Annotated in this window: 45 protein-coding genes, 1 tRNA gene and 1 pseudogene; 23 read left to right on the top strand and 24 right to left on the bottom strand. The window is 61.6% G+C overall.

Annotation, left to right across the window (positions count from 1 at the left end; all coding sequences use genetic code 11):
- Window positions 1–320: 320 nt before the first annotated feature.
- The 4 genes from CRD15_RS02285 to CRD15_RS02270 form a co-directional block, all read right to left on the bottom strand.
- A complete protein-coding gene (locus tag CRD15_RS02285; RefSeq protein ID WP_034993075.1) occupies window positions 321–1,079 on the bottom strand; it encodes a neuraminidase in 759 nt (252 codons plus the stop codon).
- 111 nt (window positions 1,080–1,190) lie between these two features.
- Window positions 1,191–1,985, bottom strand: coding sequence for a hypothetical protein (locus tag CRD15_RS02280; protein WP_187401804.1), 795 nt, complete (start codon window positions 1,983–1,985; stop codon window positions 1,191–1,193).
- A 769-nt stretch (window positions 1,986–2,754) separates the two neighbouring features.
- Complete coding sequence (locus CRD15_RS02275) at window positions 2,755–3,600, bottom strand: Fpg/Nei family DNA glycosylase (protein ID WP_187401803.1); 846 nt, start codon at window positions 3,598–3,600, stop codon at window positions 2,755–2,757.
- Entirely contained in the window at window positions 3,593–8,563 is a 4,971-nt protein-coding gene (locus tag CRD15_RS02270) for a DEAD/DEAH box helicase (protein WP_187401802.1), read from the bottom strand. Before CRD15_RS02270 ends, CRD15_RS02275 begins: the two co-directional genes overlap by 8 nt.
- Before the next feature lie 34 nt (window positions 8,564–8,597).
- Between CRD15_RS02270 and CRD15_RS02265 the strand changes: the two genes are divergently transcribed.
- From CRD15_RS02265 to CRD15_RS02240, 6 genes are all read left to right on the top strand, one after another.
- A complete protein-coding gene (locus CRD15_RS02265) occupies window positions 8,598–9,362 on the top strand; it encodes a 3'(2'),5'-bisphosphate nucleotidase CysQ (RefSeq protein WP_034969634.1) in 765 nt (254 codons plus the stop codon).
- Window positions 9,363–9,404: 42 nt separating this feature from the next.
- Complete coding sequence (locus CRD15_RS02260; protein WP_187401801.1) at window positions 9,405–10,331, top strand: alpha/beta fold hydrolase; 927 nt, start codon at window positions 9,405–9,407, stop codon at window positions 10,329–10,331.
- Entirely contained in the window at window positions 10,321–11,313 is a 993-nt protein-coding gene (locus CRD15_RS02255; protein ID WP_035008655.1) for a triacylglycerol lipase, read from the top strand. The genes CRD15_RS02260 and CRD15_RS02255 overlap by 11 nt, the downstream gene beginning before the upstream one ends.
- A gap of 111 nt (window positions 11,314–11,424) precedes the next feature.
- Complete coding sequence (locus tag CRD15_RS02250) at window positions 11,425–12,246, top strand: thymidylate synthase (protein ID WP_034969641.1); 822 nt, start codon at window positions 11,425–11,427, stop codon at window positions 12,244–12,246.
- Window positions 12,247–12,960 (top strand): dihydrofolate reductase, encoded by a 714-nt coding sequence (locus tag CRD15_RS02245; protein ID WP_035008839.1) that lies wholly within the window; start codon window positions 12,247–12,249, stop codon window positions 12,958–12,960.
- 114 nt (window positions 12,961–13,074) lie between these two features.
- Window positions 13,075–13,350, top strand: a complete 276-nt coding sequence (locus CRD15_RS02240; protein WP_187401800.1) for a hypothetical protein — start codon at window positions 13,075–13,077, stop codon at window positions 13,348–13,350.
- A 145-nt stretch (window positions 13,351–13,495) separates the two neighbouring features.
- Here CRD15_RS02240 and CRD15_RS02235 read toward each other — a convergent pair whose 3' ends face one another.
- Genes CRD15_RS02235 through CRD15_RS02215 form a run of 5 tightly spaced genes read right to left on the bottom strand, consistent with a single transcriptional unit; the run spans window position 13,496 to window position 19,840 of the window.
- Window positions 13,496–15,268, bottom strand: a complete 1,773-nt coding sequence (locus tag CRD15_RS02235; RefSeq protein ID WP_034969647.1) for an ABC transporter ATP-binding protein — start codon at window positions 15,266–15,268, stop codon at window positions 13,496–13,498.
- On the bottom strand, window positions 15,261–17,009 hold the full coding sequence (locus CRD15_RS02230; RefSeq protein ID WP_034978192.1) for an ABC transporter ATP-binding protein: 1,749 nt from the start codon (window positions 17,007–17,009) through the stop codon (window positions 15,261–15,263). The genes CRD15_RS02235 and CRD15_RS02230 overlap by 8 nt, the downstream gene beginning before the upstream one ends.
- A 7-nt stretch (window positions 17,010–17,016) precedes the next feature.
- Window positions 17,017–18,486 carry an ABC transporter ATP-binding protein gene (locus CRD15_RS02225; protein ID WP_034973095.1) on the bottom strand — a complete coding sequence of 490 codons (1,470 nt, stop codon included), beginning with the start codon at window positions 18,484–18,486 and terminating at the stop codon, window positions 17,017–17,019.
- A complete protein-coding gene (locus CRD15_RS02220; RefSeq protein ID WP_034969655.1) occupies window positions 18,483–19,208 on the bottom strand; it encodes an energy-coupling factor transporter transmembrane protein EcfT in 726 nt (241 codons plus the stop codon). The genes CRD15_RS02225 and CRD15_RS02220 overlap by 4 nt, the downstream gene beginning before the upstream one ends.
- Window positions 19,205–19,840, bottom strand: a complete 636-nt coding sequence (locus CRD15_RS02215; protein ID WP_034973097.1) for an MptD family putative ECF transporter S component — start codon at window positions 19,838–19,840, stop codon at window positions 19,205–19,207. Before CRD15_RS02215 ends, CRD15_RS02220 begins: the two co-directional genes overlap by 4 nt.
- Before the next feature lie 140 nt (window positions 19,841–19,980).
- Here CRD15_RS02215 and CRD15_RS10090 point away from each other — a divergent pair.
- Window positions 19,981–20,256, top strand: a pseudogene (locus CRD15_RS10090) (IS481 family transposase); the annotation flags it as partial.
- 30 nt (window positions 20,257–20,286) lie between these two features.
- Here the strand turns inward: CRD15_RS10090 and CRD15_RS02205 are convergent.
- Window positions 20,287–20,359: transfer RNA gene (locus tag CRD15_RS02205), tRNA-Arg, on the bottom strand.
- A 177-nt stretch (window positions 20,360–20,536) separates the two neighbouring features.
- Here CRD15_RS02205 and CRD15_RS02200 point away from each other — a divergent pair.
- Window positions 20,537–22,066 carry a glutamate--cysteine ligase gene (locus tag CRD15_RS02200; RefSeq protein WP_187401799.1) on the top strand — a complete coding sequence of 510 codons (1,530 nt, stop codon included), beginning with the start codon at window positions 20,537–20,539 and terminating at the stop codon, window positions 22,064–22,066.
- 12 nt (window positions 22,067–22,078) lie between these two features.
- Here the strand turns inward: CRD15_RS02200 and CRD15_RS02195 are convergent, their stop codons facing one another.
- Together CRD15_RS02195 and CRD15_RS02190 are read right to left on the bottom strand one after the other, a co-directional pair.
- On the bottom strand, window positions 22,079–22,861 hold the full coding sequence (locus CRD15_RS02195; protein ID WP_187401798.1) for an enoyl-CoA hydratase: 783 nt from the start codon (window positions 22,859–22,861) through the stop codon (window positions 22,079–22,081).
- 67 nt (window positions 22,862–22,928) lie between these two features.
- A complete protein-coding gene (locus CRD15_RS02190; protein ID WP_187401797.1) occupies window positions 22,929–23,786 on the bottom strand; it encodes an aldo/keto reductase in 858 nt (285 codons plus the stop codon).
- Between the two features lie 127 nt (window positions 23,787–23,913).
- Here CRD15_RS02190 and CRD15_RS02185 point away from each other — a divergent pair, with 127 nt between their 5' ends.
- Together CRD15_RS02185 and CRD15_RS02180 are read left to right on the top strand one after the other, a co-directional pair.
- A complete protein-coding gene (locus CRD15_RS02185; protein ID WP_187401796.1) occupies window positions 23,914–24,795 on the top strand; it encodes an ABC transporter ATP-binding protein in 882 nt (293 codons plus the stop codon).
- Window positions 24,792–26,012, top strand: coding sequence for an ABC transporter permease (locus CRD15_RS02180; protein ID WP_187401795.1), 1,221 nt, complete (start codon window positions 24,792–24,794; stop codon window positions 26,010–26,012). The genes CRD15_RS02185 and CRD15_RS02180 overlap by 4 nt, the downstream gene beginning before the upstream one ends.
- A gap of 55 nt (window positions 26,013–26,067) precedes the next feature.
- On the opposite strand, the gene CRD15_RS02175 is transcribed toward CRD15_RS02180, so the two are convergent.
- Complete coding sequence (locus CRD15_RS02175; protein ID WP_034969675.1) at window positions 26,068–26,427, bottom strand: FKBP-type peptidyl-prolyl cis-trans isomerase; 360 nt, start codon at window positions 26,425–26,427, stop codon at window positions 26,068–26,070.
- 118 nt (window positions 26,428–26,545) lie between these two features.
- Entirely contained in the window at window positions 26,546–27,823 is a 1,278-nt protein-coding gene (locus tag CRD15_RS02170) for a citrate synthase (protein ID WP_034969678.1), read from the bottom strand.
- A 376-nt stretch (window positions 27,824–28,199) separates the two neighbouring features.
- Here CRD15_RS02170 and serC point away from each other — a divergent pair, with 376 nt between their 5' ends.
- From serC to CRD15_RS02155, 3 genes are all read left to right on the top strand, one after another.
- Window positions 28,200–29,357, top strand: coding sequence for a phosphoserine transaminase (gene serC, locus CRD15_RS02165; RefSeq protein ID WP_187401794.1), 1,158 nt, complete (start codon window positions 28,200–28,202; stop codon window positions 29,355–29,357).
- Between the two features lie 103 nt (window positions 29,358–29,460).
- Complete coding sequence (sepH, locus tag CRD15_RS02160) at window positions 29,461–30,621, top strand: septation protein SepH (protein ID WP_187401793.1); 1,161 nt, start codon at window positions 29,461–29,463, stop codon at window positions 30,619–30,621.
- A 21-nt stretch (window positions 30,622–30,642) separates the two neighbouring features.
- On the top strand, window positions 30,643–31,557 hold the full coding sequence (locus CRD15_RS02155; protein ID WP_034993028.1) for a hypothetical protein: 915 nt from the start codon (window positions 30,643–30,645) through the stop codon (window positions 31,555–31,557).
- Between the two features lie 28 nt (window positions 31,558–31,585).
- Here the strand turns inward: CRD15_RS02155 and CRD15_RS02150 are convergent, their stop codons facing one another.
- From CRD15_RS02150 to CRD15_RS02140, 3 genes are all read right to left on the bottom strand, one after another.
- Entirely contained in the window at window positions 31,586–32,476 is an 891-nt protein-coding gene (locus CRD15_RS02150; protein WP_034993026.1) for an RNA methyltransferase, read from the bottom strand.
- Between the two features lie 3 nt (window positions 32,477–32,479).
- Window positions 32,480–33,979: an NCS2 family permease gene (locus tag CRD15_RS02145; RefSeq protein ID WP_187401792.1), complete on the bottom strand. Its 1,500-nt coding sequence runs from the start codon at window positions 33,977–33,979 to the stop codon at window positions 32,480–32,482.
- A 155-nt stretch (window positions 33,980–34,134) separates the two neighbouring features.
- Window positions 34,135–34,878, bottom strand: a complete 744-nt coding sequence (locus CRD15_RS02140; protein WP_034969694.1) for a DUF3027 domain-containing protein — start codon at window positions 34,876–34,878, stop codon at window positions 34,135–34,137.
- Between the two features lie 96 nt (window positions 34,879–34,974).
- Between CRD15_RS02140 and CRD15_RS02135 the strand changes: the two genes are divergently transcribed.
- Window positions 34,975–35,799 carry a glutaminyl-peptide cyclotransferase gene (locus tag CRD15_RS02135; protein WP_051879548.1) on the top strand — a complete coding sequence of 275 codons (825 nt, stop codon included), beginning with the start codon at window positions 34,975–34,977 and terminating at the stop codon, window positions 35,797–35,799.
- Between the two features lie 57 nt (window positions 35,800–35,856).
- Window positions 35,857–36,498, top strand: a complete 642-nt coding sequence (locus CRD15_RS02130) for a DUF2771 domain-containing protein (protein ID WP_034969695.1) — start codon at window positions 35,857–35,859, stop codon at window positions 36,496–36,498.
- A gap of 40 nt (window positions 36,499–36,538) precedes the next feature.
- Here CRD15_RS02130 and CRD15_RS02125 read toward each other — a convergent pair whose 3' ends face one another.
- Window positions 36,539–36,922 (bottom strand): cold-shock protein, encoded by a 384-nt coding sequence (locus CRD15_RS02125; protein WP_034969697.1) that lies wholly within the window; start codon window positions 36,920–36,922, stop codon window positions 36,539–36,541.
- A gap of 430 nt (window positions 36,923–37,352) precedes the next feature.
- On the opposite strand from CRD15_RS02125, the gene CRD15_RS02120 reads away from it, so the two are divergent.
- Window positions 37,353–38,015: a resuscitation-promoting factor Rpf1 domain-containing protein gene (locus CRD15_RS02120; RefSeq protein ID WP_070550570.1), complete on the top strand. Its 663-nt coding sequence runs from the start codon at window positions 37,353–37,355 to the stop codon at window positions 38,013–38,015.
- A 162-nt stretch (window positions 38,016–38,177) separates the two neighbouring features.
- Here CRD15_RS02120 and CRD15_RS02115 read toward each other — a convergent pair whose 3' ends face one another.
- Window positions 38,178–38,366 carry a hypothetical protein gene (locus CRD15_RS02115; RefSeq protein WP_034969700.1) on the bottom strand — a complete coding sequence of 63 codons (189 nt, stop codon included), beginning with the start codon at window positions 38,364–38,366 and terminating at the stop codon, window positions 38,178–38,180.
- A gap of 59 nt (window positions 38,367–38,425) precedes the next feature.
- Here CRD15_RS02115 and CRD15_RS02110 point away from each other — a divergent pair, with 59 nt between their 5' ends.
- The 7 genes from CRD15_RS02110 (at window position 38,426) to CRD15_RS02080 (ending at window position 48,568) form a co-directional block, all read left to right on the top strand.
- Window positions 38,426–40,966, top strand: coding sequence for a helicase-associated domain-containing protein (locus CRD15_RS02110; protein WP_034993024.1), 2,541 nt, complete (start codon window positions 38,426–38,428; stop codon window positions 40,964–40,966).
- A gap of 95 nt (window positions 40,967–41,061) precedes the next feature.
- A complete protein-coding gene (locus CRD15_RS02105; protein WP_034969705.1) occupies window positions 41,062–42,708 on the top strand; it encodes a DNA repair helicase XPB in 1,647 nt (548 codons plus the stop codon).
- A gap of 36 nt (window positions 42,709–42,744) precedes the next feature.
- Window positions 42,745–43,437, top strand: coding sequence for a DUF3239 domain-containing protein (locus CRD15_RS02100; RefSeq protein ID WP_034969708.1), 693 nt, complete (start codon window positions 42,745–42,747; stop codon window positions 43,435–43,437).
- Between the two features lie 161 nt (window positions 43,438–43,598).
- The gene (locus CRD15_RS02095; protein ID WP_034969711.1) at window positions 43,599–44,375 is read left to right on the top strand and encodes a LamB/YcsF family protein; all 777 of its coding nucleotides are present in this window, start codon (window positions 43,599–43,601) and stop codon (window positions 44,373–44,375) included.
- Window positions 44,372–46,045 carry a 5-oxoprolinase/urea amidolyase family protein gene (locus CRD15_RS02090; RefSeq protein ID WP_034969715.1) on the top strand — a complete coding sequence of 558 codons (1,674 nt, stop codon included), beginning with the start codon at window positions 44,372–44,374 and terminating at the stop codon, window positions 46,043–46,045. The genes CRD15_RS02095 and CRD15_RS02090 overlap by 4 nt, the downstream gene beginning before the upstream one ends.
- A gap of 49 nt (window positions 46,046–46,094) precedes the next feature.
- The gene (locus tag CRD15_RS02085) at window positions 46,095–47,909 is read left to right on the top strand and encodes a biotin carboxylase N-terminal domain-containing protein (protein WP_187401790.1); all 1,815 of its coding nucleotides are present in this window, start codon (window positions 46,095–46,097) and stop codon (window positions 47,907–47,909) included.
- Between the two features lie 14 nt (window positions 47,910–47,923).
- Window positions 47,924–48,568: a GntR family transcriptional regulator gene (locus CRD15_RS02080; RefSeq protein ID WP_070550576.1), complete on the top strand. Its 645-nt coding sequence runs from the start codon at window positions 47,924–47,926 to the stop codon at window positions 48,566–48,568.
- A gap of 30 nt (window positions 48,569–48,598) precedes the next feature.
- On the opposite strand, the gene CRD15_RS02075 is transcribed toward CRD15_RS02080, so the two are convergent.
- Genes CRD15_RS02075 through CRD15_RS02055 form a run of 5 tightly spaced genes read right to left on the bottom strand, consistent with a single transcriptional unit; the run spans window position 48,599 to window position 55,156 of the window.
- On the bottom strand, window positions 48,599–49,411 hold the full coding sequence (locus CRD15_RS02075; protein ID WP_070550577.1) for a putative hydro-lyase: 813 nt from the start codon (window positions 49,409–49,411) through the stop codon (window positions 48,599–48,601).
- 38 nt (window positions 49,412–49,449) lie between these two features.
- Window positions 49,450–50,724, bottom strand: coding sequence for an NRAMP family divalent metal transporter (locus CRD15_RS02070; protein ID WP_051892123.1), 1,275 nt, complete (start codon window positions 50,722–50,724; stop codon window positions 49,450–49,452).
- 45 nt (window positions 50,725–50,769) lie between these two features.
- Window positions 50,770–51,732, bottom strand: coding sequence for a hypothetical protein (locus tag CRD15_RS02065; RefSeq protein ID WP_187401789.1), 963 nt, complete (start codon window positions 51,730–51,732; stop codon window positions 50,770–50,772).
- A gap of 29 nt (window positions 51,733–51,761) precedes the next feature.
- Window positions 51,762–54,401 (bottom strand): ABC transporter permease, encoded by a 2,640-nt coding sequence (locus tag CRD15_RS02060; protein ID WP_187401788.1) that lies wholly within the window; start codon window positions 54,399–54,401, stop codon window positions 51,762–51,764.
- A gap of 2 nt (window positions 54,402–54,403) precedes the next feature.
- Window positions 54,404–55,156 carry an ABC transporter ATP-binding protein gene (locus tag CRD15_RS02055; RefSeq protein WP_187401787.1) on the bottom strand — a complete coding sequence of 251 codons (753 nt, stop codon included), beginning with the start codon at window positions 55,154–55,156 and terminating at the stop codon, window positions 54,404–54,406.
- Window positions 55,157–55,350 lie beyond the last annotated feature (194 nt).

Genomic DNA, 55,350 nt, shown 5'->3' with positions numbered 1-55,350 from the left:
AAGCGACCACGCCGCAGACTGCGCAGGTGGCACAGGCTGCCCGGACGGAAGGCACCCCGTCCCCCCACGTCGTCACTCTCTAACATCGCACCTGGATGGTTCAGCTTGCTGCTCGCACCAGGCTTCCTGTTGATCACCGCGATTCGCGTCCTGTTGAAGGGTGAATCGAACTGGATGCTTCCTTAGCAAAGGTAGGCACTAAACCCAGACCCTTTCAGGGCACGGAATAAGCGCACTAAGGCTCCCCGCTGATGCGGGGAGCCTTAGTTTCGTTTAAACGGAGTTAGCCGTTCAGATCAGGGATCCGTTCAGAGATCAGACTAGAACAGGCCCTTGGTCGGCTTGTGCATAACGTCGGTAGTGGTGACCTCACGGGAGTCAACGTTCTGGTCGTTAGAGGTGGACTTGTCCTCCTCCAGGCGACCGGTCTGGGTGACGGTGATGTAGTTCACCAGGCGACCCAGCTTGGTCTTGCCATCGCCGAAGTTCAGGTTCGCCAGCAGCTGGGAATCACCCGGGTTGACCGGGTTGGACAGGGTGACCTCGAAGCTGCGAACAGACTTTTCCTTGTCGAAGCCCAGGTCACGGGTGTATGCACCGTTGAACCAGCCCGGGGTGATCAGGCGGTCAACGCCCTTCGGACCCTTCTCAGTGTGCACGTCGATGCGGAAAGTAGTAGCCGGGAAGTCCTGGTAGTAGATCTCGGAGCCAACGTTCTTGGCAGAGATGGAGACCAGGCCTGCGAAGCCAGCGGACTTGCCAGCAGCGACGCGGATCTCCGGCTTCAGGTCGTACTTCTCGCCAGACTGCTCGGCCTCGTCCTTAGCCGGCTTCTCAGCCTCGGCGTCCGCGGCGGGCTTCTCAGCCTCAGCGTCCGCGGCGGGCTTCTCAGCCTCAGCGTCCGCGGCCGGCTTTTCAGCCTCAGCGTCCGCGGCCGGCTTTTCAGCCTCAGCGGTAACGACGTCGTGGTTGAAGCCAGGGTCAACAACATCTTCAGCGAATGCGTTGCCAGCGCCTGCGAAAGCGGTGGTCACGCCAATGGCAGCAGCGAGGGTCAGGGAAGCTGCGTTCTTCTTCATGTGAGGGGTTCCTTACTTTGTAGGTGCAGGTGAAGGGGGCATAGCCTGCGAAAGCTAGGAGGGGTGGTTCAATCCCCTTCGAACCTGCTGGATATTCTGCGAGAAAAGGGTTTACGCGTCGGCGTTCTCGGCCGGCTTGTTTGCAGCCTCGTCGGCCGGCTTCTCAGCCGGCTTCTCAGCCGGCTTCTCAGCGTCCTCCGGCTTCGCCGGAACAGCGGAGTCAGCCGGGTTGGCGTACAGCTTCACGTTGACCTGGTTCTTAATCGGGGTCAGCGCGATCCACGGGGTCGGGGTGGACCAGGTGCCGTTTGCCTTGCAGAACTGCTGGGTACCGGTCATCTTGATGGTGCGGAAGCCGTAGGTAGCCTCACCGGTGTGGCCAGCCGGAACATCGTACGGGCCAACGGTCTGGCCGACGTTCCAGCTCAGGGAGTAGGAAGCCTCAGCGCCGATTTTCTTAGCCAGCTCGTAAGCGATGCCGACGCTGCCCTTGGACTCCTTGCCGGATGCTTCGCCGCCCAGGTTCACGCTGGTGGTCTCGGTACGGTCACCCTTGATGCTGATGGAGATGGTCTGCGTCTTGGACAGCTCCTGGGTCAGCGGGATGGTGTTCTTGGACTGGTTGGTGGCAGAGATGGTGCCAGCCGGGGTGAACTTGTCGTCAACCTTGTAGACGACGGTGCGGTAGTCCTCGCCGGAGTTGCAGACCGGGTGCGGGTTCAGGATGTTTGCCTTGATGTGATCGCTGCCGTGGGTGGTGTTAACAATCGGCAGGGTGGGGTTCAGCTTCGGGGTTTCCGGGTAGTGCTCTTCCTTGGTGATTGCGGTTGCCGGGGATGCTACCGCTGCAGCCACGATGGCAGCAGCGGCGGCTGCGCTTGCGCCGTTCTTCCACAGGTTCTTCATGTTTGTGCTCCTCTTGCACGCCACCGACCGAAGAATGCGGGCTGGTGAACCCGCACTGGCGACGAGGTGCGTTGGTGATGCTGCGAGCCGCACGCCCAAGGGAAGCAGTGCCGACACTTTCTGCACGTTCACTTTTGCGAGTTCACGTTTGCAGCAGCTGCCTCGGGGTACGCCGTACGCACGTCGCCGAAAGGTGCGAGGTTTCGGCCAGGTGGCTTTAGTTTTGAATCCGATTAAGGGGTGCCCTCTCCCTGGTAACGCATGGCATTTGTGAGGACCACGCCGCACCAGGGCTCTGAGTGACGAGATTCAACTTTAAACCCTCCCCAACAGGAATTGTTGGACAATTCGACGCCCCAATGCACCACATTCAACCCCTAATTAACCGCACGTTCACCTTCTGTTAACCCCTTGAAACTTAATCAACCCTTAAAGCCTGTCTTAGGTAAACCAAAATCTGAAACCATTATCACTACGCAACCATTCACCCCGCCCCGTCATCAAACTTTGCCAACCCTTACCTTCAGCTCCCAAAACCACGAGAAACCAACACCCTACCCACACCCACTGCACTCTGTTCTTAAAAAATAAGAAAACCAACCCCCTTTTGTGGTCAAAAATTCCTCACCCTCAACCCGTCCTCAACCCCGTAACCACCTGACTAGTGAACTTTAAATGAACTCTCCCCACCTGCACTTTCACCCTGCACATGACTGTAATATCACCCCAATTCGGGGTTATTCTCCGCGTAGAGCTACCCCCGCCACCGCTACTCCCTCTGGCACTGCGGGCACCACCAAATTATTCGTTCCAACTCTGCGGCATCCACCTCCGGATCCCCGCCGGCCCACCGCCCACCCAGCGTCGCCTGTTGAATCGCCGTCCCGCAACGTCTGCACGCCTTGCCCGCACGCCCGAACACCCACGTCCCCTGCCCCGGCCGCCGATCACCAGTGAATACGCGGTGCGGTTCAAGGCGGTTGTCCCACATCACTCGCCGCGCTAGTTCTATTGCCTTTTGGACGCCACCTTCCCCGACCTTCCCCACTGTCACCTTCGGGTGCATCCCCACTAAAAACATCACCTCGGCGCGATACTCGTTGCCAATTCCAGCGACGTTCTTCTGGTCCAGCAGTGCCGCGCCGAGGGACCTATCCGGCCGCTGCATTATCCGCGCGATAGCTTCGTCCCTGTCGCTAACTGCCCAGTCCTCCGCCAGGATGTCCGGACCCAGGTGAGCCACGACCTGCGGGTAGTCCTCAAAACGAAATACCCGCACGAATCCCAGGCTGTGCCCCACAATTTCTATCTCTGGGCCGCCTGCGTGCTGGGGGCTAAAGCGCAGCACAATGCGGGCGGTGTGGCCAGGCCGGCGCCAGCGCTGCCCCGCACGATGGATCGCCCACACGCCTTCCATCTTCAGGTGGGTGTGGATCACCCGTTGCCCGATGTGCATGAACAGGTGTTTGCCGTAGGGCCACACCCGGTGAACTTTCTCGCCGTCGAAATTCAGGGTGGCGAACCTGGGCACGCGAATGTCGGTATGCCGAACTGTCCGGCCTGCCATCCATTGCAGGCGGTTGGATAGCTGCAGTACGGAATCACCCTCAGGCACGGATGCTCAACCCCTTCGGGGTCAGTCGCGCACCAGCTGCCACCCAGTCGGTGGTGGCGATGTCCATCACCGACGATCCGTTGATCTTCTCCACGTTCACGGGGCTCAACCGTCCGGCACCGATGGCCTCCCGAATCGCCCTCACAATCAGATCTATCTGTGCAGCTGGGGTGCCCAGGGGTTCCGACGTGGCGTCGTTAAATTCGGGGCGCGCAAAAAGAACCAGGTTCTTGCCGCCGCGCGACAGATATGCCTCGGCGCGTCCGGCGGCGACAATGATCATCGCCCCAGCAGCGCGCGTGGGCGCCATTGCCGAACCGTTAGAGTGCGCGACCTCCGGCCACGGCAGCGTAGAGCCGAAGGGGTTCGCCGGGTCCAGAACCGACAGCAGCTGGGGTGCGGAATCGGTAACGGTGCGGCTGTCCTGGGAGCGCCGCAGCTGGGAGATCACGTCGCGCGGGGCGAACTGCGCGCCGCCGAGCCCCTCTACGATGTACCCGCGCAGCACCTCGCCGGAATCTTCCCACGCGCTAAGGGTGCGGTAGGCCTCTGCGAAACCTCCGTCGGATTTCTCTGTAACGACGGCCCCGCGGGTGACTACGGCATAGCGATCGATCCAGGCCTCGGAGCGGATCAGTGCCAGCTCGGTGGCGTCGGCCGTGCTAGCCCCAGCATCTCCAGCGCCACCCGGTACCGCCGACCAGCGCCCCGGCACCGAGGAATGCGCGTTCATCGCCCGCCGAGCCGCCCGCGCGAACCCGCTGCGCCCCATCCGCACCCGGCGCACCGAACCCCGCCCCTGGTTCCGCCGTGGCGCGCGGTGGGCCTGCTTGCCCGTCGAACCGGCCTCCACCAGCCGCGCCCGCAGAGCCGCAAAGCTATCGGGCACGACCAGCCCTGCATCGAAAAGCTCCCACAGTGCCGCGTCGACCTCCGCGTGATCCGCCCCGGTCGCCGACTGCAGCTCAGCCGCCAGGAACGCACCGCCGCGCTGCAGGTGCTGGAGGATCTGGATAGCGACCATATTCTGGACGCCACGCTCCAGCTCCTCCCCGTTCAGCAGAAACTCGGCCGTGTCCGCAGGCACGAAGCTCACCCAGGCGTCCTTGGCACCGGCCTGGCCGGAGCCGACAGCCAGAACCTCGCCGGTGCTCAGGAGTTCATCCAAATCGCCCGGCTGATAGTCGGGAATACGGGCGGGAAGCACCAGGGTTTCCCAGGCGCTGGCGGGGATCGGCACTCCCGCGAGTTGTTCCAGCACGCTGGCTAGTTCCTCGCGCTGCATCTGGCCCAGGCCGTGCCACTCAGCCAGGAATTGTGCGTAGGTCTGCTGGGTCACGGGTTCCAGCGCGCCGCGGGCGGCTGCCAAGGTCGCCGAGCGTAGGCGGCGGAGCATCCCCGTATCCACGTACTGCGTTTCCGCCTGCGATTCGGCGCCGGCACCGGCTGCAGGGGCGGAAGCGGTGGCGTCATTCAAAGAGTCACCGTCAAGAAAGACAAAGTGCCCCGCAGCCAAACGGCGCTGCGTGCCCTGTGCGCGTGCGCCTTCGGTCCACCGAGCCAGCAGCGCGTCGGCGGTCGCGCGCCCCATGCCAAACTCCGCGGCGGCCTCGGCAGCGGTGGTGGGCCCGCGGTTTTTCATCCACCGCAGCAACAGTTGGTCGATGGCATTATCCACCTGATCCACCTGCTCGGCAGCGATAGCCACGCCGGGAGGGACGGGCACGCCCAGGCCGTCGCGCAGCAAAGCCATGTCCTCGACAGCGGCGAGCTTCAACTGGCCACCGAAGTTCACCTCCATCAACCGGGTGGGGATCAATGCGCGCAGCTCAGCAAGGCTATCCTCCACCGTTCCAGCCCAGGGTTCGATGCGTTCGCGCACCCCGTCCAGACTCAACGGCCCGAGGGCGCGCAGCATGTCCACAGCTTGTTCCACACTGCTGGTCTGGCGCCCTTCAGACTTCCACTGTGCGGCCTCGACCACGCGCCGCACCGCGGCCGGATCTAGGGCCATGCCTTCCTCGCGGGTGCCCAGGACCTTCGCCAGTAAGGCGGGATCTACGGCCAGGGCGGCGGCACGCTCGGCGGAATCGCCCTCGTACATAAAGGCGCTGGTGTAGGTGAACAGTAGGGATTCGGCAAAGGCACTCGGGGATTCGGTGGTGACCTCCGCCAGGCGCACGCCGCGCTGGCTACCCGCGCTCTGCTGACCCGGCGCGCTCTGCTGCCCCGGCGCAACCTGCTGGCCCAGCCCCGCCACGAGGTTCTTCAAGAAGTCCAGGTTGTACACGTCGTGTACACACTCGCGCATGGTCTCCACCATGACGGGAAACTCCGGGTGTTCGCGGGCCACATCCAGTAGCTGGGCGGCGCGCTGGCGTTGCTGCCACAGTGGCTGACGCTTGCCGGGGTTGCGCCGCGGCAGCAGCAACGCACGGGCCGCGCACTCGCGAAAGCGGGCGGCAAACAGCGCAGAGGATCCAACTTCCTCCATCACATCCGCCAGAGTGGCCTCCGCCCGCTCGGAGCCGCCATAGCCATGTTCACCGAGCAGCAGCTCCATTCCCGGTGGTTCGTCCGAATACGGCAGGCGCAGCACCATCCCGTCGTCCCCGGCCACGGCCATCGCATCAATGCCCATCCGGCGGTTCAGCTCCGCCCCCAACGCCAACGCCCACGGGGCGTTCACCCCGCGTCCGAACGGAGTGTGCACCACCACTCGCCAGTCGCCGATGTCGTCACGGAAGCGCTCGATCAGCACAGTCCGCTCGTCCGGGATGATCCCGGCGGAATCCTTCTGTTCCTGGTAGTAGGCATCCAGGTTGGCGCGGGTGTGGGCGTCCAAAAAATTGGCCGAGCGAATGTCCGACAGAGTGCCGGTGCCCCAGGTGCGGCGGTGCTCGCCGATGGCCTGGCCGAGCTCCACGGGGCGGCCCGCGGCATCGCCCACCCAGAACGGCAAGCGGCCAGTGTGGCCGGCCGCCGGGGCAACAATCACCTGGTCGCGGTTGATTTCCAGGATCCGCCAGCTGCTCGCGCCCAGGGTGAATACGTCGCCGACGCGGGACTCGTAGACCATCTCCTCGTCCAGCTCGCCAACGCGCCGCGCACCGTCGTTGTCGCCGGCGGCCAGGAACACTCCGAACATGCCGCGGTCCGGGATCGTGCCACCGCTGGTCACCGCCAGGCGTTGCGCACCGGGGCGAGCCTCCAGAGTTCCAGCGACGGGGTCGTAGATCGCGCGGGCCTTCAGATCCGCGAAGTCGGTGGATGGGTAGCGGCCGCTGATCATCTCGATCACGCCGTCGAAGGCCTCGCGCGGCAGCGTGGAATAAGGGTGGGCGCGGCGGACAACGCGCCACCACTCCTCAACATCCAGCGTGCCTGCGCTGCCCGTGCCCGCCTGCACGGTCGCCGCCACCGTCTGCTGCGCCAGTACGTCCAGCGCATTATGCACCACATTCAGCGGCTCCAGCTCCCCCTTCAGCAGCCGATCCACCACGACCACCGCGGCTTCGGCGTCCTGCTTATGCAGCGGGTAGATCGTCGCGTGGCTGGTCGCGCCCACGGTGTGCCCGGCGCGGCCACACCGCTGCACCGCCGAAGCCACCGACGGCGGCGCGCCGACCTGCACCACGTGATCCACCAGCCCCATGTCGATGCCCAACTCCAGCGAACTCGTCGCCACCACGCAGCGCAGCTCGCCGGATTTCAGCGCCGCCTCGATGTCGGCGCGTTCGTCCTTGGAAACCGACCCGTGGTGCGCCCGCGCGACACCTGCCCCGTCCATCCCCCGCACCGCCTCGGACTGCGCCATCAACTGCGCCGGGTCGCGCCTGGTCGGGGCAGCCAACGAGTCGGGGGCGTACTCCTTGGCCCATTCCTCGTTCAGCGCCCCGGTCAGCCGCTCGGCCGCGCGCCGGGAGTTCACGAACACCAGTGTGGAGCGGTTCTCCATCACCTGCCGGTAGATCGCGCGCTGCACGTGCGGCCATACGCTCTTCTGCTGCGGCAGCGCGGATTCTTTGTCCACCCCACTGGCCACGCGCGCGCCCGACCCGTTCTGGGTGCTGCCGCCCAGTCCTTCGCCGATGAGGCTAGGGCCGAGCAGTGCCTCGTCTATCGGTTCTTCTGTTTCTTTTTCTGACGCCTCCTCAGACTCCGCCACCTCATACTCCGCCAACGCAACATCTTCAGCCGCGGGAGGATCCTGGAAGTCCTCCACCACGCTGGTCACCTGCACATCCCACGACTTCGGCTGCTCGGGGTTCACCACCGTTACCGGCCGGTCGCCTCCCAGGAAGCTGGCGACCTTATCCACGGGGTTCACCGTCGCCGACAGGCCGATGCGCTGCACCGCCCGGCCCGTCAGCATTTCCAAGCGTTCCAGCGACAGCGCCAGGTGTGTGCCGCGCTTCGTGCCCGCCACCGCGTGCACCTCGTCCACGATGACGGTATCCACATTCGCCAGCGTGGCCGCGGCCTTGCCGGTCAGCATCAGGTACAGCGACTCGGGCGTGGTCACCAGAATCTCCGGCGGGTTCCGCAGTAGCTTGGAGCGCTCCGACTGCGGGGTGTCACCGCTGCGCACGCCCACTCGCACCGGCGCACTCGCCCGCCCCATCGCGTCGGCCACCCGCGCAATTCCAGCCAGCGGAGCTGCCAGGTTCCGGCTGACGTCTACGCCCAAAGCTTTAAGCGGGGAAATATACAGAACCTTGGTGGGACTGGACTTTTCTGGCGTGGTGGCGTCATTAAAAAAAGATCCCCCAGATAATCGCGACAGCGACCATAAAAAAGCCGCCAGGGTTTTACCCGATCCCGTCGGCGCCACCACCAAAGCATTCTGACCTGCGGAGATAGCCTTCCACGCCTGTGTTTGCACGACCGTCGGCTCGGCGAAAACGTCCCGGAACCACGCTGCAACGGGGGCATAAAAAGAATCCAGCGGGTCAACAGCCATGTGACCATTTAAACAGACCGCTAAAGTATGAACTATGACGGCTGAACTCAATGATGCGACGCTGGCCCAGAGACTCGCGCAGGGCACCGGGGAGATCCTCAAAGGCGTAAGAAACGTAGGTCTGCTCCGCGGCACCGAACTGGGCAAAGCGGGCGACGCGCTGGCACAGGACTGGATCGCCCGATCCCTGATCCAGCACCGCCCGAACGATGCGATGCTGTCCGAGGAAGCCGAGGACGACCTCACGCGCCTCGACAACGACCGCGTGTGGATCATCGACCCGCTCGACGGCACCCGGGAGTACGCCGGTGGTCGCCAGGACTGGGCCGTGCACATTGCGCTGGCGGAGAAGGGCAAGATCGTCCAGGCCGCCGTGGGCATGCCAGACCTGGGGCGCGTTTTCAGCAGCTCTGAGGTTCGCGCTGTAGAGGGCGCCCGCACGAACCGTCTAGTAATCAGCCAAAACACCACTCCCGCAATCGCAGAGTTCATCGCCGAGGATCTGGGCATGGAGCTGGTGACCATGGGATCCTGCGGCGCCAAAGCCGTCTCCGTGATCCTGGGCGATAACGATGCCTACGTGCACGCCGGTGGCCAGTACGAGTGGGATAACGCCGCTCCGGTGGGCATCGCCCAGGCCGCTGGCCTGCACACATCCCGCCTGGACGGCACCCCGCTGCGCTACAACTGCGAGTCCCCCTACCTGCCGGATCTGGTGATTTCCCGCCCCGACCGTGCCGACGAGATCTTGGCCTCCGCCGCAAAGTTCCACGACAAGCACGGCGCTTATTCGCTGTAGCCCTTCGAACCCTCGAGCCTTCAAGCCAAGGCTGTATGCTTCATGCTTCCTTTTTCCTTCTTGACGCCCCGCCCGGCCGCCCGCAAGCAGCGCGAGTTGGATGCGGACGTGCCCGCCACGCTGCAGGGGCGCTTCATGCTGGGCGGGCCGGTCAACGACCCGCGGAAGGAACTGTCCGAGGAGCACCCCTATCCCCTGGTATTCATTCACGGCACGACGGATAATTCCCTGCGCTGGCAGAAAGCCGCGACCTACTTTTCCGCCCGTGGCTATTCGGTATGGGCTTTGAACTACGGCAAGCCGGAGGCCGGTCGCCCGGTGATCCCCGGGGTATTTGCCGTGAATGACATTGACGAGTCCGCGGTGGAGATCGCCAGGACGATCGACCATATCCTGGCGGTGACGGGGGCCAGCAAGGTGGATCTGGTGGGGCATTCCCAGGGTGGGCTGCACATCAAGAAGTACATTGCGGAGCACGGCGGGCAGGATACGGTGCGCCGTGCGGTGGGGATCGCCGCGACGTATCACGGCACGACGATGACGGGCATGTCCTCCATCCTGCAGAACCTGGTGGATCGCAACCCGGACTTTGCAGACCTGGTGGCGGGCAAGGCCGCAGTGCAGCAGCTGAATAGTTCGGAACTGATCCGTCGGTTGAACGAGCTACCCGATACGCACCCGAACGTGATGTACACGAACATTTACACGTCGAAGGACCTGACCGCCACGCCGAATTCCACTTCGCAGCTGGAGCCGATCGGCGGAGCAGATGTTGCGGAGGCCGAGGTCGGTGCGGTCTGTGGTTTGTTGATACCCCCGGGCCATGCGTCGCTGCCGGAAAACGATCACGTCATTGGCCTGGTTGAGTGGGGTTTAACCCGTGAGCAGGGCGATTGCACACCAGTGCATAACGGGTGTAACGGTGGACAACGCTGGAAGTTGGGCTATCGTTTCTTCCATGAAAACTAAAAATCTCGCTGTAAGGCGGGCGCGCAGGCCCGTCATCGCTGGTGCTGCTGTGGCGCTGGCTGTCGCTCTTTCCCCTGTTTCTACTGTTTCTGCCGTCGCTGCCCCGGTTTCGGACGCCGCAGTTCCCGATGGTCTCACGGGCCCCTATGTGGCCACCTCCCCGGTGAACGACCCCCGGTGTGTGCCTTCGCCGGAGCACCCGAACCCGGTCGTTTTCATCCACGGCACGACGGATAACTCCACCCGTTGGCAGAAGGCCGCCGTAGCAATGTCCGAGCAAGGCTTCTGCACCTGGGCTTTCAACTACGGCAAACCTCGGGCTGGCCAGGTAGGGCTGCCGGGTAGCTATGCCGTGGCGGATATCGACGATTCCGCGAAGGAAATTGCCACCACCATCGACTACATCCTGCAAGTTACAGGCGCAAAGAAGGTCGACCTGGTTGGGCACTCCCAGGGTGGGCTGCACTTGAAGAAGTACATCGCGGAAAACGGCGGTGGAGACAAAGTCGGTCGCGTTGTCGGAGTCGCGGCGACCTATCACGGCACAACGTTGAATGGGTTGGCGGACTCGCTGCGCCCGATCATCGGCAGCGTCCCGAAGCTGGCCGAGGCCCTCGCAAGCAAGGCGGGAGTGCAGCAGCTGGTCGGCTCGGATATCGTCCAGCGGCTCAATGCCCTGCCGGATACCGATCGTCGGGTGCAGTACACCAACCTGTACTCTTCCGGGGACACCACGGCCACGCCGAACGAGACCTCAAAGTTGACGTCCGTCGATGGCGCGGATGTCGCGAATGTGGAGGTCGGCGCGACGTGCAAGCTCCCCATTCCGCCGAGCCACGCTGGCATGCCCCGCAGTAATCAGACCATTGGACTGATCTATTGGGGTCTGACCCGCAAGTCGGGCGACGACACCCCGAGCGCTGCTGACTGTTCCGTCCCGTCCAACCGGTCGGCGACTGGATCCCACAGTTCGCTGGGGTAGCTGAGTTAGCTGGGTTAGCTGGGCGACTGCCCCCGTACGTGCCACCGTTACCTGGCCGACGTAAACTGTGTGGGACTTTGCACCACGGTTAGAAAGGCAGGCGGCGCGTCAGTGGATACCCAGCAGCAGCCGAGTTCCATTCCCACCCCGTATGAGGATCTGCTACGGCAGATCCTCGAGACCGGCACTCCGAAAGGTGACCGCACGGGCACAGGCACTACCAGCCTGTTTGGCCGCCAGATCCGCTATGACCTGTCCGCGGGCTTCCCGCTGATCACCACGAAATCGGTCCACATAAAGTCCGTAGTGGGCGAGCTTTTGTGGTTCCTCCGGGGCGATTCCAACGTGCGCTGGCTGCAGGATAACGGCATTCGCATTTGGAACGAGTGGGCCGATGAAAACGGCGACTTGGGACCGGTCTACGGTGTGCAGTGGCGCAGCTGGCCAACCCCGAATGGCCAGCACATCGACCAGATCGCAGGCGCGCTGGAGATGCTGAAAAACAACCCGGATTCTCGCCGGAATATCGTCAGCGCCTGGAATGTCTCGGAGCTGGACAATATGGCTCTGCCCCCGTGCCACCTTTTGTTCCAGCTTTATGTGGCCGATGGCAAGCTCAGCTGCCAGCTATACCAGCGCAGCGCGGACATGTTCCTGGGCGTGCCGTTCAACATCGCCAGCTACTCTCTGTTGACCCACATGTTCGCCCAGCAGGCGGGCCTGGAAGTCGGCGAGTTCATCTGGACCGGTGGCGATTGCCACATCTACGACAATCACGTGGAGCAGGTTAAGCTGCAGCTTTCCCGTGAAGCCCGCCCGTACCCGCAGCTGAAGCTGAACAAGGCAGCGGACATGTTTTCCTATGACTTTTCCGACATCGAGTTCACCGGCTACGACCCGCATCCGGTGATCAAGGCAAAGGTGGCCGTGTAAATGAGTAAGAACGATAAGCCCCACCGCCCCACTGGCTACGAACCGGGCGACTACCCGGAGCTCACCGCCGCCGCGGTCAGCTACGCCCTGGAGGCAAAGGGTATCTCCCGCGACCAGGTGGAGATCGGCATGATCTGGGCGCAGACCACCGCCGGTGTGATCGGCGATGGTGCGGATATGCCCTGGTACCTGCCGGAGGACCTGAAGCACTTTAAGAACGCGACCACCGGCTACCCCGTGGTCATGGGGCGCACCTCCTGGGAGGCTCTCGACGATGGCTTCCGCCCGCTGCCGGGGCGCACGAACTATGTAATCACTCGGCAGGATGATTATGACGCCCCCGGTGGCCTCATCGAGCCTTCTATCCCCAGCGCGCTGGCCAATGCCGCGGAGCAGATCCTCAACGAGTTGAAGGACGGCACCAGCACCGACGGCGCCGACGGCACTGAAGACGAGCGCACCCCCACCGTATGGGTACTGGGTGGCGGACAGGTGTACGCCCAGTGCATGCCTGTTGCTGACCGGATCGTCATCACGGAGATCGACATGGAAGCCCCCGAGCGCTTCCAGGTGTACGCACCACTGGTTCCGGAAGAGGAATTTGAAGAGTCGGCGCAGGACTGGCAGGAATCGGAAAAGGGCCACCCGGTCGACCAAGAAGTCGATACCGAGCAGCCCTTGCGCTACCGCTTCTGCACTTGGACGCGACGCTAGTCCAGGGCATCAGTTCATTCTTCGCCTGCTTCGCGCGGCTTTTGCTCTTGGGCTTTTGCCGCGCTTTCGCGGATGCTCTTGACGATCGCCTCTGAATCAAGGGTGCCATCCGCTTTGAAGAATCCGACAGGCTTTGCCATCCCCGACGTCGCGGCACGGTACGGGGCACCTGGCACCGTGCTCATTGGGCTCGGCTTGGAAGCCGTCGGCGTCCTTATCCTCGTCCTGCTTATGGTCATCGCCGCGCCGCTGAACCTGTACGGCTTGAGCCTGGGGTTCGCCTCCGCGCAGCTAACCGGCACGATGCTGCGGGATATTCCCGTCTATGACTCCAGGCAAGCCTCCGCAACGCAAACGACCGTGTGCCTGGGGCAGTGGTGTAGGCCTTAAGCGTAGGCATAGCCAACGCCGCGCAGTGGTCACTCGTAGCCGCTACCGTATTCTTCGCTCTGAGCTTTGTCGGTGCACTTAGGGTGCTCCGTGCTGCGGGGGGAGAAGGGTGCCCCCGCAAACAACGCCAATCTCGGTGCCCGCGTTAATCGCGTCCCGAATTGATTTTCCACCCGCGTGCTGCTTTGCGTTGCTGCCAGAAGTGACGGTAGATACCGGGGACATCGGAAAGCTCAGAATGCGTGCCCAGCTGGCTGACTTGCCCGTGTTCATCCAAGACTACGATTTGATCAGCAGATTTGATTGTATCCAGCTTATGGGCGATGACAATGAAAGTAGATTGCTCCCGTAGCTCGTCCATCGCAGCAAGAATGTTTGCCTCATTTTCTGCATCGAGCGCGGAGGTAGCCTCATCAAAGAGTACAATCGGCGCTTGTTTGAGAAGCGCGCGAGCTACAGATACGCGCTGGCGTTCACCACCGGATAGAAGCCGCCCGCCTTCACCAACTGGAGTATGCCACCCTAGGCGGTTGGCAATAGAAGTCACGCCTGAAAGATCAGCTGCGCGGAAGACTTCCTCATCGGAGGCGTCGGGACGACCAACGCGGATATTAGCGATTAACGAGTCGTCGAAGAGGTAGACGTCCTGAAAGACCATGGACAGTCTGGACATTAACTGTTCGGTTCCAAGCTCGCGGATATCTACGCCGTCAACCATCACCGCCCCGGAATCTACATCCCAGAATCGCGAAATAAGGCGCGCAATTGTGGTCTTTCCGGAGCCAGAAGGACCGACAATGGCGGTAACGGTGCCTGATCGAGCATGGAAAGCGACATCTACCAATACTGGTTTATCGCCGTATCCAAACGTGACATTACGCAGCTCTACATTTCCCGAACCATCGCCTGGGCGCGGAGTAGTGGGTTCTGGCAGGGAAGGAGCATCGGTGATGAGCTCAGTTTCTGCGAGCGCGATACGGCCGGCATCTAAACCGACGAAAGAAGAACCCAGCTCCTCAAGCGTGCGGGTAAACCTCAAGCTGATTCCGATGATCGCAATTGTTTCTAGTGGCGATAGGGCGCCTTCAACGGCAAAATCCGCGGAGACCATAATGAGAGCCACGATGAAGATCTGCACTACTATGCCGTTGAGTAGCAAAGCTAATGTGGATACCCATAGCTCGCGTAATCGTGCTTTATGGTCGATTTCTAGCGCTTGCTCTAGTGGCGCAAAAACTTGTGATTGTCCTGCCGCGCGCAGGGCTGGTTGACGGTTAGCAAATTCTACGATGCGCTGGGAGAGCTCTTTACTCGGCCCCAGTGTGCGGTTCGATGCTTTCTCACGAATCCATGCAGCCAACTGCATCACCACGAGCGCCAATGGTGCGATGATAAGAAGGACCAAGCCCAGCTTCGGGTTCCAGAAACACGCTCCTACTAACAAGGTGACAAGTGCCGCGCTATCGCGGTATACCGTTCCTTGAATATGCGCAATGGTCTCGGCCGCCACCATAAAGCGATCTGAAACGAGGCGAGATAGGCCGCCAGTATTAGCCGGTACGAACCAGCCGAGCGGTAGCGTTGCTAATTTATCGCCCACAGTCGTGTGCGCGGTTCGGATGAAATCCAAGGCCGTGTGGTAAGAGGCCATGGTTGCGAAAAATCGTAGCGCAAAAGCTACGAGCGCAATTGCCAAAAGCGTCCACATCCATGGTGCGATCGTCGTATCCCCATCGAGTGCCTTTGTAAGTGGCACGAGCGTGAGAACGGCGAGGCCGTCAAGCACGCCCACGATAAGGGATAGACAAGCATACCTTTTATTGAGCTTATGGCCTACAGGACCTTGCAGCTTTTTGACACTGCGAGTGAGTAGCGGATCACGAAGACGCGAACTAGCAGGCGTAGTGGCATTAGACATGAGAATTATCCTTCATAGGCTTGAGGCAGATTATTTGGTCTGCGCCTTGGATGGACTCCGGCTTGTGGGCGATGACTAAGACGGTCTTGCCTCTGACGAGTGTGGCTAGAGCTGCTTGAATTTCTGCTTCACAGTCAGGATCAGTTGCCGCAGTAGCTTCATCCAGGATCAAGATTGGGGCATTGGTAACAATTGCCCGGGCAATAGAAATGCGTTGCTGTTGTCCACCGGATAAAGAGATGTCCTCACCAACAACGGTGTCGAGCCCAGCCGGTAAAGCGCGAATATCAGCAGCTATGTGCGCAGCCTCTGCAGCTTGCCAGATCTCTTCATCGCGGGCTTCTGGGCGTGCAAGGCGAATGTTTTCCCGAATACTCATACGCAGTAAGTGAGGATCTTGTAAGACGAAAGCCACAGTGCGGTACAAACTGTCGAAAGTGAGATCACGGATATCCACGTGGTTGATAGTGATTGTGCCCGAATCTGGATCCTGGAAACGCGCCAGCATCGTTGCTGCTGTGGATTTGCCAGCCCCAGAGGGGCCAATCAATGCCGTGACAGTGCCTGCTTTTAGTTGCGCAGAAAAGTCTTGGAGGACTGGTGTGTCTGGGGCGTAGCTAAAGCTGACCTTATGGAACTCCACCTCCATGTCTTGACTATTGGCATCGAGGCTCTTTTGGCCTTCTTTCACGTGGGAAATTGTCATGACTTCATCAAGGCGCAACGCCGCATTGCCAGCGAGCTGGTAAGACCACATCATTTGGCCGACGGTTTGAATCGTGCCCGGGAGCACCAGCGCAATTAACGTTGTTGCGATGACTTCAGCGACCGTTACATAGTCACCAGCTATCAGCAGGGAACCGACTCCTACATTGATAAGGATGAGGACAGGAACCGCCACCACAGACTCTGAGATTGCGCTAACACGCAGAAGAGGACGTACCCACTCGTAATAGAATTCCGCGAATTTTTGGGCAGCTTCGCGATATCGAGCGTGGGCTTTGCCAACGGTGCCGAAAGCCTTGATGACGGAAATACCTTCGGAGAACTCCACCGCAGTCGCAGAGACCTCACCCAGATAATTATCCATTTCCGCAGTTTTTGTGCCCATATCTTTCATTGAATACGCTTGGATTGCTAGGAAAATGGGCACAGTGGCAATAGAAAGAAGACCAAGGCGCCAATCCAAGATAAAGGCATAAACCAGAAGCGCGAGGGGCGTAAAGATCGCGGCGACCTTCTCTACAGGAGCGTGGGCTGTCAGGGTGTGCAGAGTTAACGTATCGTCCTCGACGGCTTTGCGAACTTTGCCGGAATTAGTCTGGCTAAACCACGAGAGTGGTGCTTTCGCAATAGCGGTAATAATTCGGCGCCGGTTAATCCCCACCAGCTTTGCATCAGCGAAGTGGGTGATCGCAAGGGCAAGGAAATAGAAGAATAGCTGGCCCAAAAAAGTAGCAAGTAGCCATTTCACAATGGACGCGACGTCATCAGTATTGCCGTCGATTAGAGCATTTCCCAGTGCCACCAACGCGACGTAGGGTGCTACGGCGAGTATCGAGGATATAAGCGCGAGAAACTGTGCGAAGTAGATGGTTGTTTGCACTGGGGCCAGTAGCTTTTTTAGAGCGACCTGGCCGGCTTTTAGTTTTGCGCGAGCCTCTTCTTCCGGTGACGCACCGTGTGATTCTGGTGCGTGGGTTCCGGTTGATTCTGTGGAACTCTGTCTTATTTCAGACATTTCTTTCTCAATTCTTGTTGATGTCAGTAATATCGATGATTCTGGTGACTGATTCTTGGATGAATTCGTGGTCATGGGTGATGACGATGACCACTGCTCCGCTTGCTGCAAGAGATCGAAGCAGCGCAGAGATGGATTGCAGTTGGCGCCAGCCCACGCCAGAGGTAGGTTCATCGAAGATGTAGACCTCTGCTTGCTCGGCTTGGGCTGAAGCTATGGCTAAGCGTTGCCGTTGCCCACCGGACAGAGACTGCGGATGCCGTTGGGCCATTCCTGCCAGATCGAGGCGATGGAGAATCTCATTGACATCGATGTGGTCCCGCTTCTTCTTTGCCAGTCCGAGCGTGACTTCTTCTTCGGTGGTGGCTGCGAATAATTGGCGGCCAACATCTTGCATCACCATGTACGCGGCACGTCTGCGGGCAGCCGCTCCTACTCGTTTGCTGTTCAAACGGAGATTACCGCCGCGTTTGGGAGAAGCAAGACCACAAATGATCCTGGCGAGGGTGGTTTTTCCAGCGCCGTTGGGCCCGATTAAGGCAGTGACTTCGCCGCTGGGGAAAAATGCGTGGTCAATGTTTAGCACCTCATGCGTGCCATAAGAAAAACAGATGTTGCTTAACTCGAGTCCGCTCCGCTGGGGATCGGCGTTTTCGAGCGTGGGTGGTACCGGCACGCTCGCGGGCAGGGGAACGTGGTGTAAGCTGCGTAGTCCCAATTGTTTGCGTTCGGGTTCGTCTAAGCCATAAAACTCCTGAGCGTGGAAACTCCGCGTTATTTTTCCCTGAGTCAAGTAAATGACTTGGTCAGCGATATCTTTTAAGAAAAAGAGGCGGTGATCAGCGATAATGATCGTTGTGCCTAATTCCTTCAAGCGGTGTAGCACGCGTGCAAGAATATCGATGCTTTCCATGGAGAGATTGGACGTGGGTTCATCGAGAAGCACGAGACTGCCCGGGGACACAAGCGCGCATGCGCATGCCACGGTTTGTAGCTGTCCACCAGATAATTCTTTGAATCGCCGGCCCCGAAGATCGTTAATGCCTAGTAGCTCGACCGCTGATTGAATCCTCGACTCAATTTCTGTGGGATCCACACCAAGGTTTTCTAGCCCGAAGGCCAATTCTGCATTGACGCTTTCAGTGAAAAATTGTGTCCTTGGATTTTGGAATACTGAGGCGCTGAACTCGATGGCTCGGAACAGCGGTTCTTCCGCAGGGTTAAAAGCCTGGTCATCCTTTATAATAGTGATGGCGCCTAGTAGCTCTCCTGGATTGAAATGGGGGATGAGTCCGTTGATCAACTTGAGTACCGTGGACTTTCCCGATCCGGAATCACCGGTAATCAGTAGACACTGTCCTGGAGAGACAGAAAAAGACACATCAGATACACCTTGAATGCCTGGCCGAGCGCCCAATGGATATGTAAAAGAAGCGTTGTGGGCGTTTACACTGGTTGCGATACTGCGTTCGTTCATAAGTGGACCTCCGTGGGAAGCCAGACAGAGGCAACAATGAGGCCCAACCCAGCTAGTGCAGTTGCATCGACAAGCTTGAAGGAAAGATCGGCGGTGGTGGTTGGGCGTGTGGGGCCTCCCAATCCGCGGACAAGAGCAGAGGCAGCGAGCTCATCACCAGCGCGGACGACGGCGCCTAATAGGGGGATGATCAGCATCGCGGACGATTGTGTGGGCTGTGTGATCCAGCTTTTTACTCCAGGCTGGAGACCCCGAAGGACCATGGCGTCGCGGATCGCTTTGGCTTCTGCCACGATTATCGGCAAAACGCGCAGGAAAACCGCCGGTGGAATGGTGGCCCAGCCTGGTAAACGCAGGTCCCGCAGTGCTGAGGTCAACGTGGATGGTGTGAGAGTGAGCAAGCCGAATGCGCCGATGGACATGCTGATGACAAAACGGCTTAGCCACGAAAAAATTGCCGCTGAAAAAGCGAAAAATGTGGAGCCAGGAAGCTGTAATAGGCCCCAATACCCTAGATAGGATAATGCAAAAGCGAACAGGCAAATAAGACCATAGTGTGGCTTTACTGTAGCTAGTGCGATGGAGCTGAAGGCGATAGAAATCAGCAGTGTCGGTAGGTGGCCGTGGCTGAGAGCTACCGCATTGATTACTAGAACAGAAAGCAGCACGGTCCGTGGATCGATCGAAGATCGACGAAGCACGCCCTGTTTTTGCAGGCTCACAGGAGACCAGCGCTTTCAAAGTGTTTGCGGCCGACGCGAACTCCGACCTTTCCTCCGATAAAGCCGACGATGAGCGCACAAATGGCCAGTACTCCAATGGTCCATGGCTGGAAGATATCCGACATAGCATCGGCGTATTCTTGACCCATTTGGTCTGCGATATCGACGTAGTATGAGTCCGTATCCAGAATTAGCGGGATAAAAGGCAAAGAAATCCAGACACAGAAGATGCCGTAGGCAATAGGGAAGGACTTGGCAATACTGAGGTGGCTTTTTGTAATAATCAAATCTGCGATAAACCCAAGAATTATGCTTCCCAGCAAGGTCCAGAAGTAGTGTCCGGTGAGCATGAATGCTAATCCGTTAATACCACCGACGAGGGTGAAAGCACCCATTTTGGACGTGCGGACGGCATAAAGCGCTAGCACGATTCCGTTTGCGATTGCCGCGATAAACCATCCAATAAACATGAATTGTGGTCCTGCGAATCCAATCATTCCGCTTATAAAGGTGATTACAAAGTAAAGTGCAGCAAAGATGCCAGCGTTGATGAGATCTCTGGTGTTTAAACGTGCCGTCGACCCACTGGATGAGCTTGTACTCCGTGCGGGCGTAGAGGACTGTTGGGTCATCGTAAACCTCGATTCATGAACAGCAGGAAAGGCAAGGCTTACCTAATACAGATAATACTCTTTATAAACTACTTCTAGTTTTGATCTGAAGATTCACCCTTAATGGGGGTGAATGCAGGTAAGCGGACATCAAACCAGAGCACGACTACCGACTACGCACCGACAAAGTAGGCACCAACGGCAAGACAACCCTGCGATGGGGCAGTAAACTACGCCGCCTCTACATCGGCCGCCGATGGGGCGGGGGAACCAATCACCATGGTGTCTGCATCGACAACCACGTCGACATCAAAATAACCGCCACCGGAGCACAAATCGCTGCCTACACACTTACCGAAGAAAAGATCTACTACAACAAGAAAGACAACGAACTCAACCCCAGTCGGGGCAACCAAAAACAAAAATCTCGAGACACCGACCGGAACGATGTCTCGAGACTTCCAGCGTGCCCCAGAGAGGAATCGAACCTCCGACACCGGCTTTAGGAGAGCCGTGCTCTATCCACTGAGCTACTAGGGCAATCGCACGATCCAACGACTACCAGCAATTATCTGCCGACTGCCGACCGTGCGAAGTACATCTTACAAGCCCACCTGCACTCCCCGTTAACCAGACCTCAAGCCTGCTGGGAAGTAGGGGGCGTCCGTACCAAAGAAACACCGCACCGCACCCGCAGCGAGGCTACGATTCATAAGCATGGGCGAAGCAGTATCTAAAGATACCTACACACCGAAACAACGCACCCGCTTCCGCGAGCGCCTCAACGCCGAGCTGGAGGTCTTCGACAAGCACCTGCAGGACGCAGAGTTCATCAACCAGGGCACCATCGGCCTGGAACTCGAGATGAACCTCGTCGGCGACGACATGCAGCCCAAACGCTGCAACGAAGGCGTGCTGGAAAAGCTGGAGGAAACCCACCCGGGCGAATACCAATCCGAGATCGGCTCCTACAACGTAGAGATGAACCATCCCCCGCTGGCCATCACCGGCCGCGGGCTCGAGCAACTGCAGGAAGGCCTCGACGAGCGCCTGCGTGCGGTGCAGAAGGCCGCCAAGCAGCTCGGCTCCCACGCCGTGATGATCGGCACGCTCCCCACCCTGACCACCGACTTCCTCAGCGACCCCGCCTGGATCACCAACGAAAACCGCTACAAGGCACTGAACAACGCCATCCTGGAATCCCGCGGCGAGCTCGTCCGCATCGAACTCGAAGGTGCGCTCCCCGGCCGCGTCCTCGGCACCGTCGACACCTACCGCCACGACTTCGAGGACATCGCCCCGGAATCGGCCTGCACCTCCATGCAGCTGCACCTACAGGTCGCGCCGAACCTCTTCGCCAACGCTTGGAACGCATCTCAGGCCATCGCGGGTGTGCAGGCAGCACTCAGTGCCAACTCCCCGCTGTTCGTCGGCCACAAGCTGTGGCACGAATCGCGCATCCCCGTCTTCCAGCAAGCCATCGACACGCGCACCGCGGAGCTCGTCAACCAGGGCGTGCGCCCACGCGTGTGGTTCGGCGAACGGTGGATCACCAGCGTATTCGACCTGTTTGAAGAGAACGGCCGCTACTTCTCCCCTCTCCTGCCCGAGGATCGCATGGAGGCAGGCACACCCATCATGTCCGGCGACAGCCCGGGCCTGCACTACATGAACCTGCACAACGGCACGATCTGGCGCTGGAACCGCCCAATCTACGACCCGAACCTGGAGCGCTCTCACATCCGCGTGGAGAACCGCCTGCTGCCCGCCGGGCCGACCACCGCCGATATCGTCGCGGACGCTGCCTTCTACTACGGGCTGGTCAAGTTCTTGGGCACGCAGAATCGACCCGTGTGGTCACGCCTTTCTTTTGAGGACGCCCACAGTAACTTCCTCGCCGGCGCCCGCGAAGGGCTGCGCGCCAGCATGCGCTGGCCGCGTGTGGGGACTGTTCCGGTCCGCCAGCTGATTACCGAGCATCTGCTCGAACAGGCCCGCGAGGGACTGGAGCTGCTGGACGTGGATTCCGAACTGATCGAGACCTACCTGGGAATCATCGAAGGCCGCGCCCGCAGCGGACAGAATGGCGCGACGTGGCAGCTGGATACCGTCAACCGGCTAGCTCCGAACAGCGAGCCGGAATCCGCCGAGCGAACCGAGGCGCTGGCCACTATGATGCAGCGCTACATCGCCCACCAGACCAGCGGCCAGCCGGTGCACACCTGGTCTGTGGAAGGGCGCGACTAGCGGAGCCGGGGTCTAGCGCCCCCTGAACTGCGGAGCGCGTTTCTCAGCGCGCGCCCGGCGCGCCTCCTGCACGTCCTCGCTGGCCCATACGTCCACCATCATCTGCTGCAGCTCCGCATCCGCGTGCATGTCGGGGCTGTTAAACACGCGCTTCGAATGCTCCATGGACAGCGGAGCCTGGCGCGCCACCCGATGTGCAAAGGCGGTGGCGTTGGGGGTGGCGTCATCAAGAACAACAGAAAAACCCGTCGCCCTTGCCTGGTCGGCGCTTACCCGGGCGCCTGCCAAGAACACGTTGCGGGCCAGCGCGCCGCCCATCAGCTCGCGGGCGCGGGCGTGGGTCCACAGATCCAGGGCGAAGCCGTGCTCGGCGACAGGCACCCAGCAGGCGCCCTTGTCGGCAAAAACGCGCAGGTCACAGGCCAGGGCAATCTGACAGCCCGCACCGACCGCCGGGCCGTGGATGTCGGCGATGACGGGCACCGGGGTGGTCTGGATGGCCGAGAGCATGTCCTCCATGGCGGACCAGAAATCATCGGCGTACACGCCACCGGAAAGGTCGGCACCGGCGCAGAAGACGGGTCCTTCGCCGCGGATCAGAATGGCGCGCACCCCAGCTGCAGTGTGGGTGCGGACGGCCTCGGCCACGGCGGTGGCGATGGCGGCGTTAAGGGCGTTGCGCTTCTCCGGGCGGTTCAGCGTGATCACGCCGACCTGTGGGGCGGTGGCCTCAGCCGCTTCGCCTTCGGCTGACCCGGTGGCCTCGATATGGGTGATGACGTGCCCTGCGCTCATGGCTAGCAATGTACCGCAGGGGCGGCGCCGTGCGCTGGTGTTTCGCCGGAACTGGCCTGCTGGCTGACTAGTCCTCCAGTCCAGCGTGGAAGGTGTGTGGATCGCCGCCGATGCGGCCGTCCTCCACGTCCAGAGCCTCAATGGCGGCGACCTCGTCGGCGGACAGCTCAAAGCCGAAGACGTCGAAGTTCTGGCGCACGCGCTCGACCTTGGAGGAACGCGGGATCACCACATCACCGCGCTGGATATGCCAGCGGATAATGGCCTGTGCCACGCTTACGCCGTGTTCGGCGGCGATCTTCGCTATGGTCGGGTCGGTTAGGTTCTGCCCCTGCCCCAGCGGCGACCATGCCTGGGTAACGATCCCGCGGTTACGGTTATCCGCGCGCTGCTCGGCCTGACTAAAGCCTGGGTGAACCTCGATCTGGTTCACCGCCGGGATGTGGCCTGCCTGCTTCAGCGCATCCAGTGCCTCGGGGTAGAAGTTGCACACGCCGATGCTGGTAGCACCGCCGGACTGCTGGATCTCCGCCATCGTGTCGTAGGCCTGCACGAACTTATCGGCCTTCGGGCACGGCCAGTGCAGCAGGTACAGGTCTACGTAGTCCATGCCCAGTTTTTGCTGGGACTCCGCGAAGGCCTCCTTGCCGCGGGCCTGGTCGGCGTTCCACAGCTTGGTCGTGATGAACAGCTCCTCGCGCTGCACGTCGCCGGCCTTCACAGCGTCAGCCACGGCGCGCCCCACGGCCTCTTCATTGCCGTAAATCGCGGCGGTATCAATGTGGCGGTAGCCGGTCTCAATGGCCGCCCGCACCGAGGTGTAGGTGTCCTCGTCGCTGAGCTGCCACACGCCCAGGCCTAGCTGCGGGATGGTCTTGCCGTCGTTCATTTCAAGGGTCGGTACTGCGTTGATATTTTCGCTCATGCTTTCCGTTGTACGCCCCTTGCCGGTTTCTCGCGACAGTGCGGGTAGCTACGGCCAGTCATGATGCTTTGGCTTATGAGACAATACGAAAAGTCCTTCTTTCGTTAAGAACAGATTCAAGGAATAAATGGAATCCCTCTATATCAATAACCTCAATAAGAGTTATGGGGACCATCAGGTCCTCCACGACATGACGCTCCACGTTCAGCCAGGCGAAATGTATGGCTTCGTCGGTTCGAATGGCGCAGGCAAGTCCACCACCATGCGCATCGCACTGGGCGTGCTCGCGGCGGACAGCGGCGAAGTGCTCATGGGCGAAAAGCCGATCGACGACGACTTGCGCCGCCGCATCGGCTACATGCCGGAAGAACGCGGGCTGTACGCGAAGGAGAAGATCGGCGACCAGCTGCGCTTCTTCGCCCGACTACACGGCCTGAACGACACAGCCGCTAAGCAGAACGCGGAAAGCCTGCTGGAACAGCTCGGCCTGGCCGAGCGCGCAGACGACAAGCTGGAGGAGCTGTCGCTGGGTAACCAGCAGCGCGTCCAGCTGGCGGCCTCGCTGATCCACGACCCCGAGCTGCTCATCCTGGACGAGCCTTTCTCCGGCCTCGACCCCGTGGCCGTGAACGTCATGAGCGATCTGCTGGTCGAGCGCTGCAAGGCGGGCGTGCCGGTGCTGTTCAGCTCCCACCAGCTGGATTTGGTGCAGCGCCTGTGCGACCGCGTGGGCATCATTTCAAAGGGGCGCATGAAGGCCGAGGGCACCGTTGACGAGCTGCGCACCCGCGGTCCCCTGGTCTACGAGGTACGCACCCCGGCTCGCGACTGGTACCCACTGGGCACGAGCCTGGTCGAGGACTTCGGCGATGGCGTGCTGCTAGAGGCCGAGTCCACCGACCAGGATCAGCAAATCCTGCAGGCCGCGCTGGCCGTCGGCCCGGTCCACTCGTTCTCCCGCCGCATCCCGCACCTTGCAGAGCTCTTCCAGGAGGTCGTCGAATCATGAGTTACTCTTCCCCCAACACCATCGCCACCGTCGCCAAGCGCGAAATTCAGGTGGCCTCCCGCAGCAAGGCGATCATGTTCTCCCTGATTGTCGTCATCGCCGTCATGCTCATCGGCGTGTTCGCTGGCGCATGGTTCGCCAAGAAGGACGACGGCAACGAAACCCCGAAGCTCGGCCTTGTAGGGATTGAAAAGGAGTTTGTGGACGCCCCCTCCGCCTCCGCTAACGGCACCCCAAAGGGGTCGGACAGTTCCAGTGGCGTAGAGGCCGAAACTGTGGATTCTCGCGACGCAGCGTCCTCCAAGGTGACCGACGGCGACCTGTCAGCAGCGCTGGTGAAGACGGATTCCGGCTACGAGCTGCTCACCGAGGGAGAACCCGACCCGGCGATCCTCAGCGCCGTTAGTGCCGCCATTAATGCGCACGCGCAGTCTGAGGCGCTGCACAAGGTAGGCGTATCCCCCGAGGAGTTCGCCAAGGCCACCCCCTCCACGCAGTTGGAGACGGTGGATCTGAAGGAAGAGGACTCGATGGAGGCCAACGGGCCGCAGATTGTCACCGCCCTGGTGGGCGTGATGCTGATGGCTTACTTCATCATCCTCTTCGCCGCTAACGTCGGCGGGCGCATCACTGAGGAGAAGTCCTCGCGCGTAGTGGAGATCATCCTGGCCTCCGCCCGCCCAATGGATTTCCTCGCCGGCAAGATCATCGGCAACACGATCTTCGGCTTCCTCGGCACCGCGGTGCTGCTGATCATCGGCGCGGTCGCTGTGTCGCTCTCCGGTCTACTGGGAGATGTGGACTTCGACTACACAGTGGTGGCTCTGATGCTGCTGGCTTTCTGCATCGGCATGCTGTTCTTCGGCAGCCTCTATGCCGCAGCGGGTTCCATGGTCTCTCGTACGGAGGATCTGCAATCCACTCAGGCTCCGATCCTGCTGTTCATCATGGGTATGACCTACGCTCCACTGTTCGGCATCAGCAACATGGACTCCACGCTCATGCAGGTGCTGGGGTGGGTTCCGCCGTTCAGTCTGACGGTCGCACCAATGAACATGGCCGCGGGCACGATGGGGTTGCCACAGGTGCTGCTGAGCTTCCTGATTGCCGCGATCACGACGGTTCTGGTGATTCTGCTGGTAGCCCGCGTCTACCGCAACTCCATCCTGAACAATGGCAAGAAGATGAGATGGGCGAAGGCGCTGAAGGGCGCCTAGTCGCCCAAATAAGTTCACGGCGATAAGGCGCCCTAGTTAAAGGCGACGGGGCGCCTTAGTTCACGCTGATCAGATCAATGATGTAAACCAGCGTGCGTCCAGATAGGTCTTGCCCCAGCTCGGCCGGACCATAAGCCTTCTCCGGGGGAATGATCAGCTTGCGGCGGCCACCGGCGCGCATGCCCGGGATGCCTTCCTGCCACCCTTCGATCAGGCCGGAAAAAGGAAACTCGATGGACCCGCCGCGATCCCACGAGGAGTCGAACTCCTCGCCAGTCTCGAAGTCCACTCCCACGTAGTGCACCTCAACCATGCCACCCGGCACGGCCTCCGCGCCGTCGCCGACCACCAAATCCTCAATCACCAGGTCCTGCGGGGCTCCCCCAGTCGGGATGTCGATCTGCGGTTTGCTCATGGGAAGTCTCCTTCGAAAACTGATAGCTTCTCGAGGCTCCACCCTAGCAAAACGCGAAAAGCCCCCTTGGGGCATGCGCTTCGCGCAGCCACACCGAGGGGGCGTCACCACACAGGGTTTAGAGCTTACGAGCACCCTGGCCAGTGTAGATCTGACGCGGACGGTTGATCTTCGCGGTCGGGTCGTTGACTTGCTCCAGGTAGTGTGCGATCCAGCCCGGCAGGCGACCCATGGCGAACAGGACGGTGAAGAAGTCCGTCGGGAAGCCCATGGCGCGGTAGATCAGGCCGGTGTAGAAGTCAACGTTCGGGTAGAGCTTGCGGGAGATGAAGTAATCATCAGCCAGCGCGATCTCTTCCAGCTTCATAGCCAGATCCAGCAGGTGGTCGCCACCTAGGTGGTTCAGGATCTCGTGTGCGGACTCCTTGACGATGGCCGCGCGCGGATCGTAGTTCTTGTACACGCGGTGGCCGAAGCCCATCAGCTTCACACCCGGCTCCTTGTTCTTCACGCGGTTCATGAAGTCGGTAGCGTCGCCGCCGTTAGCGTGGATCTCCTCCAGCATCTCCAGAACAGCCTGGTTAGCGCCGCCGTGCAGCGGGCCGGACAGGGCGTTGATGCCCGCAGCGATGGAGACGAACATGTTGGCCTGGGAAGAACCAACCATGCGGACGGTGGAGGTGGAGCAGTTCTGCTCGTGGTCAGCGTGCAGGATCAGCAGCTTGTCCAGAGCCTTGGTGACCACCGGATCGTCCTCGAAAGGCTCGGTCGGGTAACCGAACATCTGGCGCAGGAAGTTCTGGCGCGCGTTCATGGAGTTATCCGGGTACATGTACGGCTTACCCTTGGAGGCGCGGTAAGCGTACGCAGCCAGCATCGGTACCTTCGCCATCAGGCGGTAGGTGTTCAGCTTCTGGTGCTCCGGATCCAGCGGGTTCAGGGAGTCCTGGTAGTAGGTGGACAGAATATTCAGGGAGGAAGCCAGAACGCTCATCGGGTGAGCATCACGCGGGAACACGCGGAACTGCGCCTTGAAGTCCTCGTCCAGCAGGGTGTGCTTGCGGATGTTGCTGTTGAACTCCTCCGCCTGCTCCTCGTTCGGCAGCTCGCCGTTGATCAGCAGGTAGGAAACCTCGTTAAAAGTTGCGTTGTTAGCCAGGTCGGCGATGTCGTAACCGCGATAACGCAGGATGCCGTTAGCACCGTCGATGTAGGTGATGGCGGACTTGGTGGAACCGGTGTTCACGTAGCCGGGATCCAGGGTGGTCAAGCCGGTCTCTGCCAGCATCTTGCCCAGTGCCACACCGTCGTTGCCTTCGGTGGCGCGGACAATGTCCATTTCGTACTCTCCACCTGGGTAGTGGAGAACGGCCTTGTCCTGATTATCAGTAGCCATTGACATCCCTTTCTGAAATGTTCACGTGCCTGCCCGCAGCGATTCTTAGCGGTTACTTTGGTAAAAGTCGCGCCGACGCCGTTGGAGCGGAACACAGATTCACGGTTTCACTTGTAAATTGTAGCCGCTTTGGAGCTTCCCCGTATGGCGTTACTAGCACAGTAAAGCCCGCGGGGGGATACAGCACACTCTAACGCCTGTGTGATGCAGGTGACAGAATAACTGCCGCCACCGGGGGTAACTCTCCCCACCATTCAGTGCGGTTTCCGCAGCGGTTCTTATATTTTTGGCACTTTCTGGACATCACTCCATTCCGACCGTCTACCCTAAGAAATCAGATACTAACCAAAGGCAACTGAAGGTAACTGAGGTAAAGATGAACGCACCTGCCAACGACCAGAACACTCTGCCCACCATCCCCGCGGAGTTCATCCCCGCCGACGGCCGCTTCGGCTGTGGCCCGTCCAAGGTGCGCCCCGCGCAACTGCAGGCAATCCAGGACAACGCCGCCATCATGGGCACCTCCCACCGCCAAGCTGGCGTGAAGGACGTCGTCGGTTCTGTGCGCGAAGGCCTCTCCGAGCTGTTCAGCCTGCCGGAGGGTTACGAGATCGTGCTCTCCCTGGGTGGCGCTACTGCGTTCTGGGATGCCGCTTCCTTCGGCCTGATCCGCAACAAGTCCGCGCACCTTACCTACGGCGAGTTCTCCTCTAAGTTCGCCAGCGTTTCCAAGAAGGCCCCGTGGCTGGACGAGCCGCAGGTCGTCGCCGGCGACCCGGGCACCGCCCCGGCACCGAGCCAGTTGGATGGCACCGATGCTGACCTGATCGGCTGGGCGCACAACGAGACCTCCACCGGCGCAATGGTTCCGGTTACCCGCCCCAAGGCCGCTTCGGACGACACTCTCGTCGCCATCGACGCAACCTCCGGCGCCGGCGGACTGCCCGTCGACATGAACGAAGCTGACGTGTACTACTTCAGCCCGCAGAAGTGCTTCGCTTCCGATGGTGGCCTGTGGCTGGCTGCTTTCTCCCCCGCTGCCCTGGAGCGTGTCGAGGAGATCGCCGCGTCCGATCGCTACATCCCGGCCTTCTTGGATCTGAAGACCGCCGTGGATAACTCCCGCAAGAACCAGACCTACAACACCCCGGCCGTCGGCACCCTGCTGATGCTGGATGACCAGGTGAAGTGGATGAACGCCAACGGTGGTCTGGACGGCATGGTCGCCCGCACCAGCGAGTCCTCCCAGGCTCTGTACAGCTGGGCTGATTCCCGCGCGGAGGCCACCCCGTTCGTCGAGGATGCGGATTCCCGCTCCCTCGTCGTCGGCACCATCGATTTCGACGACAACATCGATGCCGCTAAGGTCGCCAAGATCCTGCGCGCCAACGGCATTCTGGATACGGAGCCTTACCGCAAGCTGGGCCGTAACCAGCTGCGTATCGGCATGTTCCCGGCCATCGACCCGGAGGACATCAAGAAGCTGACCGGCGCCATCGACTTCATCCTCGACGGCGGCCACGCAGCAAAGTAATTCCGCTTTTGGCTATGGTTGGAGGGTGATGTTAATAACACGGCCGTCATTCGCCGTAGCTTTTTAGCGCATCACCCGCCACGTCACCCGTCAGGAGGCCAAGTTGCAAGAGCTGAAATTTGTCGTCGCCGATAGCGATGCCTCGTCGCTCGTGCTGCGCGCCGTGGATCCCGCCGTCGGTGGCCCTATCGCAGAGTACTTCCTGCCCGTCACGGACGAGCTTCGCTCTTTTCTTAGTGACGCCCCCACGGTCGGAAACAACGAAGTGAACACGGCCGATGCGTCTGCCTCGGCGGGCGAGGAGGATTCTTCCCCCACTGCTAACTCCACCGACGTTGACAGCGCCGACGCTGACAGCAGCACTGCTGGCAGCACTTCCTCCGACAGCGCCACCACTAGCGACGCCGACACTGCCGGCTCCAATGCCGGCGATGAGGCCGCGGAGGGCACGGATGGCGAGGTGGCGTCGCTATTCCAGGGGCGCGACAAGGACCGCCCGAATGCGCGGCCACACCGCACGAAGATCGCGATGTCTCCCCGGATGATCCAGGATCGTATCCGCCAGGGTGCGACCGTTGCCGAGCTGGCCGACGAGGCCGACACGGACGAGGCGCGCATCGAGCCCTATGCCTGGCCGATCCTGCAGGAGCGTGCCCGCATTGCAGAGTTGGCTCACGCGGCACTTCCGGTGAATGCCGACGGCGTATCGAATCAGCCGCTGTGGGAGGTTCTGGCAACCGCACTGGCTGCCCACGGCGAGTCGCTATCGGACGCCGAATGGGATGCCTACCAGAACGCCACTAAGCAGTGGATCGTCACTGTGGCCTGGGAAAAGGACTCGGCGGGACGGACGGCAACCCACACCGCAGAGTTCATCGTGGAGCTGCGCGGATCGGATAAGCCACTGGCGCACCCACACAACAGCATCGCGGGCGACCTGGTGAACCCGCGCTATGGGCAACCGGTGCGCAGCGTTTCGCCGGTCACCCCACTACTCCACCCCACCCAGGGCCCGGGCGCGCAGGGTTGGCGGGATGCCCCTATGGATCCGGAGAACGCAGCGCCGGAGGGTGCACCTTCCCCGGAGGAGAACACCCCCGTTGCAGGCGCTTCCCCTGCGGATCAGGGGGATCGTGCGGATAATGAATTCCTAATGCACCCGGACGCAAAGTCGGCCAAGCCGAAGCGCAAGCGCAAGGCCGTCACCCCGCATTGGGAGGACGTGCTCCTCGGGGTGCGCACCAACCCCAAGAAGAAGAATTAGGCGTTAGAAGGAGCCACTGCTGTGACCCTGGTGACCTTATGGTTTGTGAATGCGGCCAACCCAAGCACGGTCGTGCATCAGGAACATAAGGTCGACCGCGGTTTTGCCCGCAAGTACCTGGCGCAGCTGAATCCCGCCTGGCCGCTGACTCACATCGGCGACTTCGACATGACCCGTAGCGCAACGCCGGGCGTCGACGAGTTCTACATCGGCGGCTACCCGGGGCTCTCCGTAGTGCAGACCGTCATTCCGGATCTGCGCAAGCTCTCCGAGCTTCCGGAGCGCTACCGCACGCTGGTCAGCGCGGCCGATGTCTACGCCTCCTGTGTGGTGGCAGACCCGGAGACCGCGGCATCCACGAAACCAGGTGATGGTGGGGATCCTGCGTCCACGGAGGTCGACGAAACCTTCGGCGGCTTCGCCCACTGGTCCGGTGGCACACTCAAACGCTCCTTCTGCGCGACGCAGGAGACGGTGTTTGAAGATACCGGCCTGCCTTGCGAATTCGAAGCCGACTACTGGGCCGGCACCACGGAGGCCCACGGCATTCAGTTGCCATTCATCCCCGCGGAACTGGCCACCGCTGCCATTGAGTCCTGGCTAGGGTTCTCCCTGACAGAATCCGCCCCTGCCCTGCCAGTGGCGGCCTTCGCCGTCGACGGTCGTCCGGAGGCGAAGTCCTCCGAATATGACGGCCTCACGCACGGGCCGAGTCAGCCGGAGGACAAGGTGTCTGTCTACGACGAGGAGCAAGGCTACGACGATTACGCAGCCCCCTCCGGCGCCAGCGAGCCGAGTTCTGCAGAGGTCGCGAAGAACGTCCTGAACTCCCTGAGCAGTGGTGCCCGCAAAGGGTTCAGCGCCACCATCAAGGGGCTGCGCGGGGCGTCCAAGAAAATCGGCGACGAGGTTCGTCGCCGCAGCCGTGGCAACTAAGACTCAGCTATTTTCCTAGCCAACTCCGTTAGCGCACGGCCTCGTAAAAGGCGATCGCCGCCGCCGTCGCAACATTCAAAGAATCGGTGCCGCGAGCCATCGGGATCACGGCCCGCACATCCGCGGCCCGCATGGCATGCTCGGTTAAGCCAGGACCTTCCGCTCCCACCATCACCGCAACCTTCTTACCCCGTTCCCGGGCAGCCTCGGTTGCCTCGCGCAGCGTCGTGTTCCCCGACGGGGTCAGCGCCACCACCTCATAGCCACGACTCTGCAACAGCTGCAGATCCCTCTGCCACGTCGTAGTCGTGCCGGGGAATCTAGCCCACGGCAGGCGCAACACGTGCCCCATCGACACGCGCACGCTACGGCGGTACAGAGGGTCGGCAGTAGCCGCACCGAACAGCACCGCATCCACCCCCAGGCCTGCTGCATTGCGGAAGATCGAGCCGATGTTTTCGTGGTCCCCCACTCCCTCCAGCACGGCAATCACGCCGCTGGCCCCCTCGGTGCCCTCAGTGCCCTCGGTGTCTTCGGTCGCCTCCAGCTGGTCCAACAGCGCTTCCACGGAAAGCTCCTCACTCTCCAGCAGGCGATCCGCCGAGGCCACCAAGCCCCTATGCATATCGAAGCCCGCTACCTCCTTCAAGACCTCGCGGGAGACCTCGAATACGGAGAACGGGGCGTCATCCCCCGAAAAAGAGCTAGACAAGCTCTCCTCGATCGCCCGCAGTTTCCCCGGGAACCCCACGACCGCCCGGGTCGGATACGGGCTGGCCAGCAGGCGCGGGACGACCAAAGTGCCCTCCGCGATGATCAACTGCTCGCCGGACTTCTTATCGGACGCGTTGAGGTTCCGAAAGTCATCCAGACGCGGGTCGCGCGGATCATCAATGCGGGTAGGCGAAAAATCAGCCACAGGCTAGCCCCGCAGAACGTCCATCACTGGATCGGCGGCAAAAAAAACCACGAACATCACGGCCACCAGATACAGCAGCGGGTGGACCTTCTTCGCGCGGCCACCTACCACAGCCATGGCGACGTAGGTGATGAAGCCCACGCCGATGCCGTTGGCGATGGAGTAGGTAAACGGCATGACCACGATGGTCAGGAAAGCCGGGAGGGCAATGTCGAAGCGGGAGAAGTCAATGTCCTTGACCTGCGCCATCATCATCGCACCGACGATCACCAGAACCGGGGCGGCGGCCTCGATCGGCACGACCTCGTACAGCGGGGTGAAGAACATCGCCAGGATGAACAGCAGACCGGTGACCACATTGGCCAGACCAGTACGGGCGCCATCGCCGATGCCAGCGGCCGAGTCGACGTACACGGTGTTCGAGGAACCGGAAACGGCACCGCCTACGACCGCACCGCCGCCCTCGACGATCAGCGCGGTGCGCAGGTTCGGCAGGCGACCTTCCTCGTCCGCCAGCTTGGCCTGCTTACCCAGGGCCGTCATGGTGCCCATCGCGTCGAAGAAGTTAGCCAGCACCAGGGTGAAGATCAGCATGCAGGCTGCCAGCACTCCCACGCGGGTGAACGCACCGAACAGATCCACGGCACCGACCAGGGAAAGGTCGGGGATTCCACCTAGGGAATCCGGCCCCTGCGGGACGGCCAGGTTCCAGCCCTTCGGGTTGGGCTCGCCGTTAACGAAGGACGGGCCGGTGTGCGTGATGGCCTCCACGATCATGGCGATGATCGTGTTGGCGACGATGCCGATGAACAGGCCACCGCGAACCTGGCGCACCACCAGGGTGCCGCAGATGAGCAGGCCGAGGATGAATACCAACGTGGGCCAGGAAGCAATCGAACCATTAATACCCAGGCCAACCGGCACGGTCGTGCCCGCAGCATCGGGGATACGGCGAACAAAACCGGAATCCACCAGACCAATCAGGGCGATAAACAGGCCGATGCCCACGCCGATGGCGGCCTTCAAGGAGGCGGGGATGGAGTTGAACACGGCCTCGCGGAAGCCGGAGATCGCCAGCAGCACAATGAGAATACCGTCGATCACCACCAGGCCCATCGCCTCGGGCCACGAAAGCCCTTCGGTGCCGACGAAAGTAACCGCCACCAGGGTATTAATGCCCAAGCCAGCGGCGATGCCGAAGGGGTAGCGGGCAATCACGCCAAAGGCAATGGTCATCACACCAGCGGCCAGAGCGGTAACGGCAGCCACGCGGGCCGTGCCCAGCTCGTCGCCGTTAATGTCTGCGCTAGTGCCCAGGATCAGCGGGTTTAGGATGATGATGTAGGCCATCGCGAAAAACGTGACCACACCGCCACGGATCTCGGTGCCCACCGTGGAGTTACGCTCCGAGATCTGGAAGTAGCGGTCTAGGAAGCCGCGATCCTCGTTTGTGGATTTCTTATCCACCTTCTTCTCGGCCTTCGCGGCCTGTGCATCTGACATGCGGGATTCTCCCCTACCTGTACGAGTAGTTCGTGGGTACTGCCCCAATCCCAGAACTGTAGGCAGTCACCACAATATGAAACGACAAGTAATAAGTAACCACTACGCAGGGTATTTTTGCAACTATTAAAGGCTACTCGAAGGGCATCAAGGGGTTACTCGAAGCGCGATAGCCCACCGTCGACATACACGCCGTAGTTGCTGGTGCCTTCGCCCAGCTCCTCGCCGATGGATTCCTCTACAGTCGCTGAGTGCGCACCGCAGCCATAATCTTCCTGCACCACGCGGCCATCGGCGGAGTATTCGTTAGCGCATATGCCGATGCGGTTGTCTACATCGTCGACGGGCAGGTAGAACGCGCAAGTCTCGCACTGCAGCTCCGCCTTTTTGGCAAATTCGGACCTCGGCCCATAGTCGCCTTCGCGCCACCTGCGCTGGGCCTGCTTCAGCCCCACGTGGGACAGGGTGTTTCCGGCCCGCGGGTTGCGCAGGAAGCCATCACCGTCCTGCAGCTGCGCCCAGGCGATCAGCCGCTCGTCGTCGCGGCGCGGCGGCAGCGTATCGCCGGGGCCGAGGTCGCCGGGCTGCACCCGGTCCTCGTAAGGCACCCACTCTGGCGCCAGGGAGGCCTGCTCCCCTGCCTGCAAACTCACCTCATTGATCGTGAGAACCCCACTGCCCGGCACTGTCACCAGCACCACGACCCACTCCCAGCCCCGATAGCCGGGGACGCGGCTGCCGAAGCGGTAGACCCCTACCCCCTCATCCTGCGTCGCGATGCCGAGGAACTCCCCCACCTCGTCGTCGCCGACCTCTTCCACCGCGGCGCGGGCCATGTCCTTTGCCTGTGCAGAAAAAAGTATCGGATCTGCCTTAATCTTCTTACTCACCTGAACCATTATGCCTGCCATCCCCTCGCTGTGGTGCATGATGGTTGCATGTTCTCTTATCGACGCCACCCTCACGCATCCCTCCCCCGATCCCAGAAAGGGCGTGTGTCGACCCAGGTCGTCGCAGCTGTAGGAGCTGCAGCCTTAGCGTGTGCGTTATCGGCGTGCGGTTCGGACGACGGGGCGTCCCCAATTAAACAAGGAGACACCTCCGAGCAGTACGGCAATGCCCCGCTGCTCGAAGCGACGGTAGAGAAGGTGCATCCGTGGGATAAGTCAGCGTTTACGCAGGGGCTGGAAACCGCCGAGGATGGGCGACTGCTGGTTGGAACCGGTCTGCGTGGCGAATCCCGGATCTACTACACCGATCTGGAAGGGCAGAAAGGCAGCGAGCAAAAGCTCAGCGACAACTTCTTCGGCGAGGGCGTAGCGATCCACGGCGATACGGTGTGGCAGCTGACATGGCAGGAACACACGGCAATCAAGCGTGATGCGCGCACGTTGGAGGAGACCGGCCGGGCCGACTACGAGACCGAGGGGTGGGGGCTGTGCTCCCAACAGGATCGACTTGTAATGAGCGATGGATCAGGCACGCTGACGTTCCGCGACCCCGAGACTTTCGACAAAACCGGCTCCGTCGACGTGCCCGGCACCGACCAACTCAACGAGCTGGAATGCACTGAGGATGGCAAGGTGTGGGCGAACGTCTGGCAGACCAACACGATCCTGGAGATCGACCCGGAGGACGGCAAGGTCACCCACGTCGTTGACACCTCCGGCCTGTTCCCCGCCGCCAAGCGCGACGGCGCGGATGTCCTCAACGGCATCGCAGTGGTTCCGAATAGCACTCCGGAAGATCACCGCTTCTATCTGACGGGCAAGCTGTGGGACGAAATGTACGAGGTGCGCTTCAAGGAACCGCAGGCCTAAGAAGCGTTCGCAGAACTGGTTGGGGCTTGTCCACGCAGTGAATTAGGATCGAAAACCGTGAGCGACCAAGAAGAATCCAGCACGAACACTTCCGAAAAGGCTAACAGCAAGGCCACTAAGAAGGTCACCGAAAAGGGGACCGGGAAGCCTGCACCGAAGCTGTCCAAGAAGCAACAACGCCAGCGTGCGCAGCGCAAGCAATTGCTGACCATGGGCGCCATCGTGGCCCTCGTTGTCGTGGTGATCGGCGGCGTACTTCTGTACAACCGCTGGCAGGACGGGAAGATCGAGACCCTGCCTAAGGACCAGCGAATCATTGCTGTCGTTGACGGCAAGGAGGTAGAGATCGCCCCGTATTCCGCCTGCCAGCTGGATGATCCGGACTGCCGCCCCAGCGAGCCCTACAAGCTAGAAATGGGCGATGCGAAGGAGGTCACCCTCAAGCTGCCGGAGGATGTGTACGACCATGATTGGTCCATGCTGCAGATCTTCAATGATCCGGGCGCTAACCAGGACAACTACTACAAGGGCAACGAACGCCAAGAGGTCACCCTGAAGACCGAGGCAAGCGTGAAGGCGAAGGACGGCAGCACGCCGCTACTGCGAGTCGTGGAGCTGCACTCCATGCTGGTCGGGCTAGATGACAACGACGAACAAACCCCCTACGCAACCATCTGGTCGATCGAAATCGCCCAGTAGGTGGCTGCGGTAGGGGGTTTGGAGTTCTGTTTTTAGGGGGTTAGCTGTCGAGCTCCCGCGCGATCGTGCGCAGAATCTCCGCCACCTGGCGCGCTTCCTTACGTTCCGGGCGGCGACCGGACTGCAGAACGGGCAGTACGCTGGCATCCAGCAAAGTGATCGTATCCTGCACCATCTGCTGTAGTTGCTCTGCATCGTACTTGTGCTGTGCACGGCGGGGGCCGTTGTCCAGCACAGTCATGGTGTGCACCTGCGGGCCACGGCGGCCGGCAATGAACTCATACTCGATGCGCTGGCCCTTGACCAGTTCGGTGACGCCCTCGGGCAGCACCTGGGAACCGACGTAGACGTCCTCGTCCCCTGGGTTGCTGACGAAGCCGTAGCCGCGGTCTGCGTCGTACCACTTCACTTTTCCGGTTGGCATGGGATCACCCTGTTCCTTTATTACTTCACGGGGAGCGCAGAAAAGATAGAGAAAATACTGTGCCTGCGCTCCGGCAATAGAATGACCTAGATTAGCGAGAATACCGAGGTAGAGCAAATCTCAGCAACCCCACCAGTTACGCCCAATTTGTGACGTTCATCACATAACGGAACGATAACAAAATGGTTTCAATAGAGTAAACGCCAGGTCAGAATAAGTTCTTATCCATCGCCTTAACGGAAGCTAAGATACGGATCTTGTCAAAAACGTGACACAACCGTGACAAACCAGTACGGTAACCCATGACCAAAAGGCGAACGAGCAAACTGCTCGACGTCAGAACCGAATAAAGTTCTTGTTTTTCAAGAGATAACGAAACAAAAGGCGTCAATACACAAACACCTGGCGCCCGAAGGGAAACTCAGCGAACATGGCACGTCACGCAAAGACCAGCTCTTTCTCCACCGCAGCCCGCCTGTCCGTAGCAGGCGTTGCTGTTGCAGCGACCTCCGCCCTGCTGGCACCGACCGCTTCCGCAGCCCCGGATTCCGACTGGGATCGCCTGGCTCAGTGTGAGGCTGGCGGCAACTGGTCCATCAACACCGGCAACGGTTTCCACGGTGGCCTGCAGTTCAGCCCGTCCACCTGGGCTGCCTACGGCGGTAAGCAGTACGCACCGTACGCATACCAGGCAACCCGCTCCCAGCAGATCGCCGTTGCAGAGCGCGTTCTGGCTGGCCAGGGTTGGGGTGCATGGCCGGCTTGCTCCGCCAAGCTGGGTCTGAACTCCAAGCCGACCCCGCGCAACGCCGCTGCTAAGCCAAAGGCTAAGCCAAAGGCTAAGCCAAAGGCTAAGCCGAAGGCAAAGCCGGTCGCACCGGCTCCGGTTGTTAACCAGGCAGTCCGCGACCTGTCCCGCAACTCCAACGCTCTGGCCATCGACAAGTTCTACGACGCACTGGTCAAGCGCATCGAGTCCCTGGGCTTCTCCGTTCCGAAGGAAGTCACCGACTTCTACAATGCCAACAAGTCTTCCTGGAACCACACCTACAAGAAGTACTCCGCTCAGCTGCAGCACGTTCTGCCTCACTAAGAGCATCTAGGCTTCACCGGGCTGGCACGCTTTCCGCGTGCTAGTCCGGTTTTTCTTTAACCACCACAGCTAGGCCACACACCTGCCCACAGAAAGCACAAGGGTGGTGTGCATCCCCCCTCTAGCACGGGGGACGCACACCACCTCGGTGTGAACGTTCAGTTACTTGTTAATAACAGTGAACGAGTGGACGTACGGCAGCTCGGAAGCATCGACCGGGAACTCGATGTCGCCGTAGGGGCTCAAAGCGCCCGCGGTATCAGCCACCAGCTCGGTAACGGCGTGGTGACCCTCTGGGATATCAGTGGGCCAGCCTGCGTCGACGTAGCCCTTCTTCTCAACGTTAGCCATAGTTGTATCTTGGCATATCAGAAGGCAAAAGGCACGCTGCAAGCTAAAATAGGTCGATTATGTGCCCCCATTCCGCGAAGTCGACCACCAAAGGCAAGTCTCCCGCCTCCACCCGCAGCGGGTTCCCCTCCTATGGGGACTGGCTGTTCGGGCAGTCGGACGAGGCACTCGCGGATCTACTTACCCGCCTGCTGGCTTCCAACCCCACGACCTTCGTGGAAAACCTCACCGGCAACAACGCCGCGCTGGATAACCTTTCTACCGCCGTGTCCATCCCCGGCAGCACGGGTAGCCACAGCCAGTCCGCCGAACTGTTCGGCGATGCCCCAGACCCGGCGCTGATCCATTTAAACTCCCTGGAATTGGCCGTTTGCCACGCAGCCTGCGAACTCGATGCTGTCCACCACCCGTGCACGGTGGCGGATCTGGCCGAGATGCTCACGGAACTCTTCGACATCGCCGGCACTCCCGCGCAGCAGCGCCCCAACGACCAGCAGGTACGCGGGGCCGTCCAGTCCCTATGCCACTGGGGGCTGGTCTTTGGACCCGATTTCCAACTCCCCTCCCCCGAACTGCCCGGCGCGACCACGCAGTTGAAGATCCCACCGCACCTCCCCCGCATGTTCGAGCCCTCCACGGAGCAGCTCTGGCGGCTCGTCGACGGCACTCGTTGCCCCATCCCCTCGGCCGAGCTGCCGGGAGTGGTCGACGAACTGCCGCCCCGCCAACGCCGCCTGTTATCCACCTTGGCCGCGGGAGGCGGCGTGGGGCACTCAACCTCCCTGCACGAGGGTGCGGATCCGTCGAAGCCGCTCCCCACGCTGGTCCGCCAGGGCATCTTGGATCAGCTGGACGATACGACCGCCCGCCTCACCGGCCGTGTGCAACAACTACTGCACGGCACGCTCATCACCGATCCGGGTGGCCACTTCGCGCCCACCAGTGCGACCAGCCCAGCCGACTCCGCCGCGAACTCCCGCGCCGACGATGCCGGTGCCGCTCAGGCAGTGCAGCTAATCCAGGATCTCAGCCACCTCATCGAAGACCTCGGCCGCAACCCGATCGTCCCCCTGTCGTCCGGCGGCATCGGCACCCGCGAGATCAACAAAGTCGCCCGCCGTCGGGACGAACCCGCCGAGACCACGCTGCATCTGCTCACCTGGCTCGCCCACGCGAACCTCATCGGACGCGGCCGCGCCACCCCCACCCCGGCCGGGCAGCCCGCACGGGACTATTGGGCTCCCACGGAGCTCGCCCTCGACTTCCTGGAGGCCTCCCCCGCCACTGCCTGGGCGATCCTCCTAGTCGGCTGGGCCAACAGCGCTTACGCCCCCTGGTTCGTCGAGGAACCCGACACGCGCCCCTTCGAAGCCGGCACCGCATCGCACGCCGCCCGCGGACTGCGCCGTACCTTCGCCGCCCTTTTTGATGACGCCCCTACGCCCCAACCGAACGAACTTCACCGGGAGCTCTGGCGATTGCGCCCCGGTGAGGCCTGGCGCACCACGCACACCGCTTGGAATGCGGTGTGGGAGGAGGCGAAGGAGGTCGGAGTGTTGGCGTCCCTAAGAAGAGAAACCGTACCTACCCGGGCAATGGGCGCCTTGCGTGACGTGCTGAGCGGCAGCGCAGACCCCGTGGCGGATCTGGCCGACGCATTGGCGGAGATTCTGCCCGCCCCGGTGGAGCAACTGATCGTGCAGGCAGATCACACGATCATGGCGCCGGGGCTGCTGCACCCGACCGATCAGGCGATGCTGGCCAAGTTCAGCGACCAGGAATCCGGTGGAATGGCCAGTGTGTGGCGAATGTCCAAGGAATCGGTAGAGCGAGCGCTGCGGTCGGGGCTCGGCGCCGAGGAGATCGAAGAGTTTCTGGAAGCCCGCGCGCTGGGCGGGGCAGAGAACGTGCCGCAGGCACTGCGCTACATGCTGCATGATGCGGAGCGCAGCCAGTCGCAGGCCACCGCCGGAGTGGCGCAGATGTACCTGAGCACCAAGGAACCTGCGGCGCTGGACCGTATTCTGGCACTGCCGGATATCGAGGGTCTGCGACTGCGGAAGATTGCACCGACGGTGGCGGTTTCCGCAGCTCAGCTGTCGTTTGTCACTGACCGATTGGAGGCCATGGGCGTGCAGCTACGCCTGGAAGGCGGCCAAGCGGTCGCCGACGCGCCAGTGCTGTCGCGGGTGGCCACCCCAGCGCGCCCGGGGCTGCGCTGCGCGGTCGATGGATCAGTCGATCGCAGCGCCGACGGCACGGGTGACGACAGCGAGCAGGTTATCGCGAGTGCGATCGAAGGCTTCCGGCGCAGCCACGAGCGTGCCAACGCTGCGGGCACGACCAGCACTCCGGATGCGCAGGGCCAGCCCGACGGAACGCGAGTTGTGCATACGCCAGAAGAAATGATGGCGGCGATCTCGCAGGCGTATTCTTCCGGAACCATCGTGCGGATCAGCTACGTTAACAACGACGGCCAACAGGCCAGTGACCAAGTTTCCATTGTGATGATCCGCCCCTCGACCATCGCCATGGTTTCCGAAATCAGCGGGGAAAGCTTCACCGTGCAACCGCACCGGCTCAGCAGCGTGGAGTACTAGCGCCACTGGTGCGTACGCGGGAGACTACAGTGGAAGGTTGTCCCAAAAACAGAGCTAACCAAAGCTGCCCCGAGACCCGTTAGGAGCGCCAGCTAGTGAGTATCGGCACCGGCCCATTGATCGTCCAATCGGACAAGACTGTGCTGCTGGAAATCGACCACGAGCAAGCCCAGGAGGCGCGCACCGCGCTGGCGCCGTTCGCGGAGCTGGAGCGCGCGCCCGAGCACGTGCACACCTACCGCATCACCCCGCTGGCGCTGTGGAACGCCCGCGCGGCCGGGCACGACGCGGAGCAGGTCATGGACGTGCTGGAAACATACTCGCGGTTCCCCGTCCCCCAGCCGCTGCTCATCGACATTGCCGACACGATGGATCGCTATGGGCGGCTGAAGCTCATCAAGCACCCGGCCCACGGGCTCGTGCTGGAGACGACCGACAGGGCTGTGTTGACGGAGATTCGGCGTCACAAAAAGATCAAGCCCATGTTGGGCACAGAGATCGACGAAGACTCGATCGTTGTGCACCCTTCCGAGCGCGGCAGGCTCAAGCAAGAACTACTGAAGGTCGGCTGGCCTGCAGAGGATCTGGCGGGCTACGTCGACGGCGAGGCGCACCCCATCGAACTGTCGCAGGAACACGAGCAGTGGCAGCTGCGCGATTACCAGGAGATGGCGGCCGACAGCTTCTGGGAAGGCGGCTCGGGCGTGGTCGTCCTGCCATGCGGAGCTGGTAAGACGATGGTCGGCGCGGCTTCCATGGCAAAAGCGAAGGCCACCACCCTGATCCTGGTGACGAACACGGTCGCGGGCAGGCAGTGGAAGGACGAGCTGGTGCGCCGTACCTCCCTGACCGAGGACGAGATCGGCGAGTACTCCGGAGAGAAGAAGGAAATCCGCCCCGTAACCATTGCGACCTACCAGGTGGTCACACGGAAATCGAAGGGCGAATACCGGGCGCTGGAGCTGTTCGACTCTCGCGACTGGGGGCTGATCATCTACGACGAAGTGCACCTGCTGCCCGCACCGGTGTTCCGCATGACCTCTGACCTGCAGTCCCGCCGCCGCCTGGGGCTGACCGCCACCCTGGTGCGCGAAGACGGACGCGAGGGCGACGTATTTAGCCTGATTGGGCCGAAGCGCTACGACGCCCCGTGGAAGGACATCGAAGCCCAGGGCTGGATCGCCCCGGCAGACTGCACCGAAGTGCGCGTGCAGCTGACCGAGGCCGAGCGGATGGTTTACGCCACCGCCGAGCAGTCCGACAAGTACCGCCTGGCCGCTACCACCCCGACGAAGACGAAGGTGGTGCGCAAGATCATGGAGATGCACCCGGACGAGCCGACGCTGATCATCGGCGCGTACATCGACCAGCTGGAGGAGATCGCCGAGGAGCTGGACGTGCCCGTCATCGACGGCAAGACCGGCAACGCCAAGCGCGAGAAGCTGTACCAGCAGTTCCGCGATGGCGAGTTACAGACGCTGGTGGTTTCCAAGGTGGCGAACTTCAGCATCGATCTGCCCGGCGCGTCCGTCGCCATTCAGATCTCCGGCACGTTCGGTTCCCGCCAGGAAGAAGCACAACGCCTGGGCCGAATCCTGCGCCCGAAGCCGGACGGTGGCGAGGCGTTCTTCTACTCCATTGTCGCCCGCGACACCCTGGATGCGGATTATGCCGCGCACCGCCAACGCTTCCTGGCCGAGCAAGGCTATGGCTACCGCATTGTCGATTCCTTCGACCTTTAGAATCTTTAGTTACTGCCGTTTTTAAGGAGCACCCCTATGTCTGCAGCCCAGCAACCAATGCAGGTCGACTTCAACTTCGACGTCGACGAGGAATACGCCCGCAAGCACAACGAGTTCCTGCGCGATGCGAAGCGCATGCAGGTCTCGGCGGGTGTGTTGGCCGCAGTTCTGGGAGTGATCGTGGCGGTGCTGCTTCTCACCGCAGGCTCTAACTGGTGGGCCATAGCCATCAGCTTTGCCCTGGGTGTGTTCGCGCTACTGTGCCTGGCCTTGATCCCGATCTTGCCCCGCAAAATGGGATCGCCACAGCAGTACTTTGACATGTACCAGCTTGCTCCGGCGATGATCGCGGAGGTCAACGCCCGCGACATGTCGCTGTTGATGCTGGTGGACGCCTCTGCGGATCCGCAGCGCACCGTCCCCGCCCTGGCGGTCCGCACCGTGACCTCTGTGCCGGGTGTTCCTCGCGAGGTCGGTGCGCGGGTGCCGTCCATGGCAGTGACCGGCTACCGCCCGACGCGCGGCCCGAAGGTCTACGAGGAGATCTCCCCCATGCCGGTGGCGTGGGGCACCGGGGATGTGAAGGTCTGGAAGCGCGCGGAGCGGGCAATTAGCACGAATCTGTGGAACCGTCTGGACGGTCTACTGGATCAGGTGGACAAGGCCAAGAAGGCCAATCGCAGCGTCTACGTACTGGAACAGCCCAAGGGCGGAAAGCCGAAGAACTAACGCAGATCACTATTGCGAAAAGCCCGTGATTGATTTCACAATGGTTGTGTAGGTCACTAGACTGGCACCCACATTGTTGAACAATCCGGCCGGTGGTGCCGCTGCTTCGCACTCCGGCCACGCGTCCGACTGCGCGTCCAATCACGCAAGGAGTCGATCACATGTCCCCATCCCGCAGCCCGCTTTCCATAGACCTCAACGCCGACCTCGGCGAAACGACCGGCGGTAACCCGGTCAGCGATGATGCGGCGATGGTGGCCATCGTTTCCAGCGCCAACGTCGCCTGCGGTTTTCACGCCGGCGACGCGCACGCGATCTCTAACACTCTGGCGGCTGCCGCGGAGAACAACGTTGCCGTTGGCGCGCACGTCGGCTACAACGACCAGGCCGGTTTCGGCCGTCGCTTCATCGACTACTCCCCCGCCGAGCTAGCCGACGAGGTCCTCTACCAAATCGGCGCCCTGGACGCGCTGGCCAAAGCCTGTGGCACCCAGGTGCGCTACGTCAAACCCCACGGCGCGATGTACAACACCATCGTCCACCACGAGGCCCAGGCCAAGGCCGTCATCGAGGGCATCAAGGCCTTCGGCGCGGATCTGCCCGTCATGCTGCTCCCCGGCGCTGTTGCCGCCACGTACGCGGAACAGGCCGGCCTGCGCGTTATCAACGAGGTCTTTGCCGACCGCGCCTACAACCCGGACGGCACGCTGGTTTCCCGCCGCGAGAACGGCGCCGTGCTACACGACCCGGAGGTTGTCGCCCGCCGCGTGGTACGTATGGCCGAGGAAGGCACGATCGAGGCCGTCGATGGCTCCACGATCCGCACCGCCGCAGATTCGGTGTGCGTCCACGGCGATTCCCCCGGCGCGGTCGCCATGGCGGAGCGCATCGCCGCTGAGCTCAAGGCCAACGACATCACTATCGGGAGCTTCCTGTGAGCCACTCCGTTTCCCCCGTCGGCACCCGCGCCGTCATCGTCGACTTGCCCGACCTCGTCACCGTCATGGCGTGGCATGCCTCGCTGGTCGCCACCCCTTTGCCGGGGCAGGTAGAGGCCATCGCCGCGGCGCGCACTGTTCTGGTTTGTTTTGACGCCCACTCCTCCGCCATCGCCGGTTTGAGCGCCCTGCGGGACTTCCACCCGCAGACCTCTGCCGAAGCGAATCCGCGGGAAGTCACCATCGACGTCGTCTACGACGGCGAGGATCTGGCGGATGTCGCGACTCTGATGGATATTTCCACCGAGGAGCTGATCACCCGCCACACCCAGCAGCAGTGGCTGGCAGCCTTCGGCGGTTTCGCCCCGGGCTTTACTTACTGCGTGCCGGCTGAAGGCGATCACACTTACACCTGGGATGTTCCCCGCCGCAGCTCCCCGCGCACGGCTGTTCCGGCTGGCGCGGTGGGACTGGCCGGGCAGTTCTCTGCCGTCTACCCGCGCACCTCTCCCGGCGGCTGGCAGTTGCTGGGACACACCACGCAGCCGATGTGGGACACGAACGCCGAGCAACCCGCGCTCCTGCAGCCGGGCGATACGGTGCGCTACCGCCAGGTGCGGGAATCCATCAGCGCCGGGGCTGACTCTTCCACCGCTTCCGGCGACTCAAACGCAAAAGCCCCACGGGAAAAGTCGGCCGGTGGGGGCGTGGGGGCGTCCACAAGCAACACACCTATCGTCCCCGCCCGCCCGAGCGTGAAGGTCATCGACGCAGGGCTGCAGACCCTGTTCCAGGACACGGGGCGTGCGGGGCACGGCGACATCGGCGTGAATAGCTCCGGCGCCGTCGACCGCGCAAGCGCCTGGGCGGCCAACGATGTGGTGGGCAATGCATCGTCGGCCACTGTGCTGGAAAACATTGGTGGTATCGGGCTAGAAGCGCTGGTGGATACCGCAGTGTGCGTTACCGGTGCGCAGGCAACCGTTTCGATTGGTCGGCGCACCGTCGAGCTCGGCTCGCCGGTACAGGTCAAGGCCGGGCAAACGCTGCAGGTAGAGCCACTCGGCGGCGCCGGCAACGGCCTGCGCAACTACGTAGCCGTGCGCGGCGGACTGGTGACCGACAAGGTGCTGGATTCAAGCTCCACCGACGTGCTGTCTGGGCTGGGCCCACAGCCCGTATCCACCGGCGATGTGCTGAAGGCCGGGCGCCGCACCGCCAAAGCCTCCGTCGGCGCGGCGACGACCAACCCCTTCGACGGCACCAACGTGCTGCGCTGTGTTGCCGGGCCGCGCGAAGACTGGTTTAGCAGCGAGGAACTGCAGCGATTCACAGAGCTTGAGTGGACCGTCACCGGACAGTCCAACCGCGTAGGCCTGCGCCTAGCGCTGCCGGCGGGCGAAGACGGCGCCGAGCCCACCCCGCTGCAGCGCAGCCGCGACGGCGAACTTGCCAGCGAGGGCATGGTCAGTGGCAGCATCCAGGTGCCGCCGAACGGCCTGCCGGTGGTGTTCATGGCCGACCACCCGGTTACCGGCGGATATCCGGTCATCGCCACGGTCATCGACAAGGATCTGGATAAGGCAGGCCAGTTCGCACCGGGAGACACCGTGCGTTTCGAACTTGTGGATTTCGACCCGCCTGCCTCAACGACCGAGCCTGCCCGCTAACACACCCGACACAACACTGAAGAACCAAAGAAGACGAGGAACCCAACACATGAGCCAAGAGACCTTCCCCCTGCAGACCGTCCTTATCGCCAATCGTGGCGAGATCGCAGTGCGCATCGCACGTACCGCACGCGACCTGGGCATTCGCTCCATCGCCGTCGTCTCTGAAGCGGATGTGGACAACCTCCACGCAAAGATTGCCGATGAGGCCTACACCCTGCCCGGCAACACCGCCGCGGAAACGTACATGAACATCCCGGCGCTGTTGGATATCGCCCTGCGCGCCGGCGCGGACTGCGTGCACCCCGGCTACGGCTTCCTCTCCGAGAACGCTGACTTCGCCCGCGCCGTCGCCGAGGCCGGCCTAACCTGGGTCGGCCCTGCCCCGGAGGCCATCGAAACCCTGGGCAACAAGGTTGCCGCCCGCGCCTTGGCCACCGAGGTCGGCGCCCCGCTGGCTCCCGGCACCCCGGATCCGATCCCGAACTGGGAGCAGGCTCGTGACTTCGCCGATCAGCACGGCATGCCCATCGCCATCAAGGCAGCTTTCGGTGGCGGTGGCCGCGGCCTGAAGGTCGTGCACGATTACAACGACATCGAGGCGGCCTTCGAATCCGCAGGCCGCGAGGCCAAAGCCGCCTTCGGCCGTGGCGAGTGCTACGTGGAGAAGTTCCTGACCAAGCCCCGCCACGTGGAGGCGCAGGTGCTGGCCGATACGCACGGCAACGTCCGCGTCATCGGCACGCGCGACTGCTCCGTGCAGCGACGCTTCCAGAAGCTCGTTGAAGAGGCCCCGGCGCCGTTCCTCACTGACCAGCAGCGCACCGACATCATCGAGGGTTCCCGCTCCATCTGCCAGGCTGCGAACTACACGGGCGCAGGCACGGTGGAGTTCATCGTCGCCGAAGACGGCACCGTCAGCTTCCTCGAGGTCAACACCCGCGTGCAGGTCGAGCACCCCGTCACCGAGGTCGTGACGGGCGTAGACATCGTCGCCGAGCAGTTCCGCATCGCCGCCGGCCTGCCTTTGAGTTTCGACGAGGATCCTGCCAGCGACGGTCACGCCTTCGAGTTCCGCATCAACGCAGAAGACGCTGCCAATGGCTTCGTCCCCTCTCCCGGCACCGTCACCCAGTTCGAGGTGCCGACGGGCCCGGGCATCCGCGTGGACGCGGGCGTTCGTACGGGATCCACCATCCCCGGTTTCTACGATTCCCTCATGGCCAAGCTAATCGTCAAGGGCCCGAACCGCGAGGTTGCTCTGCGCCGTGCCCAGGCCGCCCTGGCGGAGATGCGCGTCCAGGGCGTGCGCACGGTACTGCCCTTCCACAAGGACATCGTGACTCACCCCGCTTTCTGTGGCGATGACCTGCACGTCTACACCGACTGGGTGGACAAGGAGTACGAGCCGGGCATCGGCGCGGGCTACGCCGGTTCCTCCCCCGAGGACGTCGAGGATGCCTACACCGAGCGCACCACCCTCACCGTCGAGATCGACGGCCGCCTGCACCGCGTGAGCCTTCCTTCTTCTTTCGGCGTTGCTGCTGCCCCTTCTGTTGGTACGGACGCCCCCTCGGCCTCCCCCGCCGCCGGTTCCAGCACGGCCGCCGGCGACTCCGGCGCAGGCGCGTCTGCAGGTGGTCCTGCCGCCGGCAACGCCGTGGCGTGTCCATACACTGGCGTGTTGGTGAAGTGGCAGGTTGCCGACGGCGACTCTGTGGAGGTCGGCCAGCCGATCGCAACGATCGAGGCGATGAAGATGGAGTCCACGGTGGAGGCCAAGTCCGCCGGTACGATCACCCTGGCGCAGCTAAACCCGGGCGACAATGTTTCGAAGGGCGACGCGCTGGGCCACATCGCGTAATAAGCTGTACTGCTATGCACTCCCAGTCGGCTATCGCACATTCAGCTCTCCTTGACGGCATTGCCTCCGGCGCTTATGCGCCGGGCGAGAAGCTTAATGAGGTGAATGTGGCCCAGTCGCTGGGGATTTCCCGCAATACCCTGCGGGAGGTTTTCGCCACCCTGGTTTCGGAGGGTCTGCTAGAGCGGATCCCAAACCGGGGTGTTTTCATCGTTGAGCCTACGCGCCAGGATTTAAGCGACATGTACGCAACCCGGCTGGTTTTGGAACCCGGGGCTCTGCTGTGGGGTCGGCGGGTAGGGCTGGACAAGCTGGATGGGATCGTTTCCGCAGCGGAGAACCTACGGGATTCCGCCTTGCCACAGACGACCGACGAGGATATCCGTGCGATCGCTGATGCCAACCAGGCTTTCCACCGTGCGATCGTCGCCAGCGCCGGCGCTGAAGGTCTGAACCAAACAATGGATCGCATTTCTGCGCAGATGCGCTTGGGCTTCGCCCGAGCCAACCGCCTGAACCACCAGTTTCACATTGAATTCATCGCCCAGAACCGGACGGTGACGAACCTGATCGCGGAGGAGCGCTGGCAACAGGCCGCGGATCAGCTGGCCGAACACCTGCAGCACACACGGGACAACATCGAACGCTACTTCGGCTAGCCCGCCCCCTGCAGAACTCAAAGCATCTGGTCAGGGCACTTGGTATTGCAGGTCGCGCGCGTCGGTAATCAGCATGTGTCCCGGCGCGTGGCAGATCGCAAACTCCGGCTTGGATTCCATCACCACTGATTGCGGGGTCACACCACAGGCCCAGAACACCGGAATCGTGCCTGCGGGAATGTCCACGGCCTCGCCGAAGTCGGGGTGGTTCAGATCTTCAATGCCGATGGCGGCGGGATCGCCCACGTGCACAGGCGCCCCGTGCACCGCCGGGTAGCGGGAAGTAATTCGCACCGCATCGGCCACCTGGGCAGCCGGAATGGGGCGCATGGAAACGACCATGGGGCCAGAGAATACTCCGGCCGGGTTCGTCTGAATGGTCGTACGATACATTGGCACGTTCTTGCCCTGGGCGATGTGCTCCACCGGCACGCCGTTATCCAGCAGTGCAGATTCAAAGGTGAAGGAACAGCCGATGATGAAGCTGACCAGGTCGTCGCGCCAGATGTCGCGCACATCTGGTATTTCGCTTTCCAGCTGGCCGCCGCGGTACACGCGGTACAGCGGAATATCGGTGCGGATATCCCCATCGGCTAGCAGTTCAGAGGAAACCTGACCGGCCTCTAGCACTCCGAGTAGCGGGCAAGGCTTAGGGTTGCGCTGGGCGAAAAGCAGGAAGTCGAAGGCCTGCTCTTGGGGCAGAGTGATCAGGTTCGCCTGTGCATATCCCCGCGAATAGCCCGAGGTGTGGGTAACAGTTCCTGCCCGGAAAATCTCGCGCGCCTGCTTCGGCAGCAACGCACCGCGGTCATCTGCCCTCTGGCTGCCTGCGCCCTTCGCCATGGTTCACTCCTTTATTCCCAGACTCTTGTGCCCAGGTCTTATGCCCAGATTTCCGGCAGCTTACTCAAGGAACTCCAGCTCAGGTACAACGTCAGCAGCCAGGTGATTACGCCGAGAACCAGCAGCCATGCCGGGTACTTGTAGTTCTGCATCAGGTCGCGGCGGCGCCACGCCACCCACAGCACGACGGCGAAGCCGATCGGCAGAATCAAACCATTAAACGCACCGGCGAAGATCAGCAGTTTCTGCGGCGCCTTGTTGACCACCAGGTAGATCGTGGCACACACGATGATGAATCCGACGACCAACCAGTTGAAGGTGGACTTCTTCATGGACTGCGGGGTGACGAAGGTCAGCGAGGTGTAAGAGGCGCCCACCACAGACGTCAAGCCTGCAGCCCACAGCACCACGCCGAAGAAGCGCACGCCGATATCGCCTGCTGCGTGGCGGAACGCGTCTGCTGCCATGTTGTTGCCGGCCAGCGTCACACCCGATGCGACCACACCCAGGATCGCCAGGAACAGCAGCACACGCATCACACCGGTGACGATGATGCCGGAGATAGAGACCTTAGTAATCGTGCCTACGTTTTCCACGCCGGTCTGTCCGGAATCGATCATGCGGTGCGCACCGGCGAAGGTGATGTAGCCGCCCACGGTACCGCCGATCAGGGTGGTGATCACTAGGAAGTCCACCTCGTCCGGCATCACGGTATTCTGCAGTGCTTCGCCCAGCGGCGGTGAAGAGACAATCGCGACGTAGATCATCAACAGGATCATGATCGCACCCAGACCAACGACGATGCGGTCCAGAGCCATGCCCGCGCGCTTAGATAGGAAGATGAAGATAGCGATGAGCGCCGAAACTCCACCGCCGATCAGCGGACTCAGGCCAAGCATCGCGTTAAGCCCCAGGCCGGTACCGCCGATGTTGCCGATGTTGAAGATCAGACCGCCCACAAACACGAAGGCTGCCATGACCCAGCCAAGGCCAGGTAGGACTTCGTTGCCCAGTTCGTTTGCTCGTTTGCCGGATACGCCCAGTACGCGCCACACGTTGAGCTGAATCGCGATATCCACCAGGATCGAGACCAGGATCGCAAACGCGAACGCCGCCCCCAAGTCTACGGTGAAGTTGGTGGTTTGGGTGATGAATCCCGGGCCGATGGCGCTGGTGGCCATGAGGAACATTGCGCCCAGCGATGCACTGAACGTGACTGCGCGGGTGGCAGCCGGCGCGCCGGCTGCGCTCTGGTCGGTGGTGGGCTCGTTAGCTCCGGACATGTCGCCCGCGTGCTCGTCTGTGTTCGACATTAAAGCACCTTTCTATCAGTGATCCATATCACCTTAGAATGTTGTTCAACAATCTGCAACTACCTGGTGCAACCACTCCGCCAGTTCGTCTACCCGCTGCCGCCACACCGCGGGAGCTGCGATGATGTGTTCACTGTCGTACTCGAAGAACCGCACCTCGGTGCCGCTGTCTTCGAAGTATTTCTTTACGACGCCCCCTCCGGTTCCCCGACTATCAAACTTCGCCAGGGATACTGCCGTGGGAACCCCTGCAATATCCACCGCGAACCCCTCCGGGATTCCCGGGCTGAGCGCCGCCAGGAAATCCAGCCCACAGGCCGCACCCACAACCTGGCTCGCTGCCACCAATCCACTGCCGAAGACGATCAAACCAAAGGCGTTAGGCTCCAGCTCCTCCTTGACCTGCGCGATCGCCTCCGCAACATCCTGCTGGGTGAGGTCCCAGGCTCCGTAGCCGGGAAGCGGGTAGGTCAGATCCACAATGGTCACCCCAGAGCGCTCTGCGATGGAAGCGAATAGCGGCAGCCAGAACTGGTCGTGACTTGCACCGTCACCGAACCACCCTGGTCCGCCGTGCAAACTCACGGCTACAGCGCCGGTGGGATTAGGGGGCGTCAACACTGTGCCTGCAACCCCATCCGGCAGGGCGCGATACTGCTTCGACCAGGGTTCGGCCCGCACCTGGGAGGTGTAAGCGACGTGCGGCATGCGGTGGTCCAGCCCAGCGCCCAGCACCAACAGGCTGCTGTGCGCCAACAGGTCAGGGACGCGTGCCCACATCCGTTCGGTATCGTCGACCAGTTCGGCGGGAACGGGGCAGGATTGCTCCTTGTAGCGGGCTCCCTCATCGGTGACGAGGGAGCTAAAGATCTCCGGGTAGTTGTCCTCGAAGAAATTGTTCAGCTGCTCCAGCTGCTGCTTCGCCGTCAGTGGCTCCACACCAGCCTGAACATCGCGATCTGCTCCCGGCAGGTTGACGATGTCGGAGTTCGGGGTCTGCTCGCTCATGGTTAACGATTGTAGTTGTACGTTTCGCCTTAATCGGCGATCGCTTCCAGCGGGGAGGTTTTCGCCGCCTTGTGCGCCGGCCAAATCGCGGCGAGCACACCCACTATGCCGGAGCCGACCACCATGCCGACCAGCAGCAGCCATGGGAACACCACGCTATCCAGTCCCTCGGAAGCCAGCACCTTTACGAATACCCAGCCCAGGCCCACGCCGATGAGTACGCCAAGCAGCGCACCGTAGATGGCGATCTGCACGGCTTCGAGGGTGATCATCCGGCGCACTTGCCCGCGGAACGTGCCCACCGCGCGCAGCATACCGATCTCCTGCTTCCGTTCGATCACGTTCAGCGCCAGGGTGTTGATGATGCCCAGGATGGCTACCAGGATCGACAGCGCCAGCATGGCATTGAGGATCATGAGTAGCTGATCAATACCGGAGGAGACGGTGCCCGCGTACTCGGCGGTGGTCAGGACATCCGCCACGATGAACGGCTCTACCGATTTGCGCACCCTCTCCTGCAGTTCCTTGTCGCGGACGCTTCCGTCACCGTGGACGAAAACTTGCATGATCCTCAGGTCCCCTACTTCAGACAGGGGCTTGCCCTTGCCCGAGTAAGGCGCCAGTGCAGCCTCGTTGATCAGGGTCTGGGGCTGGATCGGCTCGGTGTAGATTCCGAGCAGCTTCACGTCGCCCATCTTCCCCTGACCAACGCGATACATCGGCACCATGTCGCCGACGTTCCATTTCATGGATTTAGCCTTGTTTTCGGAAGCGTAGAAGCCCGGCTCGTCGGTCTTCAGGCCTCCCCCCAGGGACTTAAGACCCATGGATCTACCCAGGTCACCTTTGTAGTAGAAGGCGTACATACCGCTGTATGAGACATTGCCTTCGTCCATGGGTTTGCCCATGCTGATGGGCGCCGCACCAACCGTGGAGGAATATTCCACACCTTCGGTCTCCTCCACGGCCTTCTCCACGCCCTTGGGCAGCGGGAATCCCTGGTTCTGAGGACCACTGACCACGAGGTCGGACTTGATCGTATCGCCGATCATGCCTTCCATTGCGCCCTTCATCGTCGCGCCGACCATGCCAAATGCCGCCACGAGAGCCACGCCCAAGGTAAGGGCAAACGCCGTCGTCGCCGTCCGTCGCGGGTTCCTTCGCGAGTTTGTGGACGCCAACTTTCCAACCGCCCCAAAGGGAGCGCCAATGACGCGCCCGAGTGCGGGGACAACTGGCATTGACAGCGCCGGAGAGATCAGGAAAGTACCGACGATCACCAGTAGCGCGCCGACTCCGAGAATGACCGCGCGGTTCTTCGTGTCGGCGTCATTTAGCAACAGCGCAGCTACGGCCGCAGCCACACCTGCAAGGCTCACGATCAGCCCCGCGATCGTCCGCAGCTTCAGTGGCGAGGCGCTGGAAACATCGCCGGAGCGCATAGCCTCCACCGGGTGCACGCGACCTGCGCGGCGGGCGGGCGCCCATGCGGAGATAACCGTGATGAGCACGCCGATGACCAGAGGCAGGATGATGGCCTGCGGGGTCAGGCTAAGCCCGCTGCTCGGCAGACCGAAACCGGCCATGTCCATGAGCGCGAAGATGCCCTTGGATAGCCCCATGCCGGCGAGGATGCCGAGGAGCGAACCGACCACACCGACGAGCACGGCCTCGAAAACCACGGAGGTCGTCAGCTGTATACGAGAAGCGCCCAGGGAGCGCAGAAGTGCGAACTCGCGCATGCGCTGGGCAACCACCATGGAGAACGTGTTGGCGATGATAAAAGCGCCGACGAGGAGGCTAACCAGTGCAAAGGCAAGCAGGAAGTAGTTAACGAAGCTGAGGCCTTCCTTGACCTCCTTGGTTGCCTGTTCAACGATCGAGTCACCGGTGACGACCTTGAGTTCCGGGAATTGCTTCTGGATCGAGTCTTTAAGCTGATCCGGGGTTACGCCATCGCGGGCAGCGAGCCAGAAGCCATCGGGGAAAGTACCGTCCGTGTAGCGCTCGATATAGACAGAGGGCTCGATGGCAAGGCCGAGGTAGCCGCCGACCGAAAAGTCCGTGTTGTAGATACCGACGACTTTGTATTCGTGGCTATTCCGAATGTCGATGGCTTTCAGGGTGTCACCGACGTGCACTCCATGCTTCTCAGCGGCATCGCTGTTGATCATGGTCTCTTTGGCACCCTTGGGCGCGCGACCGTCCACCATGGTGATTGACGGGCCCGGGGCATCCTCGTCAGTGTCATTGGGAAGCACCACCGAGGGGGCGCCGCCGGTGCTTAGCTGCTTACCGTCCTTGGCGACGACGGCTGTCGTTTCGGATGCCATTGCAACGCTTTTGACATCCTGGTTAGACTCCAGCTTCTTCCTGGTCTCCTCGGTGATCGGCTTTGTCGGATCCTTCTGGGATACGTCAACATCTACAGCGGAATAAACATTTTCGAATACTCCGTTGAAAGACTTCTGCATCATGTCGGTGAACATGAAGGAGCCCGAAATAAACGCGGTTCCGAGCACCACCGCGATGATGGTGAGGGTGAAGCGGATCTTGTTCGCGAGCACACTGCGGTACGAGACCTTCGCGACAGCACGAGTATGACTGCTGCGGGATTTACCTGCATCTGCCGATCCGCGGTGTTTGTGGACACGAGTGGAGTTGGGCATGACTAGTGCTCCTCCAGCTTGCCCATGACGCCCAGGATTGCATCAACGTCAGGCTTGGTCAGCTCGTCTGCGATTTGACCGTCGGCGAGGAATACGACGCGGTCCGCGTAGGAGGCGGCCTTCGGATCGTGAGTGACGATGACGACTGTCTGGCCGTCCCTGTCGACGGCGTTGCGCAGAATGCTGAGGACCTCGGCGGAGCTATTGGAATCCAGGTTGCCGGTGGGTTCGTCTCCAAAGATGATGTCCGGCTGGGTTACCAGTGCGCGAGCGCAGGCGACGCGTTGTTGCTGACCGCCGGAGAGCTCCGAGGGACGGTGGTTCAGGCGTTCCTTTAGGCCGAGGCGTACAACAACCTCGTCGAACCATTCTTGGTTGACCTTGCGGCCGGCGATGTCCAGCGGCAAGGTGATGTTCTCCTTTGCGGTGAGGGTAGGGACAAGGTTGAAGGACTGGAAGATGAATCCCAGGCGATCGCGGCGGAGTGCAGTGACCTGCTTGTCATTCAGCGTGGAAATATCCGTATCGCCGATCAACGCCTTACCACTGGAGATGGAGTCGAGGCCGGCCATGCAGTGCATGAGGGTGGATTTACCGGAACCGCTGGGTCCCATGATGGCGGTGAACTGTCCGTCGGCGAAGTCGATGGAGATGCCGTCGACTGCCCGTACCTCTGTCTCTCCGTGGCCGTAGATCTTCTGTAGGTCTACTGCCCGAGCGGCGCTGTGTGTTTGGTTTGTATCTGTGTGCTTCATCAGCGTTGCTCCTTAGAGGTTCCCCAACTTGCATGGGGCCTGTATGCGGGTTGTTGTCTGGACGCCGAGGGCGGCCTCCAAAAGTAAACTGTTTAAACAAGCTAATTATAGGCTCTGCCTTCACAGTCTTCCCGACAACAGCAAAAAGACCCGAGGAGCTCCAGTGAATCGGAGCCCCTCGGGTCTTTCTCTTT

This window comes from Corynebacterium sp. LK28 (assembly GCF_014335105.1).
Lineage (GTDB): Bacteria > Actinomycetota > Actinomycetes > Mycobacteriales > Mycobacteriaceae > Corynebacterium > Corynebacterium macclintockiae.
The sequence above is the reverse complement of the archived record's forward strand: the minus strand, read 5'-3'. Positions and strand labels throughout refer to the sequence as shown.

What these genes read in the sequence shown, in the direction of transcription:
- CRD15_RS02285 (WP_034993075.1), bottom strand. Translation starts at nt 1,079, where the DNA reads ATGAAGAAGAACGCAGCTTCCCTGACCCTCGCTGCTGCCATTGGCGTG.
- CRD15_RS02280 (WP_187401804.1), bottom strand. Translation starts at nt 1,985, where the DNA reads ATGAAGAACCTGTGGAAGAACGGCGCAAGCGCAGCCGCCGCTGCTGCC.
- CRD15_RS02270 (WP_187401802.1), bottom strand. Translation starts at nt 8,563, where the DNA reads ATGGCTGTTGACCCGCTGGATTCTTTTTATGCCCCCGTTGCAGCGTGG.
- CRD15_RS02265 (WP_034969634.1), top strand. Translation starts at nt 8,598, where the DNA reads ATGACGGCTGAACTCAATGATGCGACGCTGGCCCAGAGACTCGCGCAG.
- CRD15_RS02260 (WP_187401801.1), top strand. Translation starts at nt 9,405, where the DNA reads ATGCTTCCTTTTTCCTTCTTGACGCCCCGCCCGGCCGCCCGCAAGCAG.
- CRD15_RS02255 (WP_035008655.1), top strand. Translation starts at nt 10,321, where the DNA reads ATGAAAACTAAAAATCTCGCTGTAAGGCGGGCGCGCAGGCCCGTCATC.
- CRD15_RS02245 (WP_035008839.1), top strand. Translation starts at nt 12,247, where the DNA reads ATGAGTAAGAACGATAAGCCCCACCGCCCCACTGGCTACGAACCGGGC.
- CRD15_RS02235 (WP_034969647.1), bottom strand. Translation starts at nt 15,268, where the DNA reads ATGTCTAATGCCACTACGCCTGCTAGTTCGCGTCTTCGTGATCCGCTA.
- CRD15_RS02230 (WP_034978192.1), bottom strand. Translation starts at nt 17,009, where the DNA reads ATGTCTGAAATAAGACAGAGTTCCACAGAATCAACCGGAACCCACGCA.
- CRD15_RS02225 (WP_034973095.1), bottom strand. Translation starts at nt 18,486, where the DNA reads ATGAACGAACGCAGTATCGCAACCAGTGTAAACGCCCACAACGCTTCT.
- CRD15_RS02215 (WP_034973097.1), bottom strand. Translation starts at nt 19,840, where the DNA reads ATGACCCAACAGTCCTCTACGCCCGCACGGAGTACAAGCTCATCCAGT.
- CRD15_RS02200 (WP_187401799.1), top strand. Translation starts at nt 20,537, where the DNA reads ATGGGCGAAGCAGTATCTAAAGATACCTACACACCGAAACAACGCACC.
- CRD15_RS02195 (WP_187401798.1), bottom strand. Translation starts at nt 22,861, where the DNA reads ATGAGCGCAGGGCACGTCATCACCCATATCGAGGCCACCGGGTCAGCC.
- CRD15_RS02190 (WP_187401797.1), bottom strand. Translation starts at nt 23,786, where the DNA reads ATGAGCGAAAATATCAACGCAGTACCGACCCTTGAAATGAACGACGGC.
- CRD15_RS02185 (WP_187401796.1), top strand. Translation starts at nt 23,914, where the DNA reads ATGGAATCCCTCTATATCAATAACCTCAATAAGAGTTATGGGGACCAT.
- CRD15_RS02180 (WP_187401795.1), top strand. Translation starts at nt 24,792, where the DNA reads ATGAGTTACTCTTCCCCCAACACCATCGCCACCGTCGCCAAGCGCGAA.
- CRD15_RS02175 (WP_034969675.1), bottom strand. Translation starts at nt 26,427, where the DNA reads ATGAGCAAACCGCAGATCGACATCCCGACTGGGGGAGCCCCGCAGGAC.
- CRD15_RS02170 (WP_034969678.1), bottom strand. Translation starts at nt 27,823, where the DNA reads ATGGCTACTGATAATCAGGACAAGGCCGTTCTCCACTACCCAGGTGGA.
- serC (WP_187401794.1), top strand. Translation starts at nt 28,200, where the DNA reads ATGAACGCACCTGCCAACGACCAGAACACTCTGCCCACCATCCCCGCG.
- CRD15_RS02145 (WP_187401792.1), bottom strand. Translation starts at nt 33,979, where the DNA reads ATGTCAGATGCACAGGCCGCGAAGGCCGAGAAGAAGGTGGATAAGAAA.
- CRD15_RS02140 (WP_034969694.1), bottom strand. Translation starts at nt 34,878, where the DNA reads ATGGTTCAGGTGAGTAAGAAGATTAAGGCAGATCCGATACTTTTTTCT.
- CRD15_RS02125 (WP_034969697.1), bottom strand. Translation starts at nt 36,922, where the DNA reads ATGCCAACCGGAAAAGTGAAGTGGTACGACGCAGACCGCGGCTACGGC.
- CRD15_RS02120 (WP_070550570.1), top strand. Translation starts at nt 37,353, where the DNA reads ATGGCACGTCACGCAAAGACCAGCTCTTTCTCCACCGCAGCCCGCCTG.
- CRD15_RS02115 (WP_034969700.1), bottom strand. Translation starts at nt 38,366, where the DNA reads ATGGCTAACGTTGAGAAGAAGGGCTACGTCGACGCAGGCTGGCCCACT.
- CRD15_RS02110 (WP_034993024.1), top strand. Translation starts at nt 38,426, where the DNA reads ATGTGCCCCCATTCCGCGAAGTCGACCACCAAAGGCAAGTCTCCCGCC.
- CRD15_RS02100 (WP_034969708.1), top strand. Translation starts at nt 42,745, where the DNA reads ATGTCTGCAGCCCAGCAACCAATGCAGGTCGACTTCAACTTCGACGTC.
- CRD15_RS02095 (WP_034969711.1), top strand. Translation starts at nt 43,599, where the DNA reads ATGTCCCCATCCCGCAGCCCGCTTTCCATAGACCTCAACGCCGACCTC.
- CRD15_RS02085 (WP_187401790.1), top strand. Translation starts at nt 46,095, where the DNA reads ATGAGCCAAGAGACCTTCCCCCTGCAGACCGTCCTTATCGCCAATCGT.
- CRD15_RS02080 (WP_070550576.1), top strand. Translation starts at nt 47,924, where the DNA reads ATGCACTCCCAGTCGGCTATCGCACATTCAGCTCTCCTTGACGGCATT.
- CRD15_RS02075 (WP_070550577.1), bottom strand. Translation starts at nt 49,411, where the DNA reads ATGGCGAAGGGCGCAGGCAGCCAGAGGGCAGATGACCGCGGTGCGTTG.
- CRD15_RS02070 (WP_051892123.1), bottom strand. Translation starts at nt 50,724, where the DNA reads ATGTCGAACACAGACGAGCACGCGGGCGACATGTCCGGAGCTAACGAG.
- CRD15_RS02065 (WP_187401789.1), bottom strand. Translation starts at nt 51,732, where the DNA reads ATGAGCGAGCAGACCCCGAACTCCGACATCGTCAACCTGCCGGGAGCA.
- CRD15_RS02060 (WP_187401788.1), bottom strand. Translation starts at nt 54,401, where the DNA reads ATGCCCAACTCCACTCGTGTCCACAAACACCGCGGATCGGCAGATGCA.
- CRD15_RS02055 (WP_187401787.1), bottom strand. Translation starts at nt 55,156, where the DNA reads ATGAAGCACACAGATACAAACCAAACACACAGCGCCGCTCGGGCAGTA.